51 protein-coding genes, 1 tRNA gene and 1 riboswitch (2 of these 53 running past the window's edge) are annotated in these 57,366 nt (G+C 59.9%); of the genes, 29 read left to right on the top strand and 23 right to left on the bottom strand.

The genetic code is table 11. The features are described from left to right. Positions 1-24, bottom strand: partial view of a type VI secretion system protein TssA gene (gene tssA / locus TX24_RS08250; protein ID WP_057710121.1) — the 5' portion only. 1,395 nt of this gene lie to the left of the window's left edge; only the first 24 of its 1,419 coding nucleotides appear in the window; it begins with the start codon at positions 22-24; its stop codon lies beyond the left edge, outside the window. After that, positions 12-680, bottom strand: coding sequence for a type VI secretion system-associated protein VasI (gene vasI, locus TX24_RS08255; protein ID WP_244175841.1), 669 nt, complete (start codon positions 678-680; stop codon positions 12-14). The genes tssA and vasI overlap by 13 nt, the downstream gene beginning before the upstream one ends. 332 nt (positions 681-1,012) lie before the next feature. Here vasI and tssB point away from each other — a divergent pair, with 332 nt between their 5' ends. The 17 genes from tssB to TX24_RS32290 all read left to right on the top strand — a co-directional run bounded on the left by tssB (position 1,013) and on the right by TX24_RS32290 (position 20,109). Next, complete coding sequence (gene tssB / locus TX24_RS08260) at positions 1,013-1,516, top strand: type VI secretion system contractile sheath small subunit (protein ID WP_057710122.1); 504 nt, start codon at positions 1,013-1,015, stop codon at positions 1,514-1,516. A 30-nt stretch (positions 1,517-1,546) separates the two neighbouring features. Next, positions 1,547-3,025, top strand: a complete 1,479-nt coding sequence (tssC, locus tag TX24_RS08265) for a type VI secretion system contractile sheath large subunit (protein ID WP_057704082.1) — start codon at positions 1,547-1,549, stop codon at positions 3,023-3,025. After that, complete coding sequence (tssE, locus tag TX24_RS08270) at positions 3,026-3,442, top strand: type VI secretion system baseplate subunit TssE (protein WP_057710123.1); 417 nt, start codon at positions 3,026-3,028, stop codon at positions 3,440-3,442. A gap of 7 nt (positions 3,443-3,449) precedes the next feature. Next, on the top strand, positions 3,450-5,216 hold the full coding sequence (gene tssF / locus TX24_RS08275; RefSeq protein ID WP_057710124.1) for a type VI secretion system baseplate subunit TssF: 1,767 nt from the start codon (positions 3,450-3,452) through the stop codon (positions 5,214-5,216). After that, positions 5,180-6,202: a type VI secretion system baseplate subunit TssG gene (gene tssG / locus TX24_RS08280; protein WP_057710125.1), complete on the top strand. Its 1,023-nt coding sequence runs from the start codon at positions 5,180-5,182 to the stop codon at positions 6,200-6,202. The genes tssF and tssG overlap by 37 nt, the downstream gene beginning before the upstream one ends. Continuing rightward, positions 6,199-7,548: a type VI secretion system lipoprotein TssJ gene (tssJ, locus tag TX24_RS08285; protein ID WP_057710126.1), complete on the top strand. Its 1,350-nt coding sequence runs from the start codon at positions 6,199-6,201 to the stop codon at positions 7,546-7,548. Before tssG ends, tssJ begins: the two co-directional genes overlap by 4 nt. Before the next feature lie 37 nt (positions 7,549-7,585). Further along, positions 7,586-8,932, top strand: a complete 1,347-nt coding sequence (gene tssK, locus TX24_RS08290; RefSeq protein WP_057710127.1) for a type VI secretion system baseplate subunit TssK — start codon at positions 7,586-7,588, stop codon at positions 8,930-8,932. Further along, positions 8,925-9,731, top strand: a complete 807-nt coding sequence (gene icmH, locus TX24_RS08295; protein ID WP_057710128.1) for a type IVB secretion system protein IcmH/DotU — start codon at positions 8,925-8,927, stop codon at positions 9,729-9,731. The genes tssK and icmH overlap by 8 nt, the downstream gene beginning before the upstream one ends. A 103-nt stretch (positions 9,732-9,834) precedes the next feature. Further along, on the top strand, positions 9,835-10,356 hold the full coding sequence (locus TX24_RS08300) for an Hcp family type VI secretion system effector (protein ID WP_057710129.1): 522 nt from the start codon (positions 9,835-9,837) through the stop codon (positions 10,354-10,356). 76 nt (positions 10,357-10,432) lie between these two features. After that, positions 10,433-10,690, top strand: a complete 258-nt coding sequence (locus TX24_RS08305) for a PAAR domain-containing protein (protein WP_047710546.1) — start codon at positions 10,433-10,435, stop codon at positions 10,688-10,690. Between the two features lie 26 nt (positions 10,691-10,716). Then, the gene (locus tag TX24_RS08310) at positions 10,717-12,747 is read left to right on the top strand and encodes a type VI secretion system Vgr family protein (RefSeq protein ID WP_057710130.1); all 2,031 of its coding nucleotides are present in this window, start codon (positions 10,717-10,719) and stop codon (positions 12,745-12,747) included. Then, the gene (locus tag TX24_RS08315) at positions 12,744-13,679 is read left to right on the top strand and encodes a hypothetical protein (protein WP_057710131.1); all 936 of its coding nucleotides are present in this window, start codon (positions 12,744-12,746) and stop codon (positions 13,677-13,679) included. Before TX24_RS08310 ends, TX24_RS08315 begins: the two co-directional genes overlap by 4 nt. After that, entirely contained in the window at positions 13,676-17,002 is a 3,327-nt protein-coding gene (locus TX24_RS08320) for a T6SS effector BTH_I2691 family protein (RefSeq protein WP_057710132.1), read from the top strand. The genes TX24_RS08315 and TX24_RS08320 overlap by 4 nt, the downstream gene beginning before the upstream one ends. A gap of 341 nt (positions 17,003-17,343) precedes the next feature. Then, entirely contained in the window at positions 17,344-17,961 is a 618-nt protein-coding gene (locus tag TX24_RS08325; protein WP_338059758.1) for a DUF6708 domain-containing protein, read from the top strand. A 282-nt stretch (positions 17,962-18,243) separates the two neighbouring features. Beyond that, positions 18,244-18,849 (top strand): DUF6708 domain-containing protein, encoded by a 606-nt coding sequence (locus TX24_RS08330; protein WP_338059759.1) that lies wholly within the window; start codon positions 18,244-18,246, stop codon positions 18,847-18,849. A 383-nt stretch (positions 18,850-19,232) separates the two neighbouring features. Next, complete coding sequence (locus TX24_RS08335) at positions 19,233-19,424, top strand: hypothetical protein (RefSeq protein ID WP_032892413.1); 192 nt, start codon at positions 19,233-19,235, stop codon at positions 19,422-19,424. A gap of 73 nt (positions 19,425-19,497) precedes the next feature. After that, positions 19,498-20,109: a hypothetical protein gene (locus tag TX24_RS32290; protein ID WP_186354198.1), complete on the top strand. Its 612-nt coding sequence runs from the start codon at positions 19,498-19,500 to the stop codon at positions 20,107-20,109. A 581-nt stretch (positions 20,110-20,690) separates the two neighbouring features. On the opposite strand, the gene TX24_RS08350 is transcribed toward TX24_RS32290, so the two are convergent. The 5 genes from TX24_RS08350 to TX24_RS08370 all read right to left on the bottom strand — a co-directional run bounded on the left by TX24_RS08350 (position 20,691) and on the right by TX24_RS08370 (position 24,403). Continuing rightward, a tRNA-Gly gene (locus TX24_RS08350) sits at positions 20,691-20,766 on the bottom strand. Between the two features lie 60 nt (positions 20,767-20,826). Beyond that, complete coding sequence (pgsA, locus tag TX24_RS08355; protein ID WP_032892416.1) at positions 20,827-21,387, bottom strand: CDP-diacylglycerol--glycerol-3-phosphate 3-phosphatidyltransferase; 561 nt, start codon at positions 21,385-21,387, stop codon at positions 20,827-20,829. Between the two features lie 32 nt (positions 21,388-21,419). Continuing rightward, entirely contained in the window at positions 21,420-23,243 is a 1,824-nt protein-coding gene (uvrC, locus tag TX24_RS08360; protein ID WP_003190389.1) for an excinuclease ABC subunit UvrC, read from the bottom strand. A 1-nt stretch (position 23,244) separates the two neighbouring features. Next, on the bottom strand, positions 23,245-23,886 hold the full coding sequence (gene gacA, locus TX24_RS08365; protein ID WP_003190387.1) for a response regulator transcription factor GacA: 642 nt from the start codon (positions 23,884-23,886) through the stop codon (positions 23,245-23,247). A 151-nt stretch (positions 23,887-24,037) separates the two neighbouring features. Beyond that, a complete protein-coding gene (locus TX24_RS08370) occupies positions 24,038-24,403 on the bottom strand; it encodes a helix-turn-helix domain-containing protein (protein ID WP_003190384.1) in 366 nt (121 codons plus the stop codon). Between the two features lie 82 nt (positions 24,404-24,485). On the opposite strand from TX24_RS08370, the gene TX24_RS30535 reads away from it, so the two are divergent. After that, positions 24,486-24,725 (top strand): DNA-binding protein, encoded by a 240-nt coding sequence (locus TX24_RS30535; RefSeq protein WP_003190382.1) that lies wholly within the window; start codon positions 24,486-24,488, stop codon positions 24,723-24,725. Positions 24,726-24,760: 35 nt separating this feature from the next. On the opposite strand, the gene TX24_RS08375 is transcribed toward TX24_RS30535, so the two are convergent. Together TX24_RS08375 and TX24_RS08380 are read right to left on the bottom strand one after the other, a co-directional pair. After that, on the bottom strand, positions 24,761-25,207 hold the full coding sequence (locus TX24_RS08375; protein WP_032905025.1) for a GNAT family N-acetyltransferase: 447 nt from the start codon (positions 25,205-25,207) through the stop codon (positions 24,761-24,763). Continuing rightward, positions 25,208-25,957 (bottom strand): carbon-nitrogen hydrolase family protein, encoded by a 750-nt coding sequence (locus tag TX24_RS08380; RefSeq protein WP_034135290.1) that lies wholly within the window; start codon positions 25,955-25,957, stop codon positions 25,208-25,210. A gap of 1,161 nt (positions 25,958-27,118) precedes the next feature. Here TX24_RS08380 and TX24_RS08385 point away from each other — a divergent pair. The 4 genes from TX24_RS08385 to TX24_RS08400 all read left to right on the top strand — a co-directional run bounded on the left by TX24_RS08385 (position 27,119) and on the right by TX24_RS08400 (position 31,809). Continuing rightward, on the top strand, positions 27,119-28,198 hold the full coding sequence (locus tag TX24_RS08385; protein WP_057710137.1) for a 3-deoxy-7-phosphoheptulonate synthase: 1,080 nt from the start codon (positions 27,119-27,121) through the stop codon (positions 28,196-28,198). Positions 28,199-28,259: 61 nt separating this feature from the next. After that, a riboswitch (cobalamin riboswitch) is annotated at positions 28,260-28,465 on the top strand. 91 nt (positions 28,466-28,556) lie between these two features. Next, the gene (locus tag TX24_RS08390; protein WP_057710138.1) at positions 28,557-30,479 is read left to right on the top strand and encodes a TonB-dependent receptor plug domain-containing protein; all 1,923 of its coding nucleotides are present in this window, start codon (positions 28,557-28,559) and stop codon (positions 30,477-30,479) included. Beyond that, complete coding sequence (locus tag TX24_RS08395; protein WP_057710139.1) at positions 30,479-30,838, top strand: (2Fe-2S) ferredoxin domain-containing protein; 360 nt, start codon at positions 30,479-30,481, stop codon at positions 30,836-30,838. The genes TX24_RS08390 and TX24_RS08395 overlap by 1 nt, the downstream gene beginning before the upstream one ends. Beyond that, a complete protein-coding gene (locus tag TX24_RS08400; protein WP_057710140.1) occupies positions 30,835-31,809 on the top strand; it encodes an ABC transporter substrate-binding protein in 975 nt (324 codons plus the stop codon). The genes TX24_RS08395 and TX24_RS08400 overlap by 4 nt, the downstream gene beginning before the upstream one ends. 76 nt (positions 31,810-31,885) lie before the next feature. Here TX24_RS08400 and TX24_RS08405 read toward each other — a convergent pair whose 3' ends face one another. The 7 genes from TX24_RS08405 to TX24_RS08435 all read right to left on the bottom strand — a co-directional run bounded on the left by TX24_RS08405 (position 31,886) and on the right by TX24_RS08435 (position 42,605). Next, positions 31,886-32,308: a hypothetical protein gene (locus tag TX24_RS08405; RefSeq protein WP_057710188.1), complete on the bottom strand. Its 423-nt coding sequence runs from the start codon at positions 32,306-32,308 to the stop codon at positions 31,886-31,888. A gap of 133 nt (positions 32,309-32,441) precedes the next feature. Continuing rightward, entirely contained in the window at positions 32,442-36,014 is a 3,573-nt protein-coding gene (locus TX24_RS08410; protein WP_057710189.1) for a transporter substrate-binding domain-containing protein, read from the bottom strand. 48 nt (positions 36,015-36,062) lie between these two features. Continuing rightward, the gene (locus tag TX24_RS08415) at positions 36,063-36,689 is read right to left on the bottom strand and encodes a response regulator transcription factor (RefSeq protein WP_003190370.1); all 627 of its coding nucleotides are present in this window, start codon (positions 36,687-36,689) and stop codon (positions 36,063-36,065) included. 288 nt (positions 36,690-36,977) lie between these two features. Continuing rightward, entirely contained in the window at positions 36,978-37,694 is a 717-nt protein-coding gene (locus tag TX24_RS08420; RefSeq protein WP_003190369.1) for an MgtC/SapB family protein, read from the bottom strand. Positions 37,695-37,860: 166 nt separating this feature from the next. Beyond that, positions 37,861-40,566, bottom strand: coding sequence for a magnesium-translocating P-type ATPase (mgtA, locus tag TX24_RS08425; protein ID WP_057710141.1), 2,706 nt, complete (start codon positions 40,564-40,566; stop codon positions 37,861-37,863). A gap of 549 nt (positions 40,567-41,115) precedes the next feature. Beyond that, positions 41,116-41,460: an antibiotic biosynthesis monooxygenase family protein gene (locus TX24_RS08430; protein ID WP_057710142.1), complete on the bottom strand. Its 345-nt coding sequence runs from the start codon at positions 41,458-41,460 to the stop codon at positions 41,116-41,118. Beyond that, the gene (locus TX24_RS08435; protein WP_057710143.1) at positions 41,457-42,605 is read right to left on the bottom strand and encodes a cytochrome P450; all 1,149 of its coding nucleotides are present in this window, start codon (positions 42,603-42,605) and stop codon (positions 41,457-41,459) included. Before TX24_RS08435 ends, TX24_RS08430 begins: the two co-directional genes overlap by 4 nt. 74 nt (positions 42,606-42,679) lie before the next feature. On the opposite strand from TX24_RS08435, the gene TX24_RS08440 reads away from it, so the two are divergent. Next, positions 42,680-43,417, top strand: coding sequence for an ArsR/SmtB family transcription factor (locus tag TX24_RS08440; protein ID WP_003190365.1), 738 nt, complete (start codon positions 42,680-42,682; stop codon positions 43,415-43,417). A gap of 28 nt (positions 43,418-43,445) precedes the next feature. Here TX24_RS08440 and TX24_RS08445 read toward each other — a convergent pair whose 3' ends face one another. From TX24_RS08445 to TX24_RS08455, 3 genes are all read right to left on the bottom strand, one after another. Further along, positions 43,446-43,790 carry an FKBP-type peptidyl-prolyl cis-trans isomerase gene (locus TX24_RS08445; RefSeq protein ID WP_003190363.1) on the bottom strand — a complete coding sequence of 115 codons (345 nt, stop codon included), beginning with the start codon at positions 43,788-43,790 and terminating at the stop codon, positions 43,446-43,448. Between the two features lie 231 nt (positions 43,791-44,021). After that, positions 44,022-44,642 carry a transglycosylase SLT domain-containing protein gene (locus tag TX24_RS08450; protein ID WP_003190361.1) on the bottom strand — a complete coding sequence of 207 codons (621 nt, stop codon included), beginning with the start codon at positions 44,640-44,642 and terminating at the stop codon, positions 44,022-44,024. Between the two features lie 78 nt (positions 44,643-44,720). Next, positions 44,721-45,689, bottom strand: a complete 969-nt coding sequence (locus TX24_RS08455; RefSeq protein ID WP_019821429.1) for a hypothetical protein — start codon at positions 45,687-45,689, stop codon at positions 44,721-44,723. 203 nt (positions 45,690-45,892) lie between these two features. Here TX24_RS08455 and TX24_RS08460 point away from each other — a divergent pair, with 203 nt between their 5' ends. Beyond that, the gene (locus TX24_RS08460) at positions 45,893-47,389 is read left to right on the top strand and encodes a PAS domain S-box protein (RefSeq protein WP_003190358.1); all 1,497 of its coding nucleotides are present in this window, start codon (positions 45,893-45,895) and stop codon (positions 47,387-47,389) included. A 102-nt stretch (positions 47,390-47,491) separates the two neighbouring features. Then, positions 47,492-47,764, top strand: coding sequence for a DUF1652 domain-containing protein (locus TX24_RS08465; protein WP_003190355.1), 273 nt, complete (start codon positions 47,492-47,494; stop codon positions 47,762-47,764). Here TX24_RS08465 and TX24_RS08470 read toward each other — a convergent pair. From TX24_RS08470 to TX24_RS08480, 3 genes are all read right to left on the bottom strand, one after another. After that, positions 47,727-48,920 carry an MFS transporter gene (locus TX24_RS08470; RefSeq protein WP_034135282.1) on the bottom strand — a complete coding sequence of 398 codons (1,194 nt, stop codon included), beginning with the start codon at positions 48,918-48,920 and terminating at the stop codon, positions 47,727-47,729. The two genes, TX24_RS08465 and TX24_RS08470, sit on opposite strands and share 38 nt — an antisense overlap. An 88-nt stretch (positions 48,921-49,008) precedes the next feature. Then, positions 49,009-49,317, bottom strand: a complete 309-nt coding sequence (locus tag TX24_RS08475) for an RcnB family protein (protein WP_003190352.1) — start codon at positions 49,315-49,317, stop codon at positions 49,009-49,011. Positions 49,318-49,533: 216 nt separating this feature from the next. After that, positions 49,534-50,025 (bottom strand): REP-associated tyrosine transposase, encoded by a 492-nt coding sequence (locus TX24_RS08480; protein ID WP_052224669.1) that lies wholly within the window; start codon positions 50,023-50,025, stop codon positions 49,534-49,536. 269 nt (positions 50,026-50,294) lie between these two features. Between TX24_RS08480 and TX24_RS08490 the strand changes: the two genes are divergently transcribed. From TX24_RS08490 to TX24_RS08500, 3 genes are all read left to right on the top strand, one after another. Further along, on the top strand, positions 50,295-50,852 hold the full coding sequence (locus tag TX24_RS08490) for a helix-turn-helix domain-containing protein (RefSeq protein ID WP_057710145.1): 558 nt from the start codon (positions 50,295-50,297) through the stop codon (positions 50,850-50,852). Positions 50,853-50,863: 11 nt separating this feature from the next. Beyond that, complete coding sequence (locus TX24_RS08495; protein ID WP_057710146.1) at positions 50,864-52,210, top strand: glutamine synthetase family protein; 1,347 nt, start codon at positions 50,864-50,866, stop codon at positions 52,208-52,210. 179 nt (positions 52,211-52,389) lie between these two features. Further along, complete coding sequence (locus TX24_RS08500; RefSeq protein WP_057710147.1) at positions 52,390-54,249, top strand: DUF3857 domain-containing transglutaminase family protein; 1,860 nt, start codon at positions 52,390-52,392, stop codon at positions 54,247-54,249. A gap of 544 nt (positions 54,250-54,793) precedes the next feature. On the opposite strand, the gene TX24_RS08505 is transcribed toward TX24_RS08500, so the two are convergent. Further along, complete coding sequence (locus TX24_RS08505; protein ID WP_034135278.1) at positions 54,794-55,687, bottom strand: LysR family transcriptional regulator; 894 nt, start codon at positions 55,685-55,687, stop codon at positions 54,794-54,796. A gap of 128 nt (positions 55,688-55,815) precedes the next feature. On the opposite strand from TX24_RS08505, the gene TX24_RS08510 reads away from it, so the two are divergent. Continuing rightward, positions 55,816-57,366, top strand: partial view of a GMC family oxidoreductase gene (locus TX24_RS08510; RefSeq protein ID WP_057710148.1) — the 5' portion only. Its footprint extends 117 nt past the window's final position; the window shows 1,551 of its 1,668 coding nt (coding positions 1-1,551); it begins with the start codon at positions 55,816-55,818; its stop codon lies beyond the right edge, outside the window.

Genomic DNA, 57,366 nt, shown 5'->3' on the forward strand with positions numbered 1-57,366 from the left:
CGGAACGTCGATCACCAACGACATGCCTGGCGCTCCTGTTCGATCAATTCGCCCAGCCCCTCGGCGTCGAATATCAGGCCGTGCAGCCTTGGATAGTCGCTCTCCAGGCGCAAGCGCTGGCCACCGCCCATGTTGCGCAACAGGGCAATCGCCTGCAGCCCGCGCCCGGCATCGACCACCAGGCCGGCGTCGTCCAGCACCTGCCATTGATAAGCTGCGGATACGGGGCGCTCATCCTTGAACAGTTGAATGCGTATTTTGTTGGGCTTGGCCGGTTCATCGAGCACCAATTGCAGGCGCGAGATTTTCGACTCGCAGCTGATGGCCAAATAGGGCCGTGGCGGCAGTGCCCCCAAGGCCGGCGCCGAGATCACCAGCCGTGGTGGCTGGTCGTTGTCCGGCGCCGGGAATGACGACAACAGAAAGCGCTGATCCTCAGGCTGGCGCTTGGCCTCATTGCGCTGTACCAGGTCGACAATCGGCAGCACCCGGCTCAGCGTACGCGGCGCAGGCGGATGGTGGATGGGCGTGCCGGCAGCCAGGTCAAAGCATTCCAGGCGTTTGAGTGGGGACACGATCGCCGGGCAATCCTGTGCCATCGGCATTGCGTGTATGTGCGGGGCAATCAGCATTGCTGCCAGGCCCCCTACCCAACGCCAACGTTGCGATCCTTTGCGCATCAACGCCTCCCCCTACATTATCAATAAATTCAACTTTTGCTATTGAACCAAGGCGATCACTCATCTTCGAACACAGCAACTTTTCATGAACTTATATAAATAACGAACTGGCAAGCCAGAGGCATCATTTTTTTTGCAACACCCTCAAATACCAGATATACCCCTCAGATAACAAAACCTGACAGTGTATGAATTTTCTCAATCCAAACATAAACATTAAACAGTAATTTTTCTTACATCCAAGTACCACGAAACGAATCGGCTTCGTCCGACATGACTTTTTCTGAAACATGGGCTTTTAATAGCGCCACCTTCAAAAAAGGATTTTTCCCATGTCGAAATCCCAAAGTTCTGTCGCGCCTAAAGAACGCATCAATATCAAGTACGTGCCGGCTACAGGCGACCAACAAGCCGAAGTCGAGCTACCGCTGAAGTTACTGGTCACCGGCGACTTCAAAGGCCACGGCGAACTAAGCGCTCTTGAAGATAGACCATCCATTCGGATAGATAAAGACACCTTCAATGAAGTCCTTACCAAAGCAGAAGTTGCCTTGGACATGGCGGTCCCGTCGGTACTGAACAACGATCACGACACCGACTTGAATGTGAAACTTCAATTCAAAAACATCAATGACTTCGGCCCTGACGCCATTGCTCGCCAAGTACCCGAGCTGAACAAATTGCTGGAACTACGCGAAGCCTTGGTTGCGCTCAAGGGACCAATGGGCAACGTACCTGCCTTTCGCAAGCACCTGCAAAACCTGCTGACCGATGAAACCGCCCGCCAACGCCTGGCCAGCGAACTGAACCTGGTGCTTGACGCGCCAAACAACTGAGTTCTTTTACGTCCATATGGAGTAGCCCTTATGCCTAGGGAAAGTAGTGCCGCCCAAGTGCTGGTCGCCGATGAACAGCCGTCCCTGCTCGATCAACTGCTGGCCAATACTACCATCCGCCCGTCCCAGGAAGGCTATGCCGTGGCCCGCCAAGGCGTGGCTGCGTTCATCAGCGAGATCCTGCAAAGCGGTGATCACGAGCAGCCGGTCAACAAGCACCGGGTTGACCAGATGATTGCCGAAATCGACCGCGCGTTGAGCAAGCAAATGGACGTGATCCTGCATCAGCCGCAGCTCCAGCAACTGGAATCGGCCTGGCGTGGGCTGAAACTGCTGGTGGACCGCACGGACTTTCGCGAAAACATCAAGCTGGAAATGCTGCATGTCACCAAGGAGGAGTTGCTGGACGACTTCGACAACGCCGGTGATATCACTCGCAGCGGCTTGTACAAGCACGTCTACACCGCAGGCTACGGCCAGTTCGGCGGTGAGCCGGTGGGTGCCATTGTCGGCAACTACACTTTTGGTCCCAGCTCGCCGGACATCAAGTTACTCAGCTATGTAGCCTCCATCGGTGCCATGTCCCATGCGCCCTTTGTGTCGGCGGCCGGGCCGGAACTGTTCAACCTCGAAGGTTTCCAGGGCCTGCCCGACCTCAAGGAAATCAACGATATTTTCGACGGCCCCCGCCACACCAAATGGCGCGGCTTGCGCGAGTCCGAAGACGCTCGCCATTTGGCCCTGACCTTGCCGCGCTTTCTACTGCGCACGCCCTACAGCACCGAAGACAACTCGGCCCGCAGCTTCGGCTACAACGAAACCGTCGACGGTAACCACGACAATTACCTGTGGGGCAACACCGCGTTCCTGATGGCCTCGCGCATCACCGACAGCTTCGCCCGCTACCGCTGGTGCCCGAACATCATCGGCCCACAGTCCGGTGGTGCGGTGGATGACCTGCCGGTGCACCTGTACGAATCCTTCGGCCAGCTGCAGGCCAAGATCCCTACTGAAGTGTTGATTTCCGACCGCAAGGAATTCGAGCTGGCCGAAGCCGGTTTTATCCCGCTGACCATGCGCAAAGACAGCGACAACGCGGCGTTCTTCTCGGCCAACTCGGTGCAGAAACCCAAGAACTTCCCCAAGACCCGCGAAGGCCAGGAAGCCCAGACCAATTACAAGCTCGGCACCCAGTTGCCGTACCTGTTTATCGTCAACCGCCTGGCCCACTACATCAAGGTGCTGCAACGCGAGCAGATCGGTAGCTGGAAGGAACGCCAGGACCTGGAAAGCGAGCTGAACACCTGGCTCAAGCAGTACATCGCCGATCAGGAAAACCCATCGACCGACGTACGCAGCCGTCGCCCATTGCGCGCCGCAAAAATCGAAGTGCAGGACGTCGAGGGCAACCCGGGCTGGTACCAGGTGTCGTTGGCGATACGGCCGCACTTCAAGTACATGGGCGCCAACTTCGAGATCTCCCTGGTCGGCCGGCTGGACACCCAATAAATGAGCGGTGCCAGCCTGTTCGAACGCCTGGAACCCGATGCACCGCGCTACCGCCAAGGCTGCGCGGATGAACAGGCGCACCAGCGTGTCGAGGCGATCAAACGTCACTTGGAGCAGGTGCTCAACTCACGCCAGGGCTGCTCACAAAGCAGCCCTGAACTGGGCCTGCGCGACTTCAACGGCGTCACCCAGGCCAGCAGTGATCTGGTGTTGGCCATCAGCGCTGATATCCGGCGTTCGGTGGAAGCGTTTGAACCGCGCATCAAGGTCACTGGCGTGCGCTATCAGCCCGATCCGGACCTGCCGCTGGAGCTGAACTTTCGTCTCGATTGCCAGGTGCAGGTCAACCACAAGGAAGAACAGGTGCAGATCGAAGTGGCCATGCACGGCCGCGACGGCTACACCCGGGTGAGATGAGGATGCGATGGACTTGAAACAACGCTTTGCCGAGGAGTTGCGCTACCTGCGCGAACTCGGCCGCGAGTTCGCCGAGGACAACCCGCAACTGGCGCAGTTTCTCGGCGATCAGGCCGATGACCCGGACGTGGAGCGGCTGCTGGAGGGCTTTGCCTTCCTCACCGCCAAGCTGGGCATGAAGATTGATGACGACCTGTCGGAGCTGACCCACCCGCTGTTGCAAATGCTCTGGCCCAATTACCTGCGGCCACTGCCCAGTGCGACCATCATCCGTTTCACACCGCTGCCCAATGCAATCAGTCAGCGCAAAGTGATTCCCAAAGGGACGCGGCTGTTTGCCAACCCTGTGGACGGCATTTCCTGCGAGTTTCGCACCTGCACTGACGTCAACCTCTACCCCTTGGCGTTGCACGCCGTCAGCGATGCCCACAGCCGTGAAGCCTCGACACTGCGCATCGACCTGAATGTGTTGACTCAGCAGCCGCTCGACAGCCTTGAGTGCGACCAGTTGGACTTTCACTTGGGCGGCGACAATGCCACCGCGCTGACCCTGTACCTATGGCTGGCCCATTACCTCAAAAACATCACGCTGTACGTCAACAACACGCCTTATCGCCTCAACCCCGACGATCTGGGTTTTCCCGGTTTCACCCCCGATGAGGCACTGCTGCCCTACCCGCGCAATGTGTTCGATGGTTACCGCATCCTGCAGGAATATTTTGTGTTCCCGCAGCGCTTCCACTTTTTCAGCCTGACCCGGCTTGCCAAGGTCTGGCCGGCCGTCACCACCGGGCAGATTCGCTTCGAATTTCAGTTCTCGCGGCCGATGCCGGTCAATACGCATTTGCGCACCACTGACCTTCATCTGTTCTGCGCGCCAGCGGTCAACCTGTTTCGCCACGATGCCGAGCCCATCATGCTGGACGGGCGCAGCCAGGAACGCCGTATCAGCCCCACGAGCAACCGCCAGGATGCGTATGAAATTTTCAGTGTCGACCACGTGGCCGGTTGGGACGCCGCCGACAAGGAGCGCAAAGGCGATCCATTGCGGCGCTTCACCCCGTTCGAATCGTTCCAGCATGAGATCGAACATGCCCGGGGCCGTACGGCACTGTATTTCCGCACGCATATCGAGGAGTCCCACGGGCGTGAAGGCTTGCGTCATCGCATCGCCTTTGTGCGCGGCGATGAAAGCCTGTATACCGGCGAAAACGAGGCAGCTTCAATCGAATTGACCTGTACCAACCGCGACCTGCCGCAGAGGCTGGGTATCGGGGATGTGTCGCGGTCCACCGAGGCCACACCCTCGTTTGCCACCTATACGAACCTGATTGCGCCAACGCGCAGCTACCGACCGGTATTGGACAGCAGCCTGCACTGGACGCTGATTTCCAACCTGTCTCTCAACTACCTGTCATTGCTGTCGCCCGAGCCGCTCAAGGCGGTGATCCGTGCCTATGACTTTGCGGCTCTGCACGACCTGCAACAGGCCCGCGCCACCCGCAAACGCCTCAACGGCATCCAAGATGCGGTAACCACGCCCATCGACTGGCTGATGAAAGGCCTTCCGGTGCGCGGCGTGCAGACGCGCTTAAAGCTGGACCAGGCCGCTTTTCTCTGCGAGGGCGAGCTGTACCTGTTCGCCAGCGTGCTTTCGCACTTCTTCGCCCTGTACGCGAGCATCAACTCCTTCCATCGCCTGGAAGTGATCAATACCACTAACAACGAGCGCTACGAATGGCCACTGTTGACCGGCAGACAACCCGTGATCTAGCTGACCTGCTGCTGGCCGACGCGCGGAACTATTCGTTTCACCGTCTGCTGGAGCACCTGCACGCCTTGCATGGCGATGACCTGGAAGCACGGCCCCTGAGTGATGCGGTGCGCCGTCGCGTACGCCTGCAAAGCCATGCGGGGCTGGGGTTTCCGGCCTCAGACGTCGTAGAGGCCGCACGCATTGAGGAAGATCGTGAAGAGGTGCGCTATCGCTTGCAGACCAGCTTCTTTGGCCTGCACGGTACGGATTCGCCACTGCCCGGTTACTACCTGGACCGTCTGGCCTACGAGCAGGCCCAGGAGCGCGGCATTCGTCCGGCGTTCATGGACTTTTTCAATCATCGTTTGCTGACACTGCTGCACACCAGCTGGCGCAAGTACCGCTACTACGTTCGCTTCCAGGCCGAGGCCACCGATCGCTTTTCGCGTTACGTCTTCTCGATGGTCGGCCTGAATGACAACGACCTGCGCGGCGCCACCCCGCTGCCATGGGGCCGATTGCTGAGCTTTGCCGGCTTGATCGCCAACCGCAGCCGCTCGCCGTCGGTGGTGTCCGGCATCGTCGAGCATTGTTTCGACCTGCACGGCGTGCATATCCGTGAGTTCGAGGCCCGCTCGGTGAGCTTTCCACTACGCCAGCGCCTGGCGCTGGGCAAAGCCAACGGCACCCTGGGCAGCAACTTTGTGGTGGGTGATCGCAGCAAGACCCGCGCCAGCAAGTTCACCCTGGTGATTCCCAACCTGACTCAGGCGCGCTTTCGTCAGTTTCTGCCCAGCGGCGATCAGTTCGGGCGCTTGCGCCAGTTGATGGATTTTCTGCTGCGCGATGCCACCGCCTACGACCTGGAACTGGGGCTGCGCGAAGAAGATGTACCGCCGTTCAACCTGCAACACGCCAGTGGCACTCACCTGGGTTGGACCAGTTTTATCGAGCACCAGCAACAACGACATCCCGCCGTGGTGCGGATTCGGGGGCGCGCATGAAGCTGACCCTGGTTATCAGTAATCCCGCGCAGTTGCTGCACGGCTATCTACCCAGTCACCGCTTTGGTCCGCAGGGTGGCAGCATTGGCAGTGCCGCGACAGATTGGCGCCTGGTGGATCGTCAGAACAGTGTGCGGCCTAACCACTGTGACATCCGCGTTGTCGAGGGGCGCTTTTGTGTGATCGATCGCAGTGGCAGCACCTACGTCAATGGCCATGATCTGCCGGTGGGTTGCGACAGTGCGGTAGCACTCAACGATGGCGACTTCTTGCAAGTGGGCGCCTATCGAGTGGCCGTGCAGTTTGGCGAGCACGCGCCAGGGCAACGCTCGCTCGAAGCGCTGTTCAGCGGTCGCCCGGATGGTCTGCTGGAGTGGCACCTGGAGGAGGAAACGAACCTTCCACTGGCCGAAGTTGCACCTGTGGTTTGCCCGGAATTCGAACGCCTTTGCCAACCCGTGGATTTAAGCGAGCAAGGCGATCCGCTGCGGGCGATGCATAAAGCGCCGCCGCCCACACCACTGGCGGATAGTGGCACGCCCGCACACAAGCGCAGCTTCAGCCTGTTCAGCAACCTGCGCCTGTGCACTTTGTTGCTGGCCTGCCTGGCCCTCGGCGGCTGCACCATGCTCGGCAAGATCGGCCAGGTGATTTGGACCCCTTCTATCCCGGTTGGAGGCCCCGACGACCAGCCCAGTCGCTACTCCCTGAGCTTGCACGCCAGCGACAACGTCAACCCGCGCCTGATCAGCACCGGCACCGCACCGGTTGAGGACGAAAACCGCTCGCCTTACACCCTCAACGTCCAGGCCGCCAGCCCGCAGGCGCTGACGGACAAAGTGCAAACCCTGCTCAACCATCTTTACGAAGCCGTGCCAGCGCAATCGTTGCTGACCGTTGAGCCCACGCCTACGGAGCAAATGTCGCCTATCGAGGACGCGCTGCTCGGCGCTTACGACGCCCAGGGCGTGAGCCTGACAACCCCCTGGGGCAGCCCGGCGCTGGGGCATGTCGCCACGCCAATCGCCTTCAAGGTGCTGCAACTGACCGATGACTCGCTGCTGGTCAACGCCAGCCCCGAAGCCCTGGCCGAGGACCTGAAAAAGACCTTGGGCAGCACCTACATCCGGGCCGACGACTACCTGCTCAACCCCGGCCAATTCAAGTTCATCGACCTGCGCGCCCTGGATGAAGACACCCGCTTTATCGCGGTGATCGCCAACTACCACAGCACTGATGTCGGCCAGTGGAAACAGCGCCTGCGCGTCGAGCCAAAAGGCCGCCAGTACGCCGTACTGGTGCAGTTGGATGCCGCCCAGGTCAGCCTCAAAGGAGAAACCCGATGACGCCTTTTTCAGCCGCTTTTGCCCCGAGTAATCACCGATGAGTTCACGCAACCCCGTCATCTGGCATGAAGGTTTGTTCGTCAAACCCCAGCACTTCCAGCAACAGGCCCGCGCTACTGAAGCCGCCGTGCATCAGCGCCTGCACAGCCTCAACGACGCGCTCTACGGCTTCGGCGAACTGACGCTGAACACCGAGTACCTGAGCTTCGGTAAAGTCGCCATTACCCAGGCACGCGGGATCATGCCCGACGGCAGTGTCTTCGATATTCCCCACGACCTGGCGCCGCCCTCCCCGCTGGAAATTGTCGACAGCAGCGCGGTCAACCAGATCGTTTACCTGGCGCTGCCACTGCGGTCCAACGGCGCCCTCGAAGTGCGCTGGCCCGACCAGTACGGCAACAGCCGCTACATCGCCCGCCGCGAGGAAATCCGCGATACCCACAGCGATGACGGCGATCAGGTCGGCATGGACCTGGCCGTACCCAACCTGCAACTGATGCTTGAACGCAGCGACCGCAGCGCCTTCACCGGCATCGCCCTGGGCAGAATCAAAGACAAGCGCCCCGACGGCAGCCTGGTGATGGATGAGCACTTCTATCCCACCAGCCTGTCCCTGCAAGCGGTGCCGGCGCTGCATCGCTACCTCGGCGAAGTGGCCGGGCTGATGCGTGAGCGCGCCAAGAACCTGGCCCAGCGTATCGGCTCACCGGGGCAGTCGGGGGTGGCCGATGTCACCGACTTCAACCTGCTGCAAACCCTCAACCGCTTGTTCCCGCTGTTCCAGCACCTGGCCCGGCAACGCCAGGTTCACCCGGAGCGGCTGTACATCGCATTGGCGCAAGCCTGCGGCGAGCTGGTGACCTTCACCGATGAGGGCCACCTGCCCCAGGAATACCCGGCCTACCAGCACGACAACCTGCGCGAATCCTTCCAGGTCCTGGAGCACACCCTGCGCCGCGCCTTGGGCACCGTACTGCAACCGCGTGCGGTGTCGTTGCCGATCGTCGATCAGGAGTACGGCGTGCGTAGCGCCGCATTGAACGACAAGCGCCTGTTGGGCAACGCCGAGTTCATCCTCGCCGTGCGCGCCAAACTGCCGGCGGAGACCCTGCGTCAGCAACTGCCCCGGCAGATCAAGATCAGCTCCACCGAAGGCCTGGAGCAACTGGTCAGCCTGCAGCTGCCGGGCATTCCACTGCGGCCGCTGCCAGTGGCGCCGCGGCACCTGCCGTTTCATGCCGGCTTCAGCTACTTCGAACTCGACCGCCATCACCCCGCCTGGCAAAGCCTGAGCAGTGGCAGCGGGTTCGGTTTCCATATTGCCGGTGAATTCCCCGAGCTGGAATTGCAGTTCTGGGCGATCAGGAGTGAGAGAGATGAATAAGGAAACATTAGATTCATGGCGTCACGAGGATGTCTCCGGCGCCATCGACGTTAGCGGCGAATCGATCACTGTCAGCAACCGCACCTACTTGGCGGATCCAGAGTACGACATACGCGGCGTGGCCTGGAACCCGCTGTGCGATGCCGCCACGCCGCTGATCGGTCTGGTCATCCGCCTGCGCCGTCTGGACCACCACCATGACGTGCCTGCGTTGTACCAAAGCGTCAGCAACCAGATCACTGCGATCATGGAAGAAGTCCGCCAGCTCGACTACGACGCCGGCATGCTCAAGGCCTACTCCTACAGCCTGTGCCTGTTGGTGGATGAGGTGGTCATGCGCACCACCTGGGGCAGGCTCTCCACCTGGAGCGCCCGCTCGCTGCTCAGCCAGTTCCACGGCGAGACCCGAGGCGGCGAAAAATTCTTCACCATCATGAACAACATGATCCCCGAGGCAGCCAGGTACCAGCATGTGCTGGAGTTCATGTACCAGTGCCTGATCTCCGGCCTCAAAGGCAAATACGGCGCCCACGCCAAGGGCGACGACGAAATACGCAAAATCATCGACCAATTGCACGGATTACTACGCCCTCTTCGCGGCGAAACACCCAAACGCCTCACCGACCCGCTGACCAACGTCGCGCCGCGCAACTACCGAATCAAACGCGCCTGGCCATTGTGGACGCCATGGGCCATGGCCGCCGTCGTGCTGACCGTCGCCTACACGATCTACTCGATCCGCCTGAACACCATCACCCAGCAGGTGCTGGTGTCGCTGGAGCGGATGCTGCACCTGTAATCGAATTTCAGCGCGTTCATGTCGAGCGCCTGCAAAGCCATGGCCGTTTCGGCCATAAACCGCGACCTCAAGGTCGCTCAATCATCGCGACAAGGAGCTTGTCATGCCAACACCCGCGTATATCAGTATCCACGGCAAAAACCAGGGGCATATCACCAAAGGCGCGTTCACCGCTGACTCGGTGGGCAACGTCTTTGTGGAAGGTCACGAAGACGAAATCCTCGCCCAGGAAATCGACCATCAAATCGGTGCCCCAACCGACCCGCAAAGCGGTCAACCCACCGGACAGCGTGTGCATAAACCGCTGACCTTCACCAGCGCGCTGAACAAAGCCTCGCCACTGCTCTATCAGGCCCTGGCCACCGGCGAAATGCTGCCGACCGTCGAGGTCAAGTGGTTTCGCACCAACCTCGATGGCAAGCAGGAGCACTTTTTCACCACCAAGCTGGAAGAGGCCACCGTCGTTGATATCCATACCGTGCTGCCCCACGCCCAAGACAGCGACAACCAGAACTACACCCAGCTGATCAAAACCAGCCTGTCCTACCGCAAGGTCAGTTGGAGTCATGTGGTAGCCGGTACTGAAGCCTCGGACGACTGGCGCAAGCCGGCAGCAGCGGGCTAAGCGCGTATCCAGCTCCGCCGCTGCGGCTCGTGCAGCGGCGGACCCTTCACTGACTTGAAACCTATAAGGAGGCTCTATGCCTGCCGTCGTACTGGTCGGACACGACCATGATTGCCCTTTGTGTGGCCCCACCACCGTCGACAGCGGCGCCCGCAACATGACCGTCAATGGCAAAGCTGTCGCCCGTGTCGGCGACACCCTCGGATGCGGCGCCGTGATCACCAGCGGCTCACGCTCTATGACCGTCGAAGGAAAAGCCGTGGCCCGAGTTGGCGACACCACCGACCACGATGGAAAACTGGAAAACGGTGATAGCAGCTGGTTGATCGACTGACACTTACATACTGAAATGGAGGCCCCATGCCCCGCCAATGCGACTTGCGTTTTACCTTCGTCCCCTTGAAAGGCGATGCCTTCGACGTGGTGTCCTTCACGCTTGAAGAAGGCCTGTCCCAGCCGTTCAAACTGGAACTGCAACTGGCCAGCCACAACGCGGCCATCGACTTCAATCGGGTACTCGACTTGGCGGGGTTATTCACCATATGGCGTGGTGAAACCCCAGTACGTTACGTCCATGGCCTGGTCAGCCTGTTTACCCAGGGCGACACCGGTTTTCGTCGCACCCGCTACACAGCCGTCATCGAACCGACCCTGGCGCGTTTCGACCTGCGTTCCAACTGGCGCATCTTCCAGGGCCAGACTGTGCCCGACATCATCACCAGTGTGCTGGCCGAGCAAAAACTGACCGACCTGCGCCGCGAAATCTGCTTCGACCACCAACCTCGTGAATACTGTGTACAGGCCGGCGAAACCGACCTCGCCTTCATCGCCCGGCTCGCCGCCGAGGAAGGCCTGCTCTACACCTTCGAACACCGCGCCGACGGCCACACCCTCGTCCTCACCGACCGCGTCGGCGGCCTGGGTACCATCGGCACGCACAAACATTGCCCCGTGATCTACCAACCCATGGCCGGCGGCGATGCCACGGAACCGGCCTTGACCCGCTTTCACTACACCGAACAAGTACGCACCGCCCGCCAGGTACAACGCGACTACACCTTCACCCACCCGCGCTACGACCAGCAGCACACCGCCACCGGCGACCAGGACCTGAAAAACCAGCACAAGGACTACGAGCGCTACGACTACCCCGGCCGCTACAAACGCGACATCGCCGGCCAACCCTTCACCAAGACTCGGCTCACCGCCCTGCGCAATGACGCCAAACTGGCGCACCTGGCCGGTGACGACGCACGCCTGCAACCGGGGCTGGCGTTCGACCTCAACGAGCATCCCCGCGAAGACTTCAACGACCGCTGGCGCACCATCGCCATCACCCACGAAGGCAAACAGCACACCAGCTTGGAGGAGGAGGCATTTGGAAGCGGCCACGGCACGTCTTATGAAATGACCGCCACCGCCATCCGCTGGACCTCCGACTGGAAAGCCCCGCTGCGCGACAAACCCTGCATCGACGGCCCGCAGATTGCCACGGTGGTTGGGCCGCCAGGGGAAGAGATTTATTGCGATGAATGGGGCCGGGTCAAGGTGCAGTTCCCGTGGGACCGTTCGGATAAAAACAACGACCAGAGCTCGTGCTGGATTCGTGTGGCTCAGGGTTGGGCCGGTGCGACCTGGGGCGCCATGGCCGTGCCGCGCGTGGATCAGGAACTGATCATCAGCTTTTTGGATGGCGACCCTGACCAGCCCATCGCCACAGGTCGTACCTACCGCGAGACCAATCTGCCGCCGTATGAGCTGCCCAAACACAAGACGCGGATGACCATCAAGAGCCAAACCCATAAAGGCAATGGCTTCAATGAGCTGCGTTTTGAGGATGAGCTAGGGCACGAGGAGGTGTTTATCCATGCTGAAAAGGACAAGAACGTTCATGTCAAACATGACAACACAACGTTTGTAGGTAATAACCGCAAAGAAGAAGTAGGCAATGACGAGCAGATCACTATCGGGAACGACCAGTCCCACGTGATCGGCCGGGACCACACGCTCTCGTCGGGACGTGACCATGAGACAACTGTCGGTCGGGATCGCAGTGAGCGGGTCGGCAATAACCGCTACGACACCACAACAGCCAACCACCACAGCGAAGTGGGCGGCCACTGCCAGCAAACGATCTCGGGGCAACATCGTCTAACTGCCGGCCAAGGCATACACCACACCACCACGGTCTACCAACTGCAAGCCAGTGAGCGTGTGGTCTTCCAAAGCCCGGGAGGTAGCCTCACGCTCGACGCGCAAGGCATTCACCTCAATGGCATAGCGATAACCCTGCGTGGCCCGGTCAACGCCACAAACCCAGGCAACGGCCAAGCCCTGAAGCTGCAGCTGCAGCCCGAAACAGGTCAGGCCTGTGTGGAGAAAAACCGATGAGGCCGGCGAGCGTCCAGGCGTTCGTGGCCGAACAGCATGCGCCCGATGCCACCCTGTATTTATTACTCGACCCCTTGGCCGACTGCGCCGCAGACGATCCATTACGCATAGAGGTATTGCGCCAAACGCTCGGCGACGATGCCGTCACGCCTGTGCATCGGCCCGATCTGATCCATACGCCGTCGGCCTGCCCAGCGCTGGTGGCCCTCGCGACACCCGGAACTTCGCCGTCGCAGGAACTATTGGCGCTATCTGCCTTACGCGCTCATGAGGAGATGGATCGTCACAAGCGTTACGTGTGCGGCTGGCTCAGTAGCAGCGCCCCCTCCCAGGAGCTAAGTGCCCACATCGTTTCGCTCGGGCTACTGCCCTCGAAGCAAGGCCAAGTGTTTTTCCCGATCCATGAGCCCGTTCGGCTGGAGTTGTTGGCTGGCACCTTCGACAAAAATGAGGGGCCCTGGTGGCCAATTCGACGCTGGTTCCTGCCCACAAGCAGCGGTGCCGGCAGCGTATTGGTGGGCGCGCCCGAACGTCGCACCGTACCGGGCAGCCACACGACGGCGGTACAGCAGGACGCCCCCTTGGTTGCGGCCTTGTTGAGCGGTTGGCGTCGCGCACTCCAATTGCCGCTGGCGTATGCCCCGGCTCGCTGGAGCGGCCCTACTGCGCTGCCGCCCCAAGCGGCGGCACAAGCCTATATCCATATCCAGCAAGCCCGTCAGCTTGGGCTTAGCCGCCAGGACGACATCCTGACACTCGCCTTGCATCGCCTGATGCTGCATCCGCATCTGCACCAGCACACCGGCTTTCGCGCCGTGATTGAACAAGCGGTTCAGGGGCAAGCGCCGCTCAGCCAACTGCTGGTCCCCTACAACGACATCGCCTTGCAAAGGGCAGTGTCGGACCTGACCTATGCCGGAGCACCTCAATGACCTTGGGCACACAACTGGGCATCGTTATAGCCGAAACCGCCGTTTCAAACGATCAATGCAAAGCCTGCCAACGTAAAGGGTTACCCATCCTGCCATTGCGCCACGCACTGGTGCCGCGCTCACCGAATGAGCCAGTGCGTCCGGATACCGTGCATATCGATACGCGCCTGGGCTTGCGCACCTTGCGCGCCGGCTACCTGTATGTCTTGCTCGATCGCAAAACCTGGCAGGCTTACCAGATCAGCCCGGACGGTTATCTACGTCAATTCAACCCCTACGCACCGCCGCCTGCCAACGAGACCCCGCTGTCCGATGCGTGCGTCGCGGCCAACCACGACTGCCCGGCCTCGTTCCTCAACATCGACACGGACAAACACACCCAAGCGTGGCTGGCCTTTGCCAATGACCCGTGGCCCGCCAGCGTGCTGGACGCCTACAAGGCCGGTCAGGCTTCAGAGCGGTTCCAGACACTCGACCTCGCCAGCGCACGCGACAACCCCGCCAGCGTTGGCCTGGCCATGACCGATGAAAACCTGCAGGTGGACAAGCAGGTTTACGAATACCAGCACCACCCGACAAGCCCATTGCCCATCCCTACCGAACCCGACTGGCGTTTTTATGAGCATCCCCCGCAAGAGGCAGCCCCAAGATTCGACAGCGTGCACGGTTTCCATAGCCGCGCCCATCGCCTGGGCGCGCTGAAGGGCTTCCTGCGCAGCGCCATCCCACAGCACAAGCTCCAACAAGGCGTCCTCGCGTTTGTACTGGATGACATCATTGGTCTTGTGCAGGAGCTCAACGACACGCGCAACCGCTGGGTGCAACAGCGCCAGGCCTGGATGAACGACCCGGACCGGGCTTATCGCTACCAGACCTCTCAGTTATTGCTCGCCATTCGCGAAGTTCATCGCGAACAGGCAGAAGGCCAGACGCCCCTAGCGGCGTCTGTCGAGCCCATGACCGGCGATGGCCCTCCGGTATTTTCCAGCCCTGAGCAGCAACGCGAGCGGATCGTCCAGAAGCGCACACTCGCCCACAACCAGAAACTGGAAGAGCGCTACGATGAACAGAGCCGTGCCCTGTTTCACCAACTGTATGAGCAGGAATGCGCCAACTATCAGCGTTACATCGACCAAAGCGCACACGCCTACGCGGCAGCGTGCCGCTCCAGCCTGTTCGTGTGTGTCGAGCAAAATGACTACGACGGTAATGACCGCCCATCAGGACGGGCCTACAGCCAGACCATGGCGCTGTGCCTTGAAGGTGGTATCAGTGAAGCGCCCGCGAGTCAAGATAACGGCCATACCGCCTCCCTGTGGAGTGAATGGCTGAACGACCCAAAGAGCCCGATCTACCGCGCCCTTCTCTTGCGTGACAAAGGCTTGCTGGCCGATCTGTTGCCCAGTTTCAATGCAACAGGTGATGGCGACTGGAACGACAGCGAAAAGCTCTACTCCACCCTTACCAAGCTCATCGCCAACGACGACTTCAAGCAGCATGTCCGCCCCCGTCTACAGCACGCCATGGCGCAGCTTCTCGGCGCCCTCAATGCCGCTGCTGCCCGCTTGCAACCGTCACTCGGCCCTGGCGTGGGGCGGGCGGTTTCGCGTCTCAACAGTGCCAGCCAACTGCTCTACAACGGCATTCATCTGACCGAACTCAAGGTGAAGATGAAGCTCGGTGAATACTACGCCCTGCAATGCGAGCACCTGCGCAACCTGCAACGCAAGGCCGCGGATGCCATCGACCGCACCTGGGAAGGCCTCAAGGACGAGTTGGGCAAAACCGACGAAGAGGCCCGCAAGGTGCGCAGACAGGTGCGCCCGTTGATTCAGGGCGGCCTGCTCAGCCTGGCAGTGCTGGACCCAAAAATAGCCAACCTCAGCGTGACCCTCAGCGTCTGGGTGGAAGGCCAGGTCACCGAGCTGCAGGACAGCCTGATGCGCCAGGCCAACCTCGGCGTGGACCAACTGGGCAAAGGTGCCCACGCTGCGCTAGTCGAAATCGCAATTGGGGTTGGCACCCTGGACCCGCAGGCGCGCAAGGTGTTGCAGGGGGTCAAGGTGTCCTCGTACCTGGCGGCTGGATGGGTTCGCACCGGCTTTACCGGGCTGCGTGGCGCGGTCGGCAGTAGCGAGTTTTTGATGGCGATGGGCGGGATGTACCTGCTTAGCGACTCGCTGAACAAAAGTCTCAAGGAAGCGGAGAAAGCCATGGGCGAAAAGGCCGTTGAGGCCAGGTTGGCGGTGTATGGCAGTAGTTTGGGGGTGTTGGGTGGAGGGGTGGAAATTGTAGGTATTGCACTGGAAAAGGGGGCGGTTCAGGTGCAGAAGGCGGGCAGCTTGTCTGCCCAGGCGATGACTGCAGCAAGAGCGACTTCACGGGTGGGCAACGTATTCGTACGGGCTGGAGGGAGTATTGGTGCTGTGGCGGGATTGTACGATGCGACGCGAGCGGGGTTTGCTGCTAATCGTACTTGGAAGGGGGGTGATACTTCCGCTGCATCAAAATATTTATTCTCTGCCATGATTTCCGGTTTGGGAGCAGGCGCTGGCGTTTGGGCCGCTGCTACGGCTGCTAGTACCCTGCTTGGTCCGCTCGGTATAGCAATATTTCTCGGTATAGCAGGGTACGGGCTATACAAATGGGCCGAAGGAGGAGAGTCAACACCTCTTGAACGTTGGGCACGCCGCTGTTTTTTCGGCGCACACAATGAAGACCCGCCCATTCACTGGAAGAAACCTGAACACGCACACATCGCCATCGCCGAGCTCAATGCCGCGACCATTGGCGTTGAGGCCGGCGTCAACTTCCGCTTGCGAATCGTCGATAGCGGCTCTCATGGCTGGGGCGGCCCCATGGGTAGTGTGGGCGCACAGGTCCATGAACAGAACCTCGAATATCGCCTGGTTCTGCCGTTCTTCGATGCCAACCGGTCGGCCTATCGCTGGTCACTGACGGTTCATCGTCACGGCGATGGCTCGGCCAACGAGTACACCGGCGGCGAAGTGCTGGCCGAAGGCGAGTTGAATCCTCCCACCCTGGCAACCGCCGCCAGCGAACGCCGAGCGGCGCTGGCTGTGCCCAAACGTCCGAACAAGCCTGACTACCGGGCCGACAGCACCCTGCCCACGCAGGAAGTTCGCACCGTCTCGTTGGCCGATGCCCGTACCTCGCAGGTCAACGATATCAAAGGCGCGGTTGTACTGTTGCCCGACCGCCGTCGACACAACATTGAAGCGGCGACCTTGTCGGTAACCTACTGGCCCGATCGCGACATTCACGATGCCTACGCCGAGCTCATCTTGATGGATAGCTTGTAAACCACAGCCTTGGATGAACTTGGCATGGGCATTTGCCTACTTTTCCCATGGCAACAATCGCTGGTGATCATCAACAGTGTGCCGGCTTACTGGTTGTCTGCTGCCCGCTTGAAGCAAAGGTAAAAAAGCTCTCAACCCCAACTGGAACTACTCCAATGCTATTCACAACACCTTTACTCGACAAACCTGCTCCTGGCTGGAAGCACGATCTGCCGGGACCAAACGAGTCGCCTTCCAATGAACCGTATCCCCCCGTACTATCGAATCCACCCAATTATGTTGACGATGTGTATCTCGAACTAGCGCGCGCGACTATGAGAGTTCGTGGAGTTGGTGTTTGGATGGTTCCTTTCATCTTTCTATTGTCTCTAGGCTTTCCGGCTACGCTGGTTGCTTTTGCAGTTAAAGAGCATAGTGCCCCCCCTACCTCTCTCGTTTTAGTAGCATTTTTTGGACTCATCACAGCTTTGTGGCTAGGGATTTACTTCTGGCGAATGGACGTTGCCCCTCCCCGCGACGAACCCATCCGCTTTAACCGCTTCCGACGCAAAGTCTACGTCTACCGCTTTTACCGCGACGGCCTCAGGCCCTTCAGCCGCACCGCCTGGGGCGTTCGGGCCGAAGTCTATGACTGGGATAACCTGCGTGCCGAAGCCTGCAGTGTGTACGGCCCCATGGGCAGTGGCGGCCTCATCGAAACCGTCACCCTTGCCGTGGTGAAACCTGGCACCCACCAGGTAATAGATCGTTTTCATTTCGCCCACGAAATTCAACAAGGCGAAATGTACTGGGCCATGGCCCAACTATTCATGCAACAAGGCCCGCAAGCCCTGCCCGCTTTTCCCCGCCCACCTCGTGACTGGAACAACGAAGACGTGAGCTTCAATCTCGCGCGTCGCTTGGCCCCCAAAGTGCGATGGCCAGCCGAACTAGACCTGGAGTCACGCACCGCGCCCTGACTACAAGCCATCAACCGAAGCGGCCTCGATACAACAGGCTAAAGATTACAAGCGGCGTTCACCCCGAACTTGGAACAGCTCATCATGGTATTTAAAACACCTTTACTCGACAAACCTGCTCCTGGCTGGAAGCACGATTTGCCGGGGCCAAACGAATCGCCCTCCATTGAACCGTATCCTCCCGTACTATCGAATCCGCCCAATCATGTTGACGATGTATATCTTGAACTGGCACGCGCCACCGTGCGAACTCGCGGGATTGGAGTCTGGATGGCTCCTTGTATGTTTCTGTTTGCTCTCATTCCTCCCATCACTTGGATCGTTATCCTTATAGCGACTGGAGATATACCTTCGTTTGTATTTCATTTCTTCGGTCTCATCGGATTTATCACCCCCCTATGGGGAAGCGTGTTTATCTGGAGAATGGACGTTGCCCCTCCCCGCGACGAACCCATCCGCTTCAACCGCTTCCGACGCAAAGTCTACGTCTACCGCTTTTACCGCGACGGCCTCAGACCCTTCAGCCGCACCGCCTGGGGCGTTCGGGCCGAAGTCTATGACTGGGATAACCTGCGTGCCGAAGCCTGCAGCGTGTACGGCCCCATGGGCAGTGGCGGCCTCATCGAAACCGTCACCCTTGCCGTGGTGAAACCTGGCACCCACCAGGTAATAGATCGTTTTCATTTCGCCCACGAAATTCAACAAGGCGAAATGTACTGGGCCATGGCCCAACTGTTCATGCAACAAGGCCCGCAAGCCCTGCCCGCTTTTCCCCGCCCACCTCGTGACTGGAACAACGAAGACGTGAGCTTCAATCTCGCGCGTCGCTTGGCCCCCAAAGTGCAGTGGCCGGCCGAAATAGACCTTGAGTCACGTACAGCCTCTTGAGGTTCCGTCAATGCGAATCAGCCTATAACGGATGAATCAGGTGGGTTGATTGAACACTTCCGCACGCTGTCGGAAACCGACCGGGTGGCGATGCGCTATTTGACCTGCGCCTTCAAGGAGGTGTCCCGTTTTTGACAGGCTCGCACCTCCCCACCGCCAATCTGACCAGGGATACCAGTTTGGCGGGCTCTCCGCTCAATCGCACCTTCAAACCGGGTTTGAAAGATCGCTCCTACACCGTTGCCAAGCCCTTCCGACAGCCCCTTCTGAAAAACTCAGCAGTCACAAAAAATGACGAGCTCTTTCTTACAATAAACGTTATGTATTCAGTTGTTCCGGGCAAGAAGCCCACGTCTCCATTCATCTCATAAAGAAATAGGGTCATGCTAAATACTTCGTTTTTTCCCTCATTACGCACCGCCCCCGGCACATCCCTGCGGCCCCGCCAAATCAATCGAGAAGAAGAGCGCTTGATCCACTACTACCGCTCATTGTCGGATGAGGATCGTGAAGCGGTACGCTGCCTGTTGTATGCGGTCAAGGAAACCAGCGGGGCCGAACGCCCTCACCCATAAAAAGTGACAAAGTCATGGGTCAGCGAACGATGAAGTACCTGCGGGGTTGGACACGTTGCCAAGAGCCGGCCCCATGGAGCTTTTCTACCCAGCCAAAGCACGCCTGCCGACCCACAAGCAACGCCATCACGTGCGTGATTGTGACCGCGACCTCGCCGTCGGAACGTTCGACCTTGCTAGAGTACGAAGCCCCATCGCCGTGGAGGAACTGCGCATCCCCATGTCCGCCCTCCTCAGCCTTCAGCCACGATTTCCCTTCGGTGGCCTGACCATCTCCCGCTGTGTCGACGCGCTGACCCGACAGGATCTGCTCGACCCGCTTCCCTACGTGCGCCGGCACATCTGCGGCGACTGGGGCGATGTGCGCGCAGAGCATCGGCGCTACAACGACGCGGCTCTGAAACTTGGCGGTTACCTGCTGTCGTCCTATGTCATCAGTGACGGGTTGGACCTGTGTGTCTTCACGGAAGCGGACCGGAACCTTACGGCGGTTGCGGTTGGGGAATCCTGCTATGTGCTCCCGCAGGGCTCGCTACTCGCTTGTCGCCGGGAATTTTTCCCCAGCCCCTGTTTCCAGCCATTGTGCATTAACGCTCAACAGTCCTGCGATCCTATCGAGCTGCGAGTGCGGGATACCACGAGAAAACCAATTGGTCAGCCGCTGAGGGCTGATCTTCAGAAATAGCGCGAAATCCATTGGCGCGATCTTGCACTCCGACAGCACTACCCGCAGACGCACGCCGGAATATTCCGCGCTGGCAGCGCGAAGCATCGTTGATCGTCGCCCTGTGCGCGCTTCTTTCTCTTGGCCGTAGACCATTCCTTGCTCCTCGTATAGCTCCATGTGTTTTTTGCGCCTTTCGTAATGCAGGTTCACTGAGTATAAACACCGCGTTCATGGGGTCCAATTCCGATGTCGCATAGCTTCTTCGGGTGAGCATTGGGGGCGCATCACGCAGAGAGGCCTTTTCAAGCAGTTGCCAGGACATGTGGCAAGTCCACTGCCTGTAAACCACCGTGACTCAGGATTATCGGTACCAGAAGTGACGCATGACCAAAGGTCTATGTACGCCGGGCGGATGAACAAACAGTAGCTGGCTTGGCGACAGGTGAACTGAGCGAATCCGTTAACAATACGAATTTGAGTCTTAAAGGATCACCCTGGGCGCCCAAGGTTTTGCACACAAAAAAAGACGCCTAAGCGTCTATTCCGTAAATCACAGGCAAAAAAAAGCCACTCTATTGAGTGGCTTTTTCTTTAACGTTTGGAGCGGGAAACGAGACTCGAACTCGCGACCCCGACCTTGGCAAGGTCGTGCTCTACCAACTGAGCTATTCCCGCTTGGTGATGCGCATTCTATAGAATCCTCAGCACCCGTCAACCCCTTGATTCAAAAAAGTTTTATTTCTTTTCAACGGTGGTTCGCAGATGGGGCCAGGCCGCACGCAGATATTGCAGCATGGACCACAGGGTCAGGCCGGCGGCGATGAGCAGCAAGGCGTAGCCGGTGAGTACCCAGAATGTGAAGTCCGACGGGTTGGCCAGCAGGATGACCAGCGCGAGCATTTGCGCGGCGGTTTTCCATTTGCCCATGTTGGAGACGGCGACGTGGGCGCGGGCGCCGATTTCGGCCATCCATTCGCGCAGGGCCGAGACGACGATCTCGCGGCCGATGATGACGGCGGCCGGCAGGGTCAGCCACAGGTTGCCGTGTTCCTGCACCAGCAGCACCAGGGCGACGGCCACCATGAGTTTGTCGGCCACGGGGTCGAGGAACGCGCCGAAGGGCGTGCTCTGTTCCAGACGGCGTGCCAGGTAGCCATCAAGCCAGTCGGTGGCGGCTGCGAAGGCAAATACCGAACTGGACGCGATGTAGCTCCATTCATACGGCAAATAGAACAACAAAATGAAAATCGGGATAAGCAGGACGCGTAGAACGGTAATCAGATTAGGGATATTCATCGGCACAACTGGCTACGAGGTGAGAAGGCATTCTATTCGCTGTGCAGGTTTGCATAAATCAGCTCAGCGAGCTTTTTACTGATACCGGGTGCTTTGGCTATCTCGTCAATGCTGGCACGGGACAGCTCCTGCAAGCCACCAAAATGTTTAAGCAAGTCGCGACGGCGCGTCGGGCCGACCCCCGCAACCCCTTCCAGGGTTGAGGTTCGCCGGGTTTTGCCACGGCGGGCGCGGTGGCCGGTAATGGCGAAACGGTGCGCTTCGTCGCGGATTTGTTGAATCAGGTGCAGTGCGGGCGAGTCGCCCTTCAAAGTGAACTCATGGGCGGCATCATTCAAGTACAACGTTTCGAAACCGGCCTTGCGTGTGGTGCCCTTGGCTACGCCGAGCAGGATCAGGTCGGGCACCGCCAGTTCGTTGAGCACGTCACGGGCCATGGACAACTGGCCCTTGCCGCCGTCTACCAGCAGGATATCGGGCAACTTGCCCTCGCCGTCCTTCAACTTGCTGAAACGCCGCGTGAGCGCCTGGTGCATGGCGGCGTAGTCATCGCCTGCGGTAACGCCTTCGATGTTGTAGCGCCGATAGTCGGCCTTGATCGGCCCTTCCGGCCCGAATACCACGCAGGAGGCCACCGTGGCCTCACCGCTGGAGTGGCTGATGTCGTAGCACTCCAGGCGCTGGGGCGGCTCGTCCAGGTTGAGGACTTCGGCCAGGGCGTCGAAGCGTGCAGCGACGTGCTGTCGGTTCGCCAGCCGCGCGCCCAGGGCCTGTTCGGCGTTGGTCACGGCCAGTTGCTGCCAGCGGGCACGGGTGCCGCGTACGCGGTGGCTGATGTCCAGCTCGCGGCCGCGCAGCTCGTGGATCGCTTCGATCAAGGTGGGAAAGTCTTCGTGCACCACATTGACGATCAGCTCCGACGGCAGGTCGCGCTCAGGGCTGCTGACGTAATAGTGGCCAAGGAACGCAGCCATGACTTCTGCCACGTCTTCGTCGATACCGGTCTGCGGGAAAAAGTTCTTGCTCCCCAACACTCGCCCGCCACGCACGCTGATCAGGTGCACACAAGCGCCGCCCGGGTTGACGAACGCGGCGATCACGTCAACGTCACCGGTGCCGCCTTCCATGCTTTGCTGGTCCTGGACACGGCGCAGCAGGGAGATCTGGTCGCGCAGTTCGGCGGCCTTTTCGAAATCCAGGGTACTGGCGGCCTGCTCCATGGCCCCGGACAACTCATCGGTGAGTGCGTTGCTGCGCCCTTCGAGGAACATCACCGAATGGCGCACATCCTCGGCGTACTCCGAAGGTTCCACCAGGCCCACGCAGGGCGCCTTGCAGCGCTTGATCTGGTATTGCAGGCACGGCCGGGTGCGGTTCTTGTAGAAGCTGTCTTCGCACTGACGCACAAAAAAGGTTTTTTGCAGCAGGCTCAGGCTTTCACGAATCGCCCCGGCGCTGGGGTAAGGCCCGAAGTACTTGCCCTTTTGCTTCTTTGCCCCGCGGTGAATGCTCAGGCGGGGAAAGTTGCCGTCGGATAAAAACACGTAAGGGTAGGATTTATCATCACGCAACAGGATGTTGTAAGGCGGCCGCCATTCCTTGATCAGCGTCTGCTCAAGCAGCAGCGCCTCGGTTTCATTGGCGGTGATGGTGGTTTCGACCTGGGCGATACGCGCCACCAGGGCGGCGGTTTTCGGCGCAAGGCCGGTCTTGCGAAAGTAGCTCGCCAGACGGTTCTTCAGGTTCTTGGCTTTGCCCACGTAAAGCAGGCGCGCCTCGCTGTCGAACATGCGGTACACGCCGGGGCGGCCACTGCAGGTGGAGAGAAAGGCACTGGGATCAAACGGTGTGGTCATGTCAGGCGCTGGCGTCCACCATGCCGTGGCGCACTGCGAGCAGGGTCAATTCAACATCACTGCTGATGGCAAGCTTCTCGAAGATACGATAACGGTAGGTATTGACGGTCTTGGGCGACAGGCACAGCTTGTCAGAGATGGTCTGCACCTTCTGGCAACCGACGATCATCAGGGCGATCTGGATTTCCCGCTCCGACAGCGCATCAAATGGCGAATCGCTGGTGGGCTGGAACGACTTGATCGCCAATTGCTGGGCAATTTGCGGGCTGATGTAACGCTGGCCGGCAAATACCAGGCGAATGGCTTGCACCATCTCGGCCAGGCCCGCGCCCTTGGTGAGGTAGCCGGCGGCACCGGCTTGCAGTAAACGGGTGGGAAACGGGTCTTCCTCGCACACCGTGACCACCACGACCTTGATGTCCGGATGGCTGCGCAATAACTTGGTCGTGGCACCAAGACCGCCAATCCCAGGCATCTTGACGTCCATCAGTACCACATCGGGCTTCAACTCCCGGGCCTTGATCAGGGATTCCTCCCCCGACTCCGCCTGGCCGACTACTTGCAGGCCGTCGATGTCAGCCAGCATTCGTGTAATGCCTGTACGAACGAGATCATGGTCATCGACTACTAGCACCCTAATCAAGCAGACACCTCGCGATATGGTCTTATAGGTTGCTGAACACCTTAGCAAAAAACCAAGGCGCAGACCTAGTTGCAAGTGTCATATATATAGAGATTAAACGTGCTGCGGCTGTTCGCCGGCTGGCGAACAGCCCTGTTTCCTGGGCTAAAGGTCAGGATTCCTGGGGGGGCGACTTGGCTTTTCCGTTCACTACGGATGAATGCTCAGCCAAGGTACTGGTCAAGCGACGGATTGCGTCCTGGTCTTCCTTGAACATCGCTCGGTAATTGCCCAGCACTTTCTCTTCGATCTTGCTCAGGTTATCCAGCTGGATCGGCGTTGGGCTGCCGGTCAACACGTACAGGATATCCACACCTTTTTCGGCGACGCGAGACAAATAGTCGGCCTTGGGTGCACGACCACCGCTTTCATATTTGCCTTGGGCGTTCGCTTCAACGCCTCCAATTTCTCCAAAAACTTTCTGCGACAGGCCAAGTCGCTCTCTTTCTTGCCTTAAGCGCGAACCGATTCCACTCATTTGGATGTATGATCCTAAATTGGCACACCCCAAGAGGTGTCACACCATCACTTCGTTAAACAAACTTGAACGGTTTTGAACTATGCCCGGAATCCGTACTGCTGCACAAGCCAAGGCCTGGCTGGAACATCAAGGAAAGTCAGTTCAAGCGTTCGCCCGGGAGCATGGCGTAGACCCGGCAACCACGTATCAAGTGCTCTCCGGGCGCAAAAAGGGACGGCGTGGAGAAGCCCATAAAGTGGCGGTACTTCTGGGCATGAAAGAGGGCGTTATCGTGGATGAGCCAAGAGCTCAATCCCACGACGAACAAAGCACTAACTGACAGCAGTATGCGCTTATTTGTAGGACGTGCATGTTTTAGTCCGATGTGAGTGCGCGACACTCACGCTCCATCCGCCAGAAGCCATCCTCTTCACCGACAATGCTCAACCCCAAGCGCTGATACAGCCTTCTTGCCGGGTTGGTCTTGAACACCGTCAAACGTAGAAAGCCCAGGCCCTCGACGCGTGCCTTGAGCGCCATTTGCTCCAGCACCCATGTGCCCGCGCCCTGCTTGCGGCAGCATTCCAGCAGGTGCAGCTCGCGGATATACAGGGCCTTGCCATCGCGGCTCAGGCTGATAAAGCCCATGACGACGTCATCGTTGCAGATCAGCCAGTTCTCGCGGCCCGCCCAGGCCACGTCGAAGCCGTCGCTGGACCACAACAAGCCGTTCTGACGGTAGTAATGGCTCATGGCCTGCTGGGTCAGGGTGCGGGCAAACGGCAGGTCCTGCTCGATGGCCCGGCGCAAATGAAACCTCATTCAGAGGGCGACCACTTGGCCGGTCCACTGCCCGCCGTCGCGACGGGCGATCACCAACGCGTCGCCGACACCGGGGGCGGCAACAAGCAAGTTGCCATCGGCGGTCCAGATCGCACTGCGACCGGCACAAGCCCAGCCTCCAGATGGGCCACCGTGGTTAGCCATCAGTACCAACAGGCCATGCTCGGCCGCATAGCCTTCAAGCAAAGCACTGTCCGCCGCGTAGCCTGCCTCGCTGATCAGTACGCTTGCGGCATACACTGTGGCGCCCGCTGCCGCCGCTTGGCGTGGATGGCTGGCCTGGGAAAAGTCCGCGCACACCGCCAATGCTATGCGGTCATCTCCGAATGCCAAGACCTCACCGCCCTGCCCCGCAGCAAATGCCAGCTCCTCACCGGGGTGCAAGTGCTGCTTGGTGTAGACGCCGACTGAGCCGTCCGCCCCCAGCACCAACGCGCCGATCAGCACGCCTGCTTGTGGCGCCAACCGCACCGGCATGCCCACCACGGCCGTCAACCGCAGCTCCCGCGCCAGCTCACGCAACGGCGCCAATACGGCGTCTTGCGGGGCGATGGCCAAGTCGGCCGCCAGGAACGGCTCGTAGCCGGTCAGTGACAGTTCTGGAAACACCAGGCATTGCACGCCCTGTTCAGCCGCGGCCCACATCAACGCCAGGTGCCGCTGGATATTGGCAGCGACATCGCCCGGGATGGAAACGGTTTGCGCCGCAGCAAGGGTCAAGGCAGTCATGGTCGCGTCCTGGCAATCATTGTTTGAGAGCCGTCAGCATATCCACACTTGCCCATAACGGCATAGGTATCTACACAACTGAGTGGACTGTAGCAGCGGACGGTAACCACGATGCGAAGCGAGTCGCTCTTGATCTGCTTTTGATCTGCTTTTGATCTTGATCTTAAGCGCCCCGTCAAACCACGCTGGCCGGAATTCGACAGGGATTTGGGGGGTAAACCGGCAGGGATGCCGGTTTAGCCGCCCCGCGCCATGGATGGCGCGTGGCGGCGGCCCCCCAAATCACTGGCGGATTACGGGCACACCGAGCCTAAGCGAGGTGCCGAGTGGTGGGGCAAGAGCGTTTTGCTTACTTTGCCGCTTTTGCAAAGTGAGCCGCCGTCAGGGCGGAACCCTAAGTGGCCGTTACCGCAGGAATGGATATGTACTCGGTCTGACACCCTGTGTCGACTGGCAGGCCGTCATCGCAGGCAAGCCAGCTCCCACATTTGGATCCAGGGTGTCAGGTAGAGATGCGTCGCCTGTCAGTCCGTCACGGGAGCAAGCTCCCTCGCCACAGGTCCAGCGTCGCAGCAAAGTTGTGTAGATACCTATGCCCATAGCGGTAAGTACCGCCACACAATAGAAATTACTGATTGAATCCACCTGCACGCCTCTAGTAAGCTCCCCCCATCATTTGGAGAGCCCCATGTTGCCACTCACCCACACTCAGGTTTGCCCTGCTGCCAGCGCCTTGCGCTCGGTGTCGGCTACCCGTGTGAACGGTTCGAGCGCACTGGCCGGCTTTTATTTTGGGTATTGGTTTAGCCACTGGCGCGCCTGATACCTGAAATCGGCGCCCACTACTCAAGGGGTCGCCTACCAGAGAAATCTAAACCCCCGGTCGGCTCCCCGACCGGGGGTTTTGTTTTTTCAGCGCCTGACAACCTGTTTGCTCACGATCACTTAAAGGAATCACGCCATGAACTTCACCACCTATTACCGCTACGACACTTGCACTGCATGGCGATTTAGCCAGCTCCGTTCGGGACAGCCTGCCGCCTCCGACCGGTCACCCCGTGGTGGCAAGCCAACACACGTAGCCGATACGGCCAATTGTCGAACACCCCAGTAGGCCAAGCGTGCGGGAATCGCCCGCCGCTTGCCCAGGAAGCCTTGAATATGAACTCCTCCGTCGCCGCTTTGCCCGTCTCCACCCTCAACAGTGCCAATGAAGCCCTGACCCAGCGTTTGCCCAGCTCCCTTGAGCTCAAGCATCAGCTCCCGCTCAGCCCGTTCCTCAATGAACAAGTCCACGCCCATCGCCAAGCCGTGCGCGCCATCCTCAATGGTGAAGATTCACGCTTGCTGGTGATTGTCGGCCCGTGCTCGATCCACGACCCGGAATCGGCCATGGAATACGCGCGCAATCTGAAGAAGCTCGCGCTTGAAGTCAGCGACCAGATGCTGCTGGTGATCCGTGCCTACGTCGAGAAACCGCGCACCACGGTGGGTTGGAAAGGCCTGGCCTACGACCCGCACCTGGACGGCAGCGATGACATGGCCGCCGGCCTGACCCTGTCCCGCGAACTGATGCGTGAAATGCTGCGCCTGGGCCTGCCGGTGGCCACCGAGTTGCTGCAACCCATGGCCGCCGGCTACTTCGATGACCTGCTCACTTGGGTCGCCATTGGCGCACGCACTACCGAATCGCAGATTCACCGCGAAATGGCCAGCGGCCTGGGCATGCCCGTGGGCTTCAAGAACGGTACCGACGGTGGCGTCGCCATTGCCTGCGATGCGATGCGCTCAGCCTCTCACCCGCATCGCCATTTCGGCGTCGACAGCCAGGGCCATCCGGCGATCATCCAGACCCCCGGCAACCCCGACACCCACCTGGTGCTGCGTGGCGGCCACCGTGGGCCCAACTACGATGCGCAAAGCGTGGCCGACGTAAAGCATGACCTGGCCAAGTCCAAGGTGGCGGCGCGGATCATGGTCGATTGCAGCCATGCCAACAGCGGCAAGAACCCGCTGCGCCAACCGGCGGTATTCAATGAGGTGCTGGAGCAGCGCTTGCAAGGCGATACCTCGCTGGTCGGCATGATGCTTGAGAGTCACCTGTTCGAAGGCTGCCAGCCGCTGAGCGCGTCGATGAAATACGGCGTTTCGGTGACCGATGGTTGCCTGGGTTGGGACACGACCGAGCAGTTGTTACGCAGTGCCGCTGAGCGGTTGCGGGAGCACGGCAAAGCCGACTGATCGGTGAAAAACATACAGCTGGGAGAGGCGGGAAAGTTGACGAGCACTCGTGCGAGTGTTCAGATGCCCGCCTGTTTCAGGTGCCCCCTGCCGCCGTGCTTGGGGTGAAACGGGAAACCGGTACGCTCATGTTGAGCAAGTCCGGTGCTGCCCCCGCAACGGTAGATGCGTGATCCCTTCGACACACCACTGTGGCCCTCGCGCCATGGGAAGGTGAAGGTATCCATACGCATGAGCCCGGAGACCGGCCTGGAATTTCTGTTTGGCAAACTCCTGCGGTGGGCGGGCATGGGCCGGTATTGGCGTGTGCTCGATGCCTTCTCTTGCGTGCTTCTGCGAAGATACTTTCGAGAAGACTATGATCCGACATTCATTCACTCCCTTGATCAGTTGCCTGTTCAGCCCGTTGCTGCTGGCCGACAACACTCCCTTGGTGCTCAACCCGCAAATCGTGTCGGCGCCCTCAGTGGAGTCCGGCACGGTTGCGGCCATGGCCCAGTACGGCAGCAACGTCAACGTGGTCAGTCGCGAACAGATCGAGCGGGCCGGCCCTTCAGCCGACGTGTCTCGGGTGATGCAAATGTTCATTCCCGGGCTGTATGTGGCGCCGAAGAACGGCCCGTTCGACTATGGCACCTATTCCCTGCTCGGCGGGCGCAACGATGACACCCTGATCCTGCTCGATGGCGTGCGCTTGAACAACCGCCTGTACGGTGGCCTGTACCTCGACACCCTGCCGGCCAATGCCATTGAACGCATCGAAGTGCTCAAGGGCGGCCAGAGCCTGCTGTTCGGCACCCAGGCGGTATCGGGCGTGATCAACATCGTGACTCGCAGCCCGCAGACCTGGGCGGCTGCCGGCGAAGTGAATATGGGCCTCGACACCTTCGGCGGCACCACGGGTGACGCACGGGTCGAGAAGATTTTCAGCAACGGCTGGGGCGACCTGGGCGTGTTGGCCTACGTCAGCCGCAATGCGTCCGAGGGCTACCAGCCGTTTCGCAATCGCGATATGAAAAATGTCACGGACAAGAAACGCTCTTACGAAGTCACTACCTTCGGTACCAAGGCCGTTCAATCTTTTGGCGATGATTCGCGCCTGGAACTGTTCTACCAATACGCCGACGCCAACCTGGATTTCGCCCGTCCGGTAGCCTCCCACACAACCACCAACGACCGTGTACAGCAAATCGCCACGGCCACGTTCGAGCAAAGCCTCGACGAACACCTGAGTTATTTCGTCAAGGGCCACATCAACGATTGGGATACCCGCTATACCCGCATCAACAACCAAGACGGTGGTGCTACCCAGATCATCAACCATGACGACTACTGGGGCTTCACCGACTGGGGCGTGCAGGCCGAAGGCAAGGCCGAGTTGCCGGGCGGCCATGTAGTGATCGTCGGCAGCGACAACCAATGGTTCAAGGGCCAGGACGATGTGTTGGTGATCGACGATAACAAAGCCCAGGCCCACGCGCTGTATAGCCAACTGCGCCCGCAGATCGACGCCCTGCCCGACTGGCACCCCAGCCTCGGCGTACGCCACGAGGCCATGAGCGGCGGTGACAGTGCCACCGTCGGCATGCTCACGTCCCTCTACAACCTCAACGATCACTGGGCCTTGCGCGGCCAATACGGCACCGCCTACAAGCTGCCCAATGCCGAACAGCTGTTCGTCAACGAAGCGGACGAACAGGGCAACCGCCACCTCAAGCCAGAGAAAAGCCGCAACGCCGAACTGGGCCTTGACTACACAGGGCAACTTGCGGAACGCGATTTCAGCGCCAGCGTCACCGTGTTCAAACGCAAGATCACCGACCTGATCACTCTGAACGATGTGCAGTGGGTCAATGGTCAGGGCCAGATCCAAATGCGCGGTTTCGAGGCCGACGCAAGGTTGGCGCTCAACGACCAATGGAGCGTGCAGGCCGACATGACCCGCAACCTGACCGAATCCCGCGCCGGGGTCACCCTTAACGATATTCCCAGTTTTTTCGCCCGCTCACGCATCGGTTTTGAATCGCAAAACCGCCTATGGGGTGCAGGCGCGGCACTGCGTTATATCCGCGATGTCATCAGCGCCAAGCAGGTCGAGTACGGGCATTATTCTGTGGTGGACGCCGACGCCTATCGCTATCTGGACAGTGCCCACCGGCATCGTTTGAGCCTGCTGGTGGAAAACCTGTTCGACCGCGACTACGTCACCAGTCGCGCCAACAACGTCGACAACCTCGGCCGCCCCTTCACCGCAGAGGTGCGTTACAGGTATCGCTTCTGATGGCTGACATCACGCCAATCGACGGGGTCGACACCCACCCCGACTGGTCGCAAATTCCTGACCACAGCCACCATGTGTTCCTGTGCACCGGCCCGCGCTGCACCCAGCGTGGAGCCTTGCAACTGTGGAAAACCCTACGCCGCCGGTTGCTGGAGCTGCAACGCATCGAAGTGCCCGACGGCGTGCTGCTGACCCGCACCCATTGCCAGTTCCCCTGCAACCTCGGGCCGGTGCTCACGGTTTACCCGCAGCGCTGCTGGTACGGCGTGCACAGCAAGGCGGATGTGATACGCCTGGTGGATATGCACCTGGCAGGCGGTGAAGTGGTTGACGATCTACTGCTCAAGGAGCGCGCATGAAAATGTGGTGCGTATGCTTGATTGCCCCGCTCTGCGCAACACCGGTGCAGGCAGACAATTACACCAATTGCGCCCAGGCCTGGGCACTGCCACACGCGCCACCCTCGCGCATCGTCGCCCTCAATCAACACGCGGCCGACCTCTTGCTGGCGCTGGATGCCAGGCCTTCAATGGTGGGCGTGGCCTATCTGGACGACAGTGACAAAGCGCATCGACAGGGCCGGTATTTCGAAGTGCCGGTGATTGCCGCCCAATATCCCTCCAGCGAGGTGCTGTATGCACAGCGCCCCGACTTGGTGGTGGGCGGTTTCGCCAGCGCGTTCGGCAAGGGCGTGAGCTCACGCACGAGCCTGGCCGATAACGGCGTGGCGTCCTACCTGCTGGAGTCCGCGTGCGCCGGGCACAACCTGGATTACTTCGAGCACATCCGCCAGGACCTGCTCACCCTTGGCGCCCTGCTGCACAAATCGCAACGCGCCCAGGCCCTGAGCGACGCACTGGACGCCGACCTGCAACATGCCCAGGCAGTGGCTGACAACGCCCAACCGGTATCGGTATTTTACTTGGACAGTGAGGTCAACGGCCTCGCCAGTGAAGGCCAACGGGGGTTTGTCACAGCGCTGCTGGCCGCATCGGGTGCCCGCAATGTGCTGGCTGACATCCCCCTTTCACGAGTGACCGTGAACAGTGAAACCTTGCTGATGAAGGACCCTGACATCATTTTATTGGCCGACGCCCTGTGGTCCCCCAGCAGCCGCAAGCGCCAATTGCTGACGACCGACCCGGTGCTATCGACGCTGCGAGCGGTGCGTGAGAACCGGATGATCGATATTCCGTTTACCCATTTAGTACCCGGCGCCGACAGCGGCAAGGTGGCGATTGAACTGGCGCGCAAACTTAGTGGCATACAGTCCCCCCTTGAAGCGCCCTCTTGTAGGAGCGAGCTTGCTCGCGAAAAACGTCAACGGTAACGCGCGCTTCCTGAATAAACGCGGCGCCTGCGAGTTTTTCGCGAGCAAGCTCGCTCCTACAAGCAATCGCTGTGGACTAGGCCCGGGCCACCGGCATGCGGGACAGCTCCCGCAGCCACGGCAACACCCGCAGGCCGTGGGCAGTCTCGCAGGGGTCGACCATGTCCATGAAGTGTTCGAGGTTGACGTGGTCCGGCACGCCCGGCAGGCGCACCCGCACGGCCGGCGTTACACCGCACGGGGCGCCCAGGTCCAGATGTTCGTAGACCAGTACATGACGCACCTGGGGCTGAGGTTCATAGGCTTGGGCCATCAGCCCGGCATGGATTATCAGCACATCGAAGGGTTCGGCAGGAATGGCGGTAAGAATCCGCACCTCTTCGAACGTTTGCACCGGCACGATCCGGTAATAGCCCAACCGGTTGAGCATTTTCTCGATGTACAGGCGTTGCAGATGCTGTTCATCGGCAATCAGGATGGTCAGTGCTTTGTTCGGCATGGCAAACCCCTGGCAGGCAGTGCTCGGCAGTGAGCGCTGCCCATTTTCCAGACATATGCCGACGACAAAATCAGGCATGTTCCCGGTTTGCGTAAGAGTTTTCCCAAATTTCCCGAATGGCGATCAACCGCAGTCAAGGCTGATTGCAATAAGCGCTCAAGCCATGACGCAAAACATCGATCGCTTCAGCCACGCCCTCAACCGCTGGCCCCAATGCCTGAGGGTCGCGCTGTTCACACACTGCCTCCAATGCTTCACACCCACCGATCAATAGGTTTGCCTTGACCATCCGCGCGCCGCCCTTGGCACGGTGAGCCAGGTCGTGCAGCTTGGCAAAATCTGCCTGGCTGGCCAGGCGCGGCAGTAAGGCACGGTCTGCCTCCAGGCTTTCGAGCAACGGCGCCAGCAATTCGACAAGCGCAGCGTGATCATCGCCGGTCAGCGCGACCAATGTGCTCAAGTCAAATGTCGCCACGGGCTGCGGGCCCGCGTCGGCCACACGCGAGGCCAGCGCCGACCGCAAGTCGTCAAGCCCGGTTGGCTTGAACAGGCAGCCATCCATGCCCGCCTGCCGGCAGCGCTCGGCTTCCTCCGGTTGTGCGTTGGCGGTGAACCCCAGCAACAGGCAGGGTTCCAGACCCTGTTCACGCTCTTGCGCGCGAATCTCCTGTGCCAGCTGATAGCCGTTCTTGAACGGCATGTTGCAATCGGTAATGACGCCGTCGAACTGCCCCGCTCGCCACTGTTCAAGCCCTTGAACACCGTCTTCGGCCGTGACGATATGGTGGCCCAGAAAGCTCAACTGTCGAGCCAGCAGCAAGCGGTTGGCCGGGTAGTCGTCCACCACCAGAATCTTCAGCGCACGGCCCTCAGGCGCCGCCTCTTGCGCAGGCTCAACCGGGGCCGGCAGCGTGGCGGACATGGCCAGGGTCAACGTCACGTCCACCCGAGTACCGTGCCCCAGCACGCTACTCAAGTGCAATTGACCACCCATCATTTCACACAAGCTGCGGCTGATCACCAACCCCAGCCCAGACCCGCTACGTGCCGACTGCTGGTTATTGCTGCCCTGGATAAACACACTGAACAACCGCTGCTGATCGGCGATGCTGATTCCGATGCCGGTGTCTTGCACCCATAACTGGACGGCCAAGCGATCGTCCTCGACCACCGCCTGCGCAACCAGACTGACCTGCCCATGAGAAGTGAACTTGATGGCATTGCTCAAAAGGTTCGATACCACCTGCTTGAATCGCAGCGGGTCGACCAGCACCGCCCGGTTAATCAACGGGTCCAGCTCAACCTGCAGCGCCAGCCCCTTGGCGCGGGCCAGCCCCTCGAACACGCGCGCGACCGACGCTAACAGCTCATGCAGGTTGGCGGGCTCCAGGGTCAGCGACAAGTGCCCGGACTCAATGCGCGCGATATCGAGAATATCGCCGATCAACTCCAGCATGCCCCGCGAAGCCACCGAAGCCACCTCCAGGGCGTCGCGGTCGACCCGCCCCTGCTCGGCATTTTTCAACGCCAGCTCGATCATGCCGATTACGGCGTTCATGGGCGTGCGGATCTCGTGGCTCATGGTCGCCAGGAAGGTAGTCTTGGCGCGATTGGCGGCATCGGCATCGTCCTTGGCTTCCTGTAGCTGGCCGAGCAACCGATGCCGCTCGCTCACGTCGACCCAACCGGCAATCATGCCCACCACTTTCTCGTCGCCGTCGCGATACGGCAGCATCCATTGGTAAATGGTCAACACATCGCCATTGGGCACCTTGAGTATTCGGTCATGAATCTGCGGCTCGCCCCCCGCCATCAAGCGCAGGTAATCCTGATGAAACGACTGGGCCTGTGGCGGGTTTTCGACGTCGGTTTCCACCACCGTCCTGCCGATCACGTCTTCAAGCTTGTAGCCAAACACGTCGAGGTAGGCGTTATTGCAGGCCATCAACCGCCCTTGGCGGTCACGCACGTAAATCGGGTGCGGCGTGCCGTCGATCAATACGCTCATAAACCGCATCTGATCGCTCAGCGCTCGCTCGGCCTGTAGCCGCTTACGAATCAGGCTGCGCAGGTAAATGGCCCAGCCCAGCGTGACGGCCAACAACAGCGCCGCCAACCCAAAACCCTGAAGAATCACGTTGCGATAACGCAACCAGTAACTGTCCTCGATGATGACCTCGCTGCGCCACTGGCCAATCAATTCGTCCATTTCCTGCGGGGTGATACTCAGCAGCGCCTTGTCGAGGATCGAATACAACTCCAACTGACTGCGGTTGACCCCAAAGGTCACGCGTGCAGGCTCAGTGCCGACCGTACTGGTGACACGCAAGCGGTCGCGGTAATACCGGCTGATCAAATAGCGCGCGCTGATCAATGAGTTGACCGCACCATCGGCGTCACCGTTGGCCACCAGCGCCATGGCTTGCTGGGGGTTCTCCACATCGACAAACATCACGCCTGGAAAATTCTGCGCTATCTCATCGTGCAGGCCATTGCCAACCACCATGGCCAAGCGTTTGCCAACCATCTCCTCCAACGTGAGCGGGCTGTGTGGACTGTCACGGGTTACCAGCACAAAGGGGTTGGTCAGGTAGGGCCGGGTAAAGCGTACTTTTTCGGCCCGCTCCACACTGGGGGTGATAACCGCCAGCATGTCCGCCGTCCCCGCACTGACGATGTTGACCTGGCGCGGCAACGAACTGCCTGGCACCACATCGAACTTCAAGCCGGTGCGCAAGCTGATGCGCGATAACACCTCGGCACTCAACCCTTCGAATTGACCTCGACCACCAATAAAAGATAACGGTAGGAAGTCATTGAGCACCGCGACCCTGACCCGTGGGTTTTTCTGCACCCAGCGTTGCTCACTGGCGCTCAAGTGCAGCCGGTCAACGCCGATTATGCCCAGGTTACCTCCGCTCCAGCGGCGCAGGATTTCCATCTGCTCGCTGGCGGGAATCGCCTCCAGCGCGGCATTGAGGATGGGCAGCAAACGCGTGTTTTCCCGGGTGACGGCAAACGCAAACGGGTTGACTTCCAGGCCGGAAAAATCCGCCATGCGTACATTATTGAGGTGGTTGCGATTGATCAGGTAATTGCTGCTGATGGCATCCCCCAGGTAGACGTCGGCACGACCAAACGCCACGGCGCCAATGGCTTCGAAGGTCGAGGCAAACAGTTCCAACTGGGCTTTGGGGTAAAACGCCCGTACGGCGTCGGGCTGCATGTAGTGATAGAGCATTGCCACGCGCTTGCCGGCCAGGCCGTCATTCAATACCTGGCTGTCACCGCTGCGGGTCACCAGGGTCGGTTGGTCGTTGGCATAAGAGCGAGACAGCAGCAGTTGCGGGTCGGCCGCTTCATAGCCATTGGCGGAACCGAGGAAATCCACCGCCCCCTGCTTCAGCGCCTCGACCACCTCATCGCGGGTGTCGTAACGCCGAACCTCGATGGAGATATGCAGGGCCTGGCCGACCAATGCGGCAAAATCAGCCGTGATCCCTTCGAGTTCGTCGTTGTTATTGGTCAAGTCAAAAGGTGCGTAATCGGGCGCCGAAACGCCCATCAGCAACGAGCGTCGCTCACGCAGCCAACGCCAATCGGCCTCGTCAAGCACCACTTGCGGGGTTTCGATATGAGAGTGCCCCAACAGCCGCAAAGCGTGAGGCTCTTCAAGGGCCACCGCGATCAGAGGTAACAGGCTCATCCAAAGGATCGTGACGAACCTGATAAACACGGTGGCGATCATTTCAGATCAGATCAGATGGTTGCGCTGGGCAAACTTGGATAAGTGCACTACCGAGGACATTCGCAACTTCTCCTTGAGTCGAGTCTTGTAGGTACTGATGGTCTTGTGACTCAGCAGCATTTGCTCGGCGATTTCCTTGTTGCCCAACCCTAGGGCGAGCATTTGCAGTACGGTGAGTTCGCGGTCAGACAAACATTCGATCATCTGCCGTTCTGTTTCTTGCAAATCGTCGCGCCGCACCGAACTGGTCGGCAAACTGGGGAAGCAGCTGTAGCCCGACATGATCGCCTTGATAGCCTTTTGCAGCTCATCCAGTTCGCCGGTCTTGGCGACGAACCCCATGGCGCCGGCGCGCATGCAGCGGGTGGAAAAGAACACTGCCAGGTAGGACGTCAGCACCAGAATCTTGCACGGCAAGCCCAACGCCTTGATCCGGCTGATGACCTCCAACCCGCCTAATTTAGGCATCGCCAGGTCGAGGATGATCAGCTCGGGACGTTGCTCCCTCGCCAATTGCATGGCATCTGCGCCATCCCCTGCCTGAAAAATTTCAACAAAACCCTCCAACTGCAAGAGGTGTTTGACCGTCGCCCGGATAAACGGATGGTCATCCACAATTAATGCTTTGCTCATAAAACTTCCCTATGTGGACAAAATACCCTTACACATCACACCGGATCTGGGTACCTGTGAGAAATGACAGTTCCGACGAGCGGCGCTGCCTTATCAGTACGGTAACCAAGCCGTGTCTGGCCCCTTCAATTAACTCAGCATAATCACGGACGCCGGACCTCAATGACCCAACAGCCGCAAGTGCCCAACCTTAGCAACGCAATGATGTTTCAACTGAAGGGATAATCCGGACTAGATGTAGGATTTTTCCACAATCAAGCTTAGCCAATCCTGGCTAACTCATCAGGGTCAGTCGGTAGTACTCGGGCTCCAGAAAGCCTGTACCACCAGGGTTGAAGTTGAGAGGCGCGCTACCAGTGCATCCAGCTCATCACCATCCACCGACGTGGCGGCCAGGATGGCCTCGATTTCCACTTCGTCGCTGCCGAACGGCCGCACATCGACATCACTGGCTGGGTAGTTGCAGCGTGCCAACTCGGCTTCCAGCAACACCATCACGGCCTGTTGCTGACTGCGTCGCGCAATCACGTAAAGGATATTGGTAACCTCTGCCGACACCACGTCCAAGGGTTGGCGGTTGATGTTATTGACGATCGGCCGCAGCAAGGTGTTGGCCGCCAGCACAAACAGCGTACCCAGCAATGCCTCAAGGATCAGGTCGGCGCCGGCACAGGCGCCCACCGCCGCTGAAGCCCAGAGGGTCGCGGCAGTGTTAAGCCCGCGTACATTGCCCTCTTCCCGCATGATCACACCCGCCCCCAAAAAGCCGATGCCCGACACCACGTAAGCGACCACGCGCACCGCGCCTTCCGCACCACCGAGCCGGTTGGCCATGTCGACAAAGATCGCCGCGCCTACCGCCACCAGCACATTGGTGCGCAGCCCCGCGGTGCGCTGGCGATATTGGCGCTCGAAACCGATCAAGCCACCGAGGATAAATGCCGCGCTGAGGCTGACGACGGTGTCGACCAGGGAGTTGAGGTTGATGTTGTTGATTGCCTGCATAAAAAATCTCCATGAATGCAGCGACAAATTGGAAAACACCGTGGGTTCCTGTGGGAGCTGGCTTGCCTGCGATAGCGGTACACCGGCCAATGAATCTGGCGACTGATACACCGCCATCGCGGGCAAGCCCGGCTCCCACAGGGTTTGCGGTGTTGCATGGCACTCACTACTGCCAGCCAAACCTGCGGATGTAGTAGCCTTTCACCGCTTGGGTCAGCGCCATGTACGCCAGCAAAATCACCGGCAGGAACACAAAGTACAGCGACGGCAGCGCCTGCAATTTGAAGTAATGCGCCAACGGCCCCATCGGCAGGAAAATCCCCACGGCCATGATCACGCCGGTCATCAGCATCAACGGCAGCGCTGCACGGCTTTGCAGAAACGGGATTTTCGGGGTGCGGATCATGTGCACGATCAGGGTCTGGGTCAGCAGCCCCACCACAAACCAGCCGGATTGGAACAGCGTCTGGTGGTCTGGCGTGTTGGCATCAAACACATACCACATGAGTGCGAACGTGGTGATGTCGAAGATCGAACTGATCGGCCCGAAAAACAGCATGAAGCGCCCCACCTCGCCTGGCTGCCAGCGTTGTGGCGTGGCAAGCATCTCGTCATCGACGTTGTCGAACGGAATCGCGATCTGCGAGATGTCATACAGCAGGTTTTGCACCAGCAGGTGCATCGGCAGCATCGGCAAAAACGGGATGAAGGCACTGGCCACCAACACCGAGAACACGTTGCCGAAGTTGGAACTGGCGGTCATCTTGATGTACTTGAGCATGTTGGCGAAGGTGCGCCGGCCTTCCAGTACGCCCTCTTCCAGGATCATCAGGCTCTTCTCCAGCAGGATGATGTCGGCCGCTTCCTTGGCGATGTCCACCGCACTGTCCACCGAAATACCGATATCCGCCGTGCGCAACGCCGGAGCATCGTTGATGCCATCGCCCATAAAGCCCACCACATGCCCGTTGGCCTTGAGCAGGCGCACGATGCGTTCCTTGTGGCTGGGGGTGAGCTTGGCAAACACATTGGTAGTTTCCACGGCCAGGGCCAGTTCGGCGTCGCTCATGGCTTCGATGTCGTTGCCCATCAGCAAGCCTTGTTGTTCCAGGCCCACTTCGCGGCAGATCTTCGCCGTGACCAGTTCGTTGTCGCCGGTCAACACTTTGACCGCCACGCCGTGGGCCTTCAGGGCCTTGAGGGCGGGTGCGGTGCTCTCTTTGGGTGGGTCGAGAAACGCCACGTAGCCGATCAGCGTCAGGTTGTTCTCATCGGCTAGGGTGTAGGTGTCTCGTCCTGCCTGCATCGGCTGCGCCGCGACCGCCACCACCCGCAGCCCCTCTTCGTTAAAGGCTGCGGTCACCTGGCGAATGCGCGCCAGCAGTTCGTCGGTCAGCACTTCATCGACGTCGCCATGGCGCACGCGGTTGCATACCGACAAAATCTCTTCCACCGCCCCCTTGCAGATCAACAGGTGCGGTTGGTGCTGCTCGGCCACCACCACCGACATGCGGCGGCGGTTGAAGTCGAAGGGAATCTCGTCAACCTTGTGGAACGCGGTGCCGACTTTCAGCTCGCGATGGATGTCCACATGCTCAAGCACGGCCACATCCAACAGGTTTTTCAAGCCGGTCTGGTAGTAGCTGTTGAGGTAGGCCATTTCCAGCACGTCGTCCGATTCCTGGCCCCACACGTCCACATGGCGCGCCAGGAAAATCTTGTCCTGGGTGAGCGTGCCGGTTTTGTCGGTGCACAGCACGTCCATCGCGCCGAAGTTCTGGATCGCGTCCAGGCGCTTGACGATCACCTTCTTGCGCGACAGAAACACCGCACCCTTGGCCAGGGTCGAGGTGACGATCATGGGCAGCATTTCCGGGGTCAGGCCCACCGCTATCGACAGCGCAAACAACAACGCCTCGGTCCAGTCGCCTTTAGTGAACCCGTTGATGAACAGCACCAGCGGCGCCATCACGAACATAAAGCGAATCAGCAACCAACTGACCTTGTTGACCCCCTGCTGGAACGAGGTGGTCGCACGGTCCGTCGCCGTGACGCGTTGCGCCAGGGCACCAAAGTACGTGCTGTTGCCGGTGGCCAGGACCACCGCCGTGGCGGCGCCGGACACCACGTTGGTGCCCATGAACAGAATATTCTCCAGTTCCAGCGGGTTGCGTGTGTGGGCGTCCTGCTGGTGGGCGAACTTCTCCACTGGCATGGATTCACCGGTCATCGCCGCCTGGCTGACGAACAAGTCCTTGGCGCTGAGCACGCGGCAGTCCGCGGGGATCATGTCGCCGGCCGACAACACAATCAGATCGCCCGGCACCAGTTGCTTGATCGGCAGTTCAATGCGCTTGGCAGCATCGCGGCGCAGCACCGTCGCGGTATTGCTCACCATGGCCTTCAAGGCATCGGCGGCCTTGTTCGACTTGGCCTCCTGCCAGAAGCGCAACAGGGTCGAGAGCACCACCATGGAGAAAATCACCGTGGCGGCCTTCATGTCTTCGGTCAGCCAGGAGATCACCGCCAACAGGGTCAGCAGCAGGTTGAAAGGGTTCTTGTAGCAATGCCACAGGTGCACCCACCACGGCAGCGGCTGCTCGTGCTCGACTTCATTGAGGCCGTATTGCATACGCAGGGCGTCGGCTTCCTGGGTGTTCAGGCCCTCGGCGTGGCTGCCCAGTACACCCAGCAATTGCACGGTGCTGCGGTTGGCAGATGCCACCAGTGTCTGCGCCAGGCTAGGCGGTACTTCGCGGCTGACGCTGGCGTCGGTCACGGTCTCCAGCATCGCCAGGCGGCGAAAATGCCGGGCGATATGCCGGGTCCGCAGGAAACCGGCGAAGAACTCTTTGAGCAAAGTGAGGTTCATGGTGTAACTCCTGCGCGAGGAAAAACCGTCGTGCAGGTACTGCCCGTCCACACCGCGCCCGTCACACAGGCACAGCCGAACCTGGCCCGCCCGCCGTAACAGGCAGGCGCGTCCGTAGCATCCAGGCGTTACCCAGGTGCTGGTCAGCGTCGATGAGAGGGAATCAGGCAGGCGCCAGGACTGGCCACCGCCGGGATGCCGCTTCTCGCTTTGTGAGGCGAGACAACGGCATCTGGAAAATGCGCGTTACCTTGCCAAGAGGCCGGTTACCGAAACCGGCCGACGACTGTCACTCGAACAAGTACCCACTGAGGGTCTCCGCTATTGATGAAAACGCGCGAAGCTTACGCCCCGATGTTGGCGGAGTAAACCGTAGGAAAGTGCCTGCATGGTGAATAAGAAAATTCTTCAGGATGGGTTCAGGTAACAACGGTAGGAACGAGCTTGCTCGCGAAAAACGTCAACGGTAACGCATGCTTGCTGAATGAACGCGGCGCCTTCGAGTTTTTCGCGAGCGAGCTCGCTCCTACAGAAGGCGGTGTGCTGCTTTTACTCATGCGCCTGCCTGCTGTCGGTCGGCGCTTGAGCACGGTCCTCGAGACTGTAATCGCGCACCACCTGGGCAATGCGCAGGTGGTAGTCAGCAAAAACCTGCCGACGGCCTGTTGACTGAGCGGCTCGATGTAGCTCAAGGCTGCGCCACTGCTGGATGGCTGCCTCGTCACGCCAGAATGATAGGGAGAGTAGTTTTGAAGGTTCACTCAGGCTCTGGAAACGCTCAACTGAAATAAAGCCATCGATTTGAGCGAGCAGAGGCTTGAGTTCGGCAGCGAGGTCGAGATAACGCTGGTAGTGCTCCTCATGTGGCCAGGCTTCAAAAATAACAGCGATCATTGTTGAGTCTCCTCATCACGGTAGAACCTCGGGATGCGGCCATTAAGGGAAGGCAGATAATCCCAGCGATAAGCAAGGGCAGATAAGTCTGGCCGTCGATGCAAGAATGCCGAAATCACCTCTGAGGCAATAGCCAATGCCAAGGACTGGCCTGGGCATTGATGCCTGCCTGCGCCGAAGCTGAAGGTTCGTCGTTGAGTTCGTTTGAGCAAGAAGCTGTCGGGGTCTGGGTTGACGGCGGGATCTCGGTTGGCAGCAGCAAGCAATAGTAAAACGGTATCGCCCGCCTCTAGAACGCTGCCGCCAATCGTGCAGCGCTGTGCAACGAAGCGCCGGGTGTTCTGTACCGGTGAGTCGTGGCGCGCTACCTCTGCCACCCACTCAGCGACGCGCATCGGGGTAGCTTGCAGGTCAGGGTTTCGTTGGAGCGCTATGAGGGTGTTGCCGATCAGGCCGGCAGTGGCTTCGCAGGTCTGTGACAACAGCCCAATCAGATTCGCTATCAACGCCTCATCGTCTTTCCAGGCTGAGGCTTGGTATTCGTCATAAAGACGCTCCAACACGCCGCTACCCTTATCATCGTTGCTCAGCAGCACCTGAAACATCTGCCTCAGCCGAGCCGCCCCGCAATGGGCTTCACTGAGTTGAGCTTCGTCGCTCAATGGCGATAGGCAGGCGACAAACTCCCGTGTCAGTTGCGCGACTTCCTGCAACTGGCTGGGTGCAAAACCTATCAAGGTCGCAATGACCGAAACCGGTAACCTGAACATCCACTCGTTCGGGTTACCGACGGGGTCATCCAATGTCTCGACAACCCGCGCCACAATGCCCGCGAGATTTTCGGTTCCTAACGAGCCCAAGGCCGGCTCGATAACCATCCGGGGGCAGCGGTGTTGCGCCCCCTCGTTCATGCGCATCAAACGACCAAAGATATCGCCTGCCGCGCCTTGAGCAATGGCCGCTGGAATCGGCTCGTGCAGTGGGCGTACAAGGCAGTCGGGATGCTCCAGGATGGCCTCGACAACGCTGGCGCCACTGGCAATCCATAAACCAAGATCTGCATCAAAGACCAGTTCACTGTGTCGTCTGAGGCGTGCGTAATAATCGTAGGGGTCGGCATGGGTAACGGCTTCAAACGGCGTCATTTTGGCAGTCCTTTTCGCAAAGAACGGCTACTATCGAACAACCGTCACACCGACAATTCGCTCAGGAACGAAATATGGATTCCCAAAGCAATGACACCGCCATTTCGCGTGTCGCCGGCGCGATTGCCGAACCTGCAAGGACGAAAATGCTGTGCTCGCTGATGGACGGCCACGCCCGCACCAGTACGGAACTGGCCGTCATCGCCGACGTCAGTGCTTCTACGGCGAGCGCGCACTTGGCAAGGCTTAAAGAGGACGGTTTGATAAAACTGCACACCCAGGGCAGGCACCGCTACTTCAGCCTGGCAGACGCTCACGTGGCCAAAGCCATCGAAGCCCTCATGGTGATCAGCCGAAACGCTCAGACCGGGTTTGTTTCGACTACCCCCAGTCGGTTGCAGCTCGCGCGAACCTGTTATGACCACATGGCGGGGTCCTTGGCGGTACAACTGCACGACTATTTCCTCGACTCCGGCTGGCTGAGCATGTCGGACGCGGGTGACGGTACGTATCAGCTCAGCGTGGAGGGCGAAAAAGCGATGACAGGCCTCGGTATCGAGGTAGAAACCGTAAGGGCGCAGCGGCGTCGTTTCGCTTGCGCATGCCTGGACTGGAGCATGCGCCGCCCTCACCTCGCCGGCGCACTGGGGGCCGCTGTGCTACAGGCCGTCATCAGCCGCAAATGGGTTATCCAGGACCTTGATAGCCGGGCGCTGGCGGTGACGCCCAAGGGGCGAAAGGAGCTGTCGGGCAGGTTTGGGATCAGGGTTGAAGAGCCAGAACTGAAGCGCTCAGGCAGCGCCTGCGCATAACGCCAAGCACCGTCCATGTTCGGCCACCTCAATCATCCCGCGTCAGCACTTCCAACAATTCGATCTCGAAACGCAGGTTACTGTTGGGTTTGATATGCGCGCCCATCGAGCGCTCGCCATAGGCCAGGTGCGCCGGTACATACAACGTGCGCACGCCGCCAACCTGCATGCCCATCAAGCCCTGGTCCCACCCCTTGATCACGCGGCCAGTGCCGATCACGCACTGGAACGGTTTGCCCCGCTCCCAGGAGGAATCGAACACCGTGCCATCTTCCAGGGTGCCGGTGTATTGGGTGGTGATCAGCGCGCCCTTGACCACGGCTTTGCCGTCGCCCAGGCGGATGTCGGTGACCTGCAGTTCGTCGTTGCTCATGGGGTTCTCATTGAAGGGGTGAAGGGCAGGGGTTTTCCCAGAATCGGATGGGTTTGGCAAGTGCAGGGGAATGGCCCACATGGTGGACCGCTCGCTGGAATGCATACAGATCCAATGTGGGAGCGGGCTTGCCCGCGAAGGCGGTGTGTCAGTCACTGCATCTGTGTCTGCACTACCGCTTTCGCAGGCAAGCCAGCTCCCACAATTGAATCTGCATGCATCCAGAAGCCTTTACAACCAATGCCAGAACCGGCTCCAGAACCCTCGCCCCAACTCATCCTTGCACCCGGCATATTGGCGCGCATACATCTGCGAACGCGCTTGCACCTTGCTTGCCACCGGTGGCAGCCAGGCTTTGCTGGCGTAGGTGCGCTGGCGGTAGCCGCCCCAGCCTTCGTGGTAGTTCAGGTACTGACCATAGGCGTCGTATTTGTAGACACCGTTGATGGTGTAGGTCTTGTCCATGTACCAGCCGATAAAGTCGATGGCGTCGTCGAAGTCTTCGCGATCAGCGCCGCTGCGGCCGGTGGCTTTGCGGTAGTCGTTCCACACTTCATCCTTGGCCTGGGCATAGCCGGAAGCGGTGGAGACGCGGCCCCAGGGAATGATCCACAGCAGGTATTTACGCGGGGTCTTGGCGTCGTGGCGAAAGCCCGACTCCTGATACATGATCGCGAACGGCACCTGGATCGGTACGCCCCAACGCTTTTGCGTGACTTTGGCGGCGTCGTACCAGTCGTCTTTTTCGCGCAAGATACCGCAGAGGTCGTTGGGCGTGCGTGGCGGCGAGGTGCCGCACGCCGCCAACAGGGAAGTGAGTAATAACAGTCCGACGGCTTTGCCTGCGCTCAAGGGGCACCTTTGTGGGATAAGGGTAAAATGCCAGCATTTTACCCCTTCACACAGGCGGCGTCCTTGCCGCAGACAGTTTTAAGCCAAGGGCACGCGACGGGTAGTCAGCGCGATACGACCGATAAAGAAGCTCAAGGCCGCGCCCAACAGCAGCATGGCCAAGGTGCTCCAGGCCGCGCGGGACAGTTGCTTGGCTGCGACTTCACCGGCTTCACGGGCTTTCTGTTCCGCCTGTTTTTTCAGCTCATCGACCTTTTGCATGGCTTGCTGATAAGCCTGGGCATAGTTGTCGACGATCTGGGTGGCTTCTTCTTTGCTCTTGCCAGTGCGGGCCGCGACGATGTTGACCAGCGCCTCTTTATCCGCTGCATTCAGGGCTGGCTCGCCGGACGCTTTCACACGTTCGAACCACTGCTTGAGCTCATCACCGGCCTGGGCAGGGTTGGTCGCTGCATCGGTGGCCGACTGCTTGCCATCGGCTGCTGCCTGATCGGCTTTTTGCTCAACATTGGCAGGGTCCAGCTCAGCCTTGCCGCTCTGCTTGAGCAAGGTATCCAGTTGGCCTTGCAGGCTGTTCCAGTCCAGCTCGATGCCCTGCTCGTTCAACTGCTGCTTGATGCTATTGCCAATCCCCGGCGCGGCGGCAGCAATGCCACTGCCAGCTGCGGACAGGCCTTTGCCCACCACGTTGCCGGCAGTGCCGACCACGCTGGACGCCAGGCCCGCCAGCAGCCAAGTGGTGAGCAAGGTGGTCAGGGTCCAGGTCAGCACCCCATGCAGGCCGCCACGATCCGGTGCCGTGCGGCCGGCCACGAACGCGCCCAATGCGATGGCGACCAGTGTCGATACAAACAACCAGATACCCGCACCCGTGCCAAAACCGCTCAACGGGTTGCCCGCTTCCATCGGGTCAACGGCACTGGCGCCAATGGCGGTGCCCAACACACTCAAGACCAGGTAGGTGACCAGTGCGATTGCACTACCGGCCAATACCGAGCTCCACGACACACGAAACAGCGATCGATTGGTTTCATAGACAGTGGTCATACAAAGGTCCTTTTCAAATTGAGGAGCAAGGCAATGTGCCTTGATGGGTGTGAGTGTGGCGAAACGACATACGTTCAGTCCTGGCCCATATGCACCAGGCAGCCTGGTGCATTCGCACTGCCCCGTAGGCAATTACTCTGCACTATCCTGAAGCCGGGATGTCGTAACCCAATGTGCCTTGCCCTGCCCTAATCGGAGACGTTATGACCCAGGATGTTCTCGCCAAAGAAACCAACCGCCGCCAACTGCAAACCATCATCTCCGGGCTGTCCGACGGTGTGATCCTGGCCGAGGTCGACCAGACCATTCTCTGGGCCAATGAAGCGGCGTTGACCATGCATGGGGTCAGCGAGGTCAAGGAACTGGGCGCCAATACCGAGGCGTACGCCAAGCGCTTTGCCCTGCGCTACCGCAACAACCACCCCTTGGCACTGGACAGCTACCCCCTCAGCCGCGTGGCCGCCGGTGAAGAGTTCAGCGATGTGGTGGTGGAGGTCACACCCGCCGACGACGAACACCGCAGTTGGGTGCATCGCCTGCGCAGCCTGGTGCTGACCGACGCCCAGGGTGAGCCGGAGTTGCTGGTGCTGATCCTCAGCGACGCCACCGAATGGGCCAGCGCCGAGCAACGCTTCGAGAAAACCTTCAACGCCAACCCGGCGCCCGCCGTGATCTGCCGCCTCAGCGACTTGCGCTACATCAAGGTCAACCAGGGTTTTTTGGAGATGACCGGCTATAACCGCGACCAGGTCATCGGCAAATCCGTGTATGAGCTGGATGTGCTGGAACAGGCCGAGCGCAAGGACCTGGCGATCCAGCGCCTGGGCGAAGGCGCGACCATCCCGCAGATGCAGGCCGAACTGAGGCTGCCCGAAGGTGGCAGCAAACTGGTGATCGTCGCCGGCCAACCGTTGGACATGAACGAGGAAGACTGCATGCTGTTTTCCTTCACGGACCTTGAGCCGCGGCGCAAAGCCGAAATCGCCCTGCGCCAGAGCGAAGAGCGCTTCGCCAAATCCTTCCGTCTGACGCCCGTGCCGACCCTGGTGTGCAGTGCCGACAACCGCCAGGTGGTGGACATCAACGAAGCCTTCATGAGCATCACCGGCTACATCAGCGAAGAACTGATCGGCAAATCCATCGAAGACATCAACTTCATCGACAGCCCCCAGGCGGGTGCACAGTTGTTCGCCACCCTGGAGAAAGCCGGGAACCTAGAGGGCCAGGACCTCAAGGTGCGCAAGAAAGGCAACGAGGTGATCGACTGCGTGGTGTCCGCCGACACCGTAATTATTCAGGACGTACCCTGCTACCTGATGGTGCTGATGAACATCACCGAGCGCAAACGCTCGGAGCTGGAACTGGTGGCGGCCATCGAGGAAGTCATGCAGGACGCGTCCTGGTTCAGCCAGACCCTGATCGAGAAGCTGGCCAACGCTAAGAGCGTCAACAGCCCCAACCTGCCGAACGTTTCCTTCACCGACCTCACCGCCCGCGAGCGCGATGTGTTGGGCCTGATCTGCGAGGGCCTGGCGGACAAAGAGATCGCCTCGCGCCTGAAACTGGCGCCCAACACCGTGCGTAACCATGTGGCCACGGTGTATTCCAAGCTGGGGGTGCACAGCCGTAGTGCAGCGATCGTCTGGGCCCGTGAACGCGGGCTGTTTGCCGGTGATTTGCGCCTGAAAAACAAACCCTGACCCTGCAAATGCACTAGTGCGACTAGTGCGAATTCGCCTTATTGAGCGGCGGTGCAAGCAATAACCTTCAAGGGATCGTATTTATGCCTAGAAGGAACCCGCATGTTTACCCTCTCTCAACTGCGCAACTGCATCGAAGAAGGCCTGTCACCGCTGACGTGCGAATTCACCCTGTGCCGGGACGCGTCCTTGACCCTCAAGGTCTACGACGCCGAGACCGGTCGTGTCGACTTGGTGGTGACCGGCATCAGCACCAACCGCCTGCAGACCCCGCAGGAAGTGGCGAAAATGGTGGATGAATTGCGCTACGAGCTGCAAAGCAACAACGTCGGCAAGCTCACGCTGGATGATCTGCCTTTATCGCCGCTCCCATGAAATAAAACACTCCGCCTGCAACGATAAACGCCCCCAGCATGTAGAACATGTAATGGGCTGGCAGGCTGGCCAACACCAGGCCACACAGCACCGGCCCCAACGCGGCGCCGAGGTTGGACAGGTTTTGCGCCCCGTAATACATGCCCCGCAGGTGGTCCGGGGCAATTCGGTCGATAAACATGTACTCGGCCGGGAACACGATGATCTCCCCGACGGTGAACACCGCCATCGCCAGCACCCAGCCCACCACGCTGGTGGACAGCCCGAATCCGATCAACCCCAGCATGAACATGCTCAAGCCAGCGATCAGCCACTGGCTCAGGTAACGGTGCGAGATGCGCCGGCCAATCAAGTACTGCAAGGCAATCACTAGCACGGCATTGGTGGTCAGCACCGCGCTGATCACCGTGTAGGTGTATTCGGCGGTCGTGGTGGTCACCAGGTACTGCGACAGGTAGGCCGTGAACTGGCCGAACACCACCGCGCTGAGTAAACCGCCGAGGGTGAAGCACACCAGGCGACGGTCCTGCAGCAAAACGCGGGCGACGGCGAGAAACGGCACCGGCTTTTGCGTGGTGTCCACAGTGGCCAAGTTACGGTCACCCCAGCGCCCATACAGCAGAAAAAAAACCAGCCCCAACAGCGCCGACAGAATAAACGGCAGGCTGATATCCAGCTTGGCCACCATCGCGCCAAAGAACGGCCCTACGGCATAGCCGATATTGGTGAGGGTGTACTTGATGGAAAACACTTCGCTGCGCGCGTCTTCGGGCAGCAGGCTGGCGAAGCCGGCTTTCACCGCAATATCGATGACGGCATAAGCCAGGTTGATCAGGATCAGGCAGCCATAGAACGCCCAGATATTCTGCGCCAGCACCGTGCCGATAAACCCCAGCACAAACACCAGGCTCAAGCCGAGCAACAGCCGATAGCTATTGATGCGGTCGACCAGGAAACCGCCGTAGACACTAAGTAGCGAACCGACGATCAGCGAACTGCCGATTACCAGGCCGACCTGGGTAATGTCCAAGGCGAAATGGCTGGTGAGGTAGATCACGAGGTAAGGAAAGGTGATGGCCTTGGCCAGCGTCAGCAGCAACGTGGCGCACAGCAACAGGTTCACGGTGCGGGGGTAGTTTCTTATGGTGGCAAGCATCCTGCTCTCGTTCTTCAAAGGTAACGCGACCATCGCGGTCGGTTACCTTAACGCAAGAAACATAAAACGAGCAGGTGCCCCCGCGGGATTATTTCTTGACTGGCGTAATCTCGAGGATGGTGCCGTTGGTGGTCTTGAGCAGGACGTACTTGTCGCCTACACGCGCCCACTGGCTTTCTTCTTCAGGCTGCTTGAGGCCGTGTTTTTTCCAATCGCTGATGGCTGACTCCTTGCGCATCAGGATATCCGGCGCACGGTCGCCCTCTTTCAAGTCGCGAGCGTTGATGTTTGAAGGTTGCACGGTTTCCTGAGGGGTATCGCCGGCCTGCACTACAGCGCTGACCGTGGAAAAGCTGGCAGCGACCAGCAAGCAAGCGGCTAAGGTTTTCGACTTCATGGGTGCTCCTTCAATTAATGGTGCGTACTCAGGTTCCGACCGCGGCGGCGCGCAATCATTCAGCCGTGTTTCCCTGTGGCCAGAGATTGCTCCCGCTGGGCTGCGCAGCAGCCCCAAAAAGCCACACCTCGCATCCACTGAACGTATGCGGTGAATGGGTTGGGGCCGCTTCGCTGCCCAGCGGGAGCAAGCTCCCTCGCCACAAGGGGTACGTCGTTATAGCCAGGCGGCGTCCCAGAGTGAGTAGTCGCCAACATGCTCGACCAGTCCGGCTCGCAGTGGGTTGGCGATGATGTAGCGAGCAGCCTTGATAAGGTCTTCATCGGCCCGCACCGCACGATCGTGATAGCCGTACTGCCAGAAAGCTCCGTGTGTACGACGAGCTCGGTTGATGGCCAGTGTGCTGCACGACTTCACTCGTTTCATCACCTCAGGCAGCGTCGCGTCTCGCAGTTCAAATAACCAGTGAAGGTGGTCCGGCATAATGACCCAGGCCAGCGAGTTGACCAGTCCAAGGTCATGGGCTCGTTTAAGCTCGGCAACCAATAGCCGCCCCAGGTAAAGATCGGCAAACACCGGGCGACGTTGATAAACCACGGCAGTTACCAAATAAGCTCGGCCAGGTTCTGAATAACGGCCACGTCGTAACAAATGAGAATTGGGTTTGTGAAGCAATCCTTTGCTCCCCTGAATGGTTGAATGGTCCATTCAACCTAGCAGGCACCTGAGATGTCCCTGCTCAATACAGTTTCCCCATATTTCCCAATCCTTTGTGGCGAGGGAGCTTGCTCCCGCTGGGCTGCGCAGCAGCCCCAAAAAGCCACACCGCGCATCCACTGAACGCATGCGGTGAACGGGTTGGGGCCGCTTCGCTGCCCAGCGGGAGCAAGCTCCCTCGCCACAAAAGTTTGTGCATAGGGTTTGCGAGCGTGAAAATAATCGTGTAATTTTTCATGAAATTATTCGATATAAATTTCATGACCCCTCAAGAAGAACTTGCCACCCTCGCGGCGCTGATCCACGACCTGCGCAAGTACAAGAAGCTCACCCTGGCCCAACTTGCGCAAAAAATCGAACGGTCGGTGGGATTTCTGTCCCAGGTAGAACGTGGCCTGTCGCGCCCGACCGTGGCCGATTTAACCGCCATCAGCCACGCCCTGGACGTACCCACCACCTATTTCTACAGCCTGCCCAAACCCAAAGCGGTGGACTGGGTCACCCGCCCCAACGAGCGGCGCACGGTGTATTACGCCAATGGCATCACCGACATCCTGGTGTCGCCGAGCATGAACGGCGCGTTCTCGATGCTCGACAGCCTGTTGGCACCCGGTGCCAACAGCGGCGAACAGACTATGAGCGACCGCGCCGAACAGGCTGGTTTTGTGCTCGAAGGCGAGTTGACCCTGTGGGTGGATGGCGAGGCCGATCCGGTCACCCTCGGCCCCGGCGACAGTTTCCACCTCGCCAGTTTCGCCCACTGCCGCTACGCCAACCTGACCGACCTGCCCGCCCGCGTCTTGTGGGTTTACAACTAGGAGCTGCACCCGTGAAAAGCCAATCCTCCACGTTGCTGGCCGAAGTACGCAGCTTTCGCCAGAACCACCCCGACGTGCGCTATGTCGACCTGATCGCCCTGGATATTCCCGGGCATTTCTATGGCAAGCGCTACCCGGTGGAGATGCTTGAGAAAGTCGCAGCCGGCAGCCCGCTGAAGCTGCCGCAGAATGCGGTATTGCTGGGGGCTCAGGGTGGGCTGTTCAAGATTGGCGACTACTGCTTCAACGATGGCGACCCGGACGCCAACCGCCGATTGGTGCCGGGCACGCTCAAACCGGTGAACTGGGAGTCCCAGCCATTGGGGCAAATGCTCATCACCTCGGACGGCACCCAAGCGCCCATCGAATTCGAACCCCGCGAAGTCCTGGCCAAAGTACTGGAACGCTTGCAGCATCAGGGCATTCACCCCGTGGTGGCGTTTGAGCTGGAGTTCTACCTGTTCGATAAACAGCTGGAAAACGGCCTGCCGCAATTTGCCCGCGACCCGCTCAGCGGGGATGCCGACGACCAGCCCAACCTGCATATCGAACGGCTGTCGCGCTTTAGCGACGTGCTCGATGACATGGCGCAAACCGCCAAGGACCAAGGCCTCGACATCACGGTGATCACCGCCGAAATCGGCCCCGGCCAGTTCGAGATCAACTTCGGCCACTGCGACGACGGCCTGCGCGCCGCCGACTGGGCCGCCCTGTTCTGCCGCAGCACCCGTGGCGTGGCGCTCAAGCAGGGTTACCGCGCCAGCTTCATGGCCAAGCCCTACCTGCAATTTCCCGGCAGTGGCATGCATGTGCATGTGAGCCTTTACGACGCAGCGGGCAATAACTTGCTCGCGGCCCATCAGCAGCAGCCATTGCGCCACGCCGTAGCCGGTTGCTTGGAATTGCTGCCCCACTGCATGCCGATTTTCTCGCCCAACCACAATGCCTTCCGCCGCCTGGGCGGCACGGTCAACGCTGCGACGCGGGCGAGCTGGGGCTTTGAAGACCGCGATGCTTGTGTGCGCATCCCCGAGTCCGACCCGCGCAACCTGCGGATCGAGCACCGCCTGGCCAGCGCCGATGCCAACCCTTACCTGGTGCTGGCGGCGATCCTGGTGGGCCTGGAGCATGGCCTTGAGACCAAGCGTGAACCCATCGCACCACTGAACGAAGACCGCAACAGCGGCACCGATTTCCCGGTGGAAATGCTCGACGCCGTGCGTGCCATGCAGCAGCAACCGGTACTGCGCGACAAGCTGGGCGCGGAATTTGTCGACGTGTATTGCGAGAACAAACGCCAGGATCACTTGGCTTTCCAGCAAGAAATTCATGCGCGCGAATATCGCTGGTTTCTCTAAGGACGCGCCGCGATGGCGGCATAAAAACCTTGATCTAAATCAAGTAAAGGCTCTAGCACGGGCCTTTCAGGCTTAAGAATTGTCGAACAATCCTGGCCTTTGCCGTTGAGATCCATTATCATCCGGCGCCTTCTCGCTACCCGCCGGGTAGCTGTTTCAATGTGTCACCCGAGGCGCCCATGTACCGTTTTTCGTTTCACCGCCCTTTGATTGCTATCAGTCTGGGGCTGGTTTCCCATTCCGTCAGCGCTGCACTGCAACCCCTAGCCGAAGCCCCACTGGCCAACGACACCGAATTGCACTGCCACTTCAACCGCGACGCCAGCACCGACTGCACCACCACCTACCGCTACACGATCCTCAAACCCAACGGCCGCGAAATGCTCTCGCGCATCGATTTCGATTACTCCGAAGGCGATACCTTTGAAGTGATCAGCGCCCAGTCCACCCAGCCTGGCGCCAAGCCGGTCGCCCTCGCCGCCACGCAAATCGATACCCGCAGCGCGCCCAACCCAGACCAGGGTTTCAGCCGCGATAAGCAAACCTCCCTGGCCTTCCCCAACCTGCGCGTGGGCACAAAGATCCGCTACACCGTACACCACCACTATCCGGCCAAACCGCTGATGAGCCAGTTCCATTACGTGCTCAAGTTCGGCCCCGGCGCGGCCCGCCGTGATCGTTTCAAGGCGCGCTTTACCGCCGAACGCCCGCTCCAGTGGCGTAGTGAAATGTTCGACGCCTTCAACGTGACCCCTTCGAGCAACGGCAAAACCCTGGACGTGGCGCTTAAAGCGCCGATCTACCTCAACTACATCAATGAATCCTCCGCCGCCGCGCTGCTGCGCGTCCCACGCCTGGAAGTAGGCAGCGCCGTGGACCACCAGGCGTACTTCGGTGATTTTGCCCAGCGTTACAACCAGATCCTCGGCGCCAACCTGCCGGCGCAAGCCGCCGCCGCCGTGGCCGCCGCACGCAGCCTGGCGCCGGCTGAGCAAGTGGCCGCGCTGATGCAGCACATCAATGATCATTACCGCTACCTGGGCGACTGGCGCGCCAGCGAGCGTGGTTATGTGCCGTTCAGCCTGGTGGAAATCGAGCAGCACGGCTACGGCGACTGCAAGGACCTGGCGACCCTGCTGACGGCCATGCTCAAGGCCAGCGGCATCAAGGCAGAGACCGCGTGGGTCAGCCGTGGCGACGTGGTCGATGCCCTGCTGATTCCTGGCACACAGGCGCCCAACCACGCCATCGTGCGTGCCGAAGTGAATGGCCAGGTGTGGTGGCTTGACCCGACCAACCCGGTCTTCGCCCCTGGCCAGACCATGCCCGATATTCAGGACCGCTGGGTGTTGGTCAACGACGCCCAGGGCCAAGTGCGCGAAGAACACATCCCACTGGAACGCCCCGAAGTCTCGATACGCCTGGACAAACAGGTGCAGTACGGCAAAGAGGGAGATGGCGCGGTCAAGGCGACTATTACCTTCAGCCGCCTGCCGCTGATGCAACTGAGCGTCGCCGACCGCCAGCAAGGCACCACCGCCACCGACCAGAACATCTGCGCCAACTTCGGCAACGACATTAGCGACTGCCAGATCACCCGCGACCCCACCAGTTTTGTGGTACATGACGGCTACAGCGTCAGCGCCCGCATGAACGATCAGCGCGCCCTGGAAAAACTGGCCAATGACTATGTCTACACCGACCCGTCCTTGAAAGACCGCTGGGAAGGTTACGTCAACTATCGTCGCCAGGGGCAACAGGCCGACCTCTACCTGGGCAACCCCGAAACCTATGACTACACCTACACCCTGGCAGGCGGGAAGATGGAAAAAGCCATCCCCGGCTGCAAGGTGCGCTCGCCCTGGTACGACCTCGACCTGGACGGAAAACTGGAAGACGGCTCACTGCGCTATCACTATCGCCTGAGCCAGAAAAAACGTTGGCTGACCCATGCCGAAGTCACCAGCGATGCGTTCGGCAAGATGATTGAAGAAGCTCGGGCCTGTGCCGAGCAGGTGCATCAGGTGGTGAAGCTCTAGACTATCCCTGACACAACACAGTCCAAATGTGGGAGCTGGCTTGCCTGCGATAACGGCGGGTCAGCTTGCACATGAGTGGCTGATACATCGCCATCGCAGCATAGGTATCTACACAACCTTGGAGGTTGTTGCAGCCAACGGTAACCACGATGCGAAGCGAGCCGCTCTTGATCTGCTTTTGATCTTGATCTCAGGCGCCCCGTTAAACCACGCTGGCCGAACGCAGGCTTGAATTCGTGGGTAACCCGGCAGGACGCCGGGTTAGCCGCCCCGCGCCATGGATGGCGCGTGGCGGCGGCCCACGGATTCAAGCCTGTGTTCGGGCACACCGAGCCTAAGCGAGGTGCCGAGTGGTGGGGCAAGAGCCTTTTGCTTACTTTTGGCTGGGCCGGCATTCCGGCTCCTTTCAAAAGTGAGCCGCTGTCAGAGCGGAACCCTAAGTGGCCGTTACCGCAGGAATGGATATGTACACAATCCAACTGTGTCGCCTGTCAGGCCGCCTTCGCGAGCAAGCCAGCTCCCACTTTTTAATCCGTGTGTTGCGTCAGCGGGACTCACCTAGCAACAAGCCCTGCTCCCGCGCGCACAACTCCACCACATAATCCCACAACACCCGCAACCGCACCGACTTGTGCAGCTCCCGACGCGAGCTGATCCAATAGCTGCGCTGAATGCCCTCTGCCGGCAACAACGGCACCAACTCTCCATCCCCAGCCGCCATAAAACATGGCAACACCGCAATGCCCAACCCCGAACGCGCCGCCTGGTGCTGGGCGATCACGCTGGTGCTGTGGAACACCACCTTGGGGTTACGGCAGAAGCTGTTGAGTAACTTCAGCTCCTGGCTGAACAGCAGGTCATCGACATAATCGATCCAGGCATGGGCAGCAAGGTCTTCACGCTTCTCGATAGGCGGATTGCGGGCCAGGTAGGCACGGCTGGCGTACAGCGCCAGACGATAATCGGTGAGTTTGCGCGTCACCAGTTGATCGGCGCTGGGGCGCTCCAGGTGAATGCTGATCTCCGCTTCGCGATTGAGGATGCTGACAAAACGCGGCACCGCGACCAGCTCCACCTCCAATCCTGGATAGCGTTCAAACAACCCTCCCATGCGCGAGGCCAAAAACATCACCCCCAGCCCTTCGGCCACGCCGAGGCGAATCTTGCCCAGGGGCGCAGCAGAATGGGTGAGCTCGTCTTCGGCCAACAGTGCCACGTTCTCCATGGCCTCCGCATGTTTGAGCAGCGCTTCGCCGGCAGGCGTCAGTTCATAGCCCTGGGCATGTTGCACGAACAACGCCGTGCCGAGGCTTTTCTCGATGGCGTCGATATGCCGGGCCACGGTGGCATGCGTGGTTTTCAGGCGTTGGGCGGCGGTGAGCAGGCGGCCACTGCGCTGCAACTCGAGAAAAAACCGCAGGTCATTCCAGTCGAACATATCGCCTCCAGTGCCCGGGCCAGCCGCCGTTGTTTAAAAACGCACAGCGGGTGGGTAAAAACTAACATTTTTAAGACGAAAACTAACAACTAGGATGGGGCCAATAAGAAAAACAAGCGAGACCCCAGATGCCCAATGCAACTGCTGAATACGATTACATCGTCGTCGGCGCCGGCCCTGCCGGATGCCTGCTGGCCAATCGTCTGTCCGCCAACCCGGCTCACCGTGTCCTGCTGCTGGAAGCCGGTGGCCGCGACAACTACCCCTGGATCCATATCCCCGTCGGCTACCTGTTCTGCATCGGCAACCCACGCACCGACTGGTGCTTCAAGACCGAATCCCAAGCCGGCCTGCAAGGGCGCGCCTTGAGCTACCCCCGGGGCAAAGTGCTGGGAGGCTGCTCGTCTATCAACGGCATGATCTATATGCGCGGCCAGGCTCAGGACTACGATGGCTGGGCGGCGGCGGGCAACGCGGGCTGGGCCTGGAAAGACGTACTGCCGCTGTTCAAACAGAGCGAAAACCATTTTGCCGGCGGCTCTGAATTCCACAACGAGGGCGGCGAGTGGCGCGTCGAGCAACAGCGCCTGTCGTGGCCGATCCTCGATGCGTTTCGTGAGGCGGCTGCCCAAAGCGGCATCGCCAATATCAATGATTTCAACCAGGGCGATAACGAGGGTTGCGGTTACTTCCAGGTCAACCAGAAAGCCGGTGTGCGCTGGAATGCGGCCAAGGCGTTTCTCAAGCCGATCCGCCAGCGGCCTAACCTCACCGTGCTGACGGAGGTAGAGGTTGAGCGTGTGCTGCTGGAAAACGGTAGTGCCTCGCAGGTACTGGGGCGCCAACACGGCCAGGCACTGATCTGGAAAGCGCGCAAAGAGATCGTACTGTGCGCCGGCTCGGTGGGTTCGCCGGGCATTCTGCAACGTTCAGGGATCGGCCCTTCCCAGGTGCTCAAGCCCCTGGGTATCGACGTGGTGCATGAACTGCCAGGCGTTGGCGGCAACCTGCAAGATCACCTGCAACTGCGCCTGATCTACAAGCTGGAAAATGCCCGCACCCTGAACCAGATCGCCGGCACATTGTGGGGCAAGATGGGCATGGGCCTGCGCTACCTGTACGACCGTAGCGGCCCGCTGTCGATGGCGCCCAGCCAGCTCGGCGCGTTTGCCCGCTCCGGCCCGGAGCAGACCTCTGCCAACCTGCAATACCATGTGCAACCACTGTCCCTGGAGCGCTTTGGCGAACCATTGCACGGCTTCCCGGCATTTACCGCGTCGGTCTGCGACCTGCGCCCGCAAAGCCGTGGCCGGGTGGATATTCGTTCGGCCAACCCGGCGGATGCGCCGCGGATACAGCCCAATTACCTCAGCCACCCCGAAGACTTACGCGTCGCCGCCGACGCCATTCGCCTGACCCGGCGCATCGTCGCCGCTCCGGCCCTGAGCCAGTTCAAACCGGTGGAATACCTGCCCGGCCAAGACCTGCAAACTGAAGAACAACTGCACGAAGCCGCCGCACGGATCGGCACCACGATTTTCCATCCGGTGGGCACCTGCCGCATGGGCGATGACAAGGACGCGGTGGTCGACAGCCAACTGCGCGTACACGGCATCCCCGGCCTGCGCATTGCCGATGCGTCGATCATGCCGCGCATCACCTCCGGCAATACCTGCTCA

This window comes from Pseudomonas lactis (genome assembly GCF_001439845.1).
Taxonomy (GTDB): domain Bacteria; phylum Pseudomonadota; class Gammaproteobacteria; order Pseudomonadales; family Pseudomonadaceae; genus Aquipseudomonas; species Aquipseudomonas lactis.

What these genes read in the sequence shown, in the direction of transcription:
- tssE (WP_057710123.1), top strand. Translation starts at nt 3,026, where the DNA reads ATGAGCGGTGCCAGCCTGTTCGAACGCCTGGAACCCGATGCACCGCGC.
- TX24_RS08390 (WP_057710138.1), top strand. Translation starts at nt 28,557, where the DNA reads ATGATCCGACATTCATTCACTCCCTTGATCAGTTGCCTGTTCAGCCCG.
- tssB (WP_057710122.1), top strand. Translation starts at nt 1,013, where the DNA reads ATGTCGAAATCCCAAAGTTCTGTCGCGCCTAAAGAACGCATCAATATC.
- TX24_RS08405 (WP_057710188.1), bottom strand. Translation starts at nt 32,308, where the DNA reads ATGCCGAACAAAGCACTGACCATCCTGATTGCCGATGAACAGCATCTG.
- TX24_RS08460 (WP_003190358.1), top strand. Translation starts at nt 45,893, where the DNA reads ATGACCCAGGATGTTCTCGCCAAAGAAACCAACCGCCGCCAACTGCAA.
- TX24_RS08470 (WP_034135282.1), bottom strand. Translation starts at nt 48,920, where the DNA reads ATGCTTGCCACCATAAGAAACTACCCCCGCACCGTGAACCTGTTGCTG.
- TX24_RS32290 (WP_186354198.1), top strand. Translation starts at nt 19,498, where the DNA reads ATGGAGCTTTTCTACCCAGCCAAAGCACGCCTGCCGACCCACAAGCAA.
- TX24_RS30535 (WP_003190382.1), top strand. Translation starts at nt 24,486, where the DNA reads ATGCCCGGAATCCGTACTGCTGCACAAGCCAAGGCCTGGCTGGAACAT.
- TX24_RS08505 (WP_034135278.1), bottom strand. Translation starts at nt 55,687, where the DNA reads ATGTTCGACTGGAATGACCTGCGGTTTTTTCTCGAGTTGCAGCGCAGT.
- TX24_RS08325 (WP_338059758.1), top strand. Translation starts at nt 17,344, where the DNA reads ATGGTTCCTTTCATCTTTCTATTGTCTCTAGGCTTTCCGGCTACGCTG.
- TX24_RS08435 (WP_057710143.1), bottom strand. Translation starts at nt 42,605, where the DNA reads ATGACGCCGTTTGAAGCCGTTACCCATGCCGACCCCTACGATTATTAC.
- uvrC (WP_003190389.1), bottom strand. Translation starts at nt 23,243, where the DNA reads ATGACCACACCGTTTGATCCCAGTGCCTTTCTCTCCACCTGCAGTGGC.
- TX24_RS08410 (WP_057710189.1), bottom strand. Translation starts at nt 36,014, where the DNA reads ATGAGCCTGTTACCTCTGATCGCGGTGGCCCTTGAAGAGCCTCACGCT.
- TX24_RS08430 (WP_057710142.1), bottom strand. Translation starts at nt 41,460, where the DNA reads ATGATCGCTGTTATTTTTGAAGCCTGGCCACATGAGGAGCACTACCAG.
- TX24_RS08310 (WP_057710130.1), top strand. Translation starts at nt 10,717, where the DNA reads ATGCCCCGCCAATGCGACTTGCGTTTTACCTTCGTCCCCTTGAAAGGC.
- TX24_RS08465 (WP_003190355.1), top strand. Translation starts at nt 47,492, where the DNA reads ATGTTTACCCTCTCTCAACTGCGCAACTGCATCGAAGAAGGCCTGTCA.
- tssJ (WP_057710126.1), top strand. Translation starts at nt 6,199, where the DNA reads ATGAAGCTGACCCTGGTTATCAGTAATCCCGCGCAGTTGCTGCACGGC.
- TX24_RS08480 (WP_052224669.1), bottom strand. Translation starts at nt 50,025, where the DNA reads ATGGACCATTCAACCATTCAGGGGAGCAAAGGATTGCTTCACAAACCC.
- icmH (WP_057710128.1), top strand. Translation starts at nt 8,925, where the DNA reads ATGAATAAGGAAACATTAGATTCATGGCGTCACGAGGATGTCTCCGGC.
- TX24_RS08475 (WP_003190352.1), bottom strand. Translation starts at nt 49,317, where the DNA reads ATGAAGTCGAAAACCTTAGCCGCTTGCTTGCTGGTCGCTGCCAGCTTT.
- TX24_RS08445 (WP_003190363.1), bottom strand. Translation starts at nt 43,790, where the DNA reads ATGAGCAACGACGAACTGCAGGTCACCGACATCCGCCTGGGCGACGGC.
- TX24_RS08420 (WP_003190369.1), bottom strand. Translation starts at nt 37,694, where the DNA reads ATGCAGGCAATCAACAACATCAACCTCAACTCCCTGGTCGACACCGTC.
- TX24_RS08400 (WP_057710140.1), top strand. Translation starts at nt 30,835, where the DNA reads ATGAAAATGTGGTGCGTATGCTTGATTGCCCCGCTCTGCGCAACACCG.
- TX24_RS08300 (WP_057710129.1), top strand. Translation starts at nt 9,835, where the DNA reads ATGCCAACACCCGCGTATATCAGTATCCACGGCAAAAACCAGGGGCAT.
- TX24_RS08305 (WP_047710546.1), top strand. Translation starts at nt 10,433, where the DNA reads ATGCCTGCCGTCGTACTGGTCGGACACGACCATGATTGCCCTTTGTGT.
- TX24_RS08455 (WP_019821429.1), bottom strand. Translation starts at nt 45,689, where the DNA reads ATGACCACTGTCTATGAAACCAATCGATCGCTGTTTCGTGTGTCGTGG.
- TX24_RS08320 (WP_057710132.1), top strand. Translation starts at nt 13,676, where the DNA reads ATGACCTTGGGCACACAACTGGGCATCGTTATAGCCGAAACCGCCGTT.
- tssG (WP_057710125.1), top strand. Translation starts at nt 5,180, where the DNA reads ATGGCCACTGTTGACCGGCAGACAACCCGTGATCTAGCTGACCTGCTG.
- TX24_RS08490 (WP_057710145.1), top strand. Translation starts at nt 50,295, where the DNA reads ATGACCCCTCAAGAAGAACTTGCCACCCTCGCGGCGCTGATCCACGAC.
- vasI (WP_244175841.1), bottom strand. Translation starts at nt 680, where the DNA reads ATGCGCAAAGGATCGCAACGTTGGCGTTGGGTAGGGGGCCTGGCAGCA.
- TX24_RS08395 (WP_057710139.1), top strand. Translation starts at nt 30,479, where the DNA reads ATGGCTGACATCACGCCAATCGACGGGGTCGACACCCACCCCGACTGG.
- TX24_RS08335 (WP_032892413.1), top strand. Translation starts at nt 19,233, where the DNA reads ATGCTAAATACTTCGTTTTTTCCCTCATTACGCACCGCCCCCGGCACA.
- tssC (WP_057704082.1), top strand. Translation starts at nt 1,547, where the DNA reads ATGCCTAGGGAAAGTAGTGCCGCCCAAGTGCTGGTCGCCGATGAACAG.
- TX24_RS08385 (WP_057710137.1), top strand. Translation starts at nt 27,119, where the DNA reads ATGAACTCCTCCGTCGCCGCTTTGCCCGTCTCCACCCTCAACAGTGCC.
- TX24_RS08315 (WP_057710131.1), top strand. Translation starts at nt 12,744, where the DNA reads ATGAGGCCGGCGAGCGTCCAGGCGTTCGTGGCCGAACAGCATGCGCCC.
- TX24_RS08440 (WP_003190365.1), top strand. Translation starts at nt 42,680, where the DNA reads ATGGATTCCCAAAGCAATGACACCGCCATTTCGCGTGTCGCCGGCGCG.
- tssF (WP_057710124.1), top strand. Translation starts at nt 3,450, where the DNA reads ATGGACTTGAAACAACGCTTTGCCGAGGAGTTGCGCTACCTGCGCGAA.
- tssK (WP_057710127.1), top strand. Translation starts at nt 7,586, where the DNA reads ATGAGTTCACGCAACCCCGTCATCTGGCATGAAGGTTTGTTCGTCAAA.
- TX24_RS08415 (WP_003190370.1), bottom strand. Translation starts at nt 36,689, where the DNA reads ATGAGCAAAGCATTAATTGTGGATGACCATCCGTTTATCCGGGCGACG.
- TX24_RS08500 (WP_057710147.1), top strand. Translation starts at nt 52,390, where the DNA reads ATGTACCGTTTTTCGTTTCACCGCCCTTTGATTGCTATCAGTCTGGGG.
- mgtA (WP_057710141.1), bottom strand. Translation starts at nt 40,566, where the DNA reads ATGAACCTCACTTTGCTCAAAGAGTTCTTCGCCGGTTTCCTGCGGACC.
- TX24_RS08370 (WP_003190384.1), bottom strand. Translation starts at nt 24,403, where the DNA reads ATGAGTGGAATCGGTTCGCGCTTAAGGCAAGAAAGAGAGCGACTTGGC.
- TX24_RS08380 (WP_034135290.1), bottom strand. Translation starts at nt 25,957, where the DNA reads ATGACTGCCTTGACCCTTGCTGCGGCGCAAACCGTTTCCATCCCGGGC.
- TX24_RS08375 (WP_032905025.1), bottom strand. Translation starts at nt 25,207, where the DNA reads ATGAGGTTTCATTTGCGCCGGGCCATCGAGCAGGACCTGCCGTTTGCC.
- pgsA (WP_032892416.1), bottom strand. Translation starts at nt 21,387, where the DNA reads ATGAATATCCCTAATCTGATTACCGTTCTACGCGTCCTGCTTATCCCG.
- TX24_RS08330 (WP_338059759.1), top strand. Translation starts at nt 18,244, where the DNA reads ATGTTTCTGTTTGCTCTCATTCCTCCCATCACTTGGATCGTTATCCTT.